This window comes from Geodermatophilus sp. SYSU D00697, from assembly GCF_054050175.1.
Genome location: NZ_JBJGYV010000004.1, coordinates 115,343 through 170,953, shown reverse-complemented (window position 1 = coordinate 170,953; position 55,611 = coordinate 115,343). Strand labels below are relative to the sequence as shown.

56 protein-coding genes and 1 tRNA gene (2 of these 57 only partly in view) are annotated in these 55,611 nt (G+C 75.4%); 30 read left to right on the top strand and 27 right to left on the bottom strand.

Annotated features, from left to right (window positions below; translation table 11 throughout):
- Positions 1–858: the 3' portion of a cysteine desulfurase-like protein gene (locus ACI79C_RS05785; protein WP_456944670.1), read on the top strand. The gene continues 366 nt to the left of window position 1, outside the view; 858 of the gene's 1,224 nt are visible here — the last part of the coding sequence; the start codon falls outside the window, past its left edge; it ends in the stop codon at positions 856–858.
- A gap of 1 nt (position 859) precedes the next feature.
- On the opposite strand, the gene ACI79C_RS05780 is transcribed toward ACI79C_RS05785, so the two are convergent.
- On the bottom strand, positions 860–1,852 hold the full coding sequence (locus ACI79C_RS05780) for an NAD(P)H-quinone oxidoreductase (protein WP_456944669.1): 993 nt from the start codon (positions 1,850–1,852) through the stop codon (positions 860–862).
- Between the two features lie 432 nt (positions 1,853–2,284).
- Between ACI79C_RS05780 and ACI79C_RS05775 the strand changes: the two genes are divergently transcribed.
- The gene (locus ACI79C_RS05775; RefSeq protein ID WP_456944668.1) at positions 2,285–2,872 is read left to right on the top strand and encodes a hypothetical protein; all 588 of its coding nucleotides are present in this window, start codon (positions 2,285–2,287) and stop codon (positions 2,870–2,872) included.
- Positions 2,873–2,961: 89 nt separating this feature from the next.
- On the opposite strand, the gene ACI79C_RS05770 is transcribed toward ACI79C_RS05775, so the two are convergent.
- Positions 2,962–3,636, bottom strand: coding sequence for an NAD(P)-dependent oxidoreductase (locus tag ACI79C_RS05770; protein ID WP_456944667.1), 675 nt, complete (start codon positions 3,634–3,636; stop codon positions 2,962–2,964).
- Positions 3,637–3,788: 152 nt separating this feature from the next.
- On the opposite strand from ACI79C_RS05770, the gene ACI79C_RS05765 reads away from it, so the two are divergent.
- On the top strand, positions 3,789–4,790 hold the full coding sequence (locus ACI79C_RS05765; RefSeq protein WP_456944666.1) for an AraC family transcriptional regulator: 1,002 nt from the start codon (positions 3,789–3,791) through the stop codon (positions 4,788–4,790).
- Here the strand turns inward: ACI79C_RS05765 and ACI79C_RS05760 are convergent.
- From ACI79C_RS05760 to ACI79C_RS05735, 6 genes are all read right to left on the bottom strand, one after another.
- Entirely contained in the window at positions 4,774–6,375 is a 1,602-nt protein-coding gene (locus ACI79C_RS05760; RefSeq protein ID WP_456944665.1) for a 4-coumarate--CoA ligase family protein, read from the bottom strand. The genes ACI79C_RS05765 and ACI79C_RS05760 overlap by 17 nt on opposite strands.
- 91 nt (positions 6,376–6,466) lie before the next feature.
- Positions 6,467–6,892 (bottom strand): PaaI family thioesterase, encoded by a 426-nt coding sequence (locus tag ACI79C_RS05755; protein ID WP_456944664.1) that lies wholly within the window; start codon positions 6,890–6,892, stop codon positions 6,467–6,469.
- A 39-nt stretch (positions 6,893–6,931) separates the two neighbouring features.
- The gene (locus ACI79C_RS05750) at positions 6,932–7,318 is read right to left on the bottom strand and encodes a VOC family protein (protein ID WP_456944663.1); all 387 of its coding nucleotides are present in this window, start codon (positions 7,316–7,318) and stop codon (positions 6,932–6,934) included.
- Between the two features lie 66 nt (positions 7,319–7,384).
- Complete coding sequence (gene folP, locus ACI79C_RS05745; RefSeq protein WP_456944662.1) at positions 7,385–8,245, bottom strand: dihydropteroate synthase; 861 nt, start codon at positions 8,243–8,245, stop codon at positions 7,385–7,387.
- A 144-nt stretch (positions 8,246–8,389) separates the two neighbouring features.
- Complete coding sequence (locus ACI79C_RS05740; RefSeq protein ID WP_456944661.1) at positions 8,390–9,646, bottom strand: serine hydrolase domain-containing protein; 1,257 nt, start codon at positions 9,644–9,646, stop codon at positions 8,390–8,392.
- A gap of 125 nt (positions 9,647–9,771) precedes the next feature.
- Entirely contained in the window at positions 9,772–10,056 is a 285-nt protein-coding gene (locus ACI79C_RS05735) for an HU family DNA-binding protein (protein WP_091223132.1), read from the bottom strand.
- 509 nt (positions 10,057–10,565) lie between these two features.
- Here ACI79C_RS05735 and ACI79C_RS05730 point away from each other — a divergent pair.
- Positions 10,566–11,489: an aldo/keto reductase gene (locus ACI79C_RS05730; protein ID WP_456944660.1), complete on the top strand. Its 924-nt coding sequence runs from the start codon at positions 10,566–10,568 to the stop codon at positions 11,487–11,489.
- A 48-nt stretch (positions 11,490–11,537) separates the two neighbouring features.
- Here the strand turns inward: ACI79C_RS05730 and ACI79C_RS05725 are convergent, their stop codons facing one another.
- Complete coding sequence (locus ACI79C_RS05725; protein WP_456944659.1) at positions 11,538–11,711, bottom strand: DUF1059 domain-containing protein; 174 nt, start codon at positions 11,709–11,711, stop codon at positions 11,538–11,540.
- 116 nt (positions 11,712–11,827) lie between these two features.
- On the bottom strand, positions 11,828–12,922 hold the full coding sequence (locus tag ACI79C_RS05720) for an EAL domain-containing protein (protein WP_456944658.1): 1,095 nt from the start codon (positions 12,920–12,922) through the stop codon (positions 11,828–11,830).
- 187 nt (positions 12,923–13,109) lie between these two features.
- Between ACI79C_RS05720 and ACI79C_RS05715 the strand changes: the two genes are divergently transcribed.
- Positions 13,110–15,941 carry a SpoIIE family protein phosphatase gene (locus ACI79C_RS05715; RefSeq protein WP_456944657.1) on the top strand — a complete coding sequence of 944 codons (2,832 nt, stop codon included), beginning with the start codon at positions 13,110–13,112 and terminating at the stop codon, positions 15,939–15,941.
- Positions 15,942–15,996: 55 nt separating this feature from the next.
- On the opposite strand, the gene ACI79C_RS05710 is transcribed toward ACI79C_RS05715, so the two are convergent.
- On the bottom strand, positions 15,997–16,725 hold the full coding sequence (locus ACI79C_RS05710; protein ID WP_456944656.1) for a trimeric intracellular cation channel family protein: 729 nt from the start codon (positions 16,723–16,725) through the stop codon (positions 15,997–15,999).
- Positions 16,726–16,829: 104 nt separating this feature from the next.
- Between ACI79C_RS05710 and ACI79C_RS05705 the strand changes: the two genes are divergently transcribed.
- Positions 16,830–18,365: an amidase gene (locus tag ACI79C_RS05705; RefSeq protein WP_456944655.1), complete on the top strand. Its 1,536-nt coding sequence runs from the start codon at positions 16,830–16,832 to the stop codon at positions 18,363–18,365.
- A 157-nt stretch (positions 18,366–18,522) separates the two neighbouring features.
- On the opposite strand, the gene ACI79C_RS05700 is transcribed toward ACI79C_RS05705, so the two are convergent.
- Positions 18,523–20,535 (bottom strand): acyl-CoA dehydrogenase family protein, encoded by a 2,013-nt coding sequence (locus tag ACI79C_RS05700; protein ID WP_456944654.1) that lies wholly within the window; start codon positions 20,533–20,535, stop codon positions 18,523–18,525.
- On the bottom strand, positions 20,532–21,176 hold the full coding sequence (locus tag ACI79C_RS05695) for a TetR family transcriptional regulator (RefSeq protein WP_456944653.1): 645 nt from the start codon (positions 21,174–21,176) through the stop codon (positions 20,532–20,534). The genes ACI79C_RS05700 and ACI79C_RS05695 overlap by 4 nt, the downstream gene beginning before the upstream one ends.
- A 74-nt stretch (positions 21,177–21,250) precedes the next feature.
- Here ACI79C_RS05695 and ACI79C_RS05690 point away from each other — a divergent pair, with 74 nt between their 5' ends.
- From ACI79C_RS05690 to ACI79C_RS05640, 11 genes are all read left to right on the top strand, one after another.
- Positions 21,251–22,531 carry an acetyl-CoA C-acetyltransferase gene (locus ACI79C_RS05690; protein ID WP_456944652.1) on the top strand — a complete coding sequence of 427 codons (1,281 nt, stop codon included), beginning with the start codon at positions 21,251–21,253 and terminating at the stop codon, positions 22,529–22,531.
- An 11-nt stretch (positions 22,532–22,542) separates the two neighbouring features.
- Positions 22,543–23,886 (top strand): 3-oxoacyl-ACP reductase, encoded by a 1,344-nt coding sequence (locus tag ACI79C_RS05685; protein ID WP_456944651.1) that lies wholly within the window; start codon positions 22,543–22,545, stop codon positions 23,884–23,886.
- Positions 23,886–24,737 (top strand): MaoC family dehydratase, encoded by an 852-nt coding sequence (locus ACI79C_RS05680; RefSeq protein ID WP_456944650.1) that lies wholly within the window; start codon positions 23,886–23,888, stop codon positions 24,735–24,737. Before ACI79C_RS05685 ends, ACI79C_RS05680 begins: the two co-directional genes overlap by 1 nt.
- 126 nt (positions 24,738–24,863) lie before the next feature.
- The gene (locus tag ACI79C_RS05675; protein WP_456944649.1) at positions 24,864–26,612 is read left to right on the top strand and encodes a glycoside hydrolase family 2 protein; all 1,749 of its coding nucleotides are present in this window, start codon (positions 24,864–24,866) and stop codon (positions 26,610–26,612) included.
- 124 nt (positions 26,613–26,736) lie between these two features.
- Positions 26,737–28,266 (top strand): ABC transporter substrate-binding protein, encoded by a 1,530-nt coding sequence (locus ACI79C_RS05670; protein WP_456944648.1) that lies wholly within the window; start codon positions 26,737–26,739, stop codon positions 28,264–28,266.
- The gene (locus ACI79C_RS05665; protein WP_456944770.1) at positions 28,263–29,204 is read left to right on the top strand and encodes an ABC transporter permease; all 942 of its coding nucleotides are present in this window, start codon (positions 28,263–28,265) and stop codon (positions 29,202–29,204) included. The genes ACI79C_RS05670 and ACI79C_RS05665 overlap by 4 nt, the downstream gene beginning before the upstream one ends.
- Positions 29,201–29,335 (top strand): hypothetical protein, encoded by a 135-nt coding sequence (locus ACI79C_RS05660; protein ID WP_456944647.1) that lies wholly within the window; start codon positions 29,201–29,203, stop codon positions 29,333–29,335. The genes ACI79C_RS05665 and ACI79C_RS05660 overlap by 4 nt, the downstream gene beginning before the upstream one ends.
- Complete coding sequence (locus ACI79C_RS05655) at positions 29,332–30,273, top strand: ABC transporter permease (RefSeq protein WP_456944646.1); 942 nt, start codon at positions 29,332–29,334, stop codon at positions 30,271–30,273. The genes ACI79C_RS05660 and ACI79C_RS05655 overlap by 4 nt, the downstream gene beginning before the upstream one ends.
- Before the next feature lie 53 nt (positions 30,274–30,326).
- Positions 30,327–31,319: an ABC transporter ATP-binding protein gene (locus ACI79C_RS05650; RefSeq protein WP_456944645.1), complete on the top strand. Its 993-nt coding sequence runs from the start codon at positions 30,327–30,329 to the stop codon at positions 31,317–31,319.
- The gene (locus ACI79C_RS05645) at positions 31,316–32,353 is read left to right on the top strand and encodes an ABC transporter ATP-binding protein (RefSeq protein ID WP_456944644.1); all 1,038 of its coding nucleotides are present in this window, start codon (positions 31,316–31,318) and stop codon (positions 32,351–32,353) included. Before ACI79C_RS05650 ends, ACI79C_RS05645 begins: the two co-directional genes overlap by 4 nt.
- An 83-nt stretch (positions 32,354–32,436) precedes the next feature.
- Positions 32,437–33,252 (top strand): class I SAM-dependent methyltransferase, encoded by an 816-nt coding sequence (locus ACI79C_RS05640; RefSeq protein WP_456944643.1) that lies wholly within the window; start codon positions 32,437–32,439, stop codon positions 33,250–33,252.
- 9 nt (positions 33,253–33,261) lie between these two features.
- Here ACI79C_RS05640 and ACI79C_RS05635 read toward each other — a convergent pair whose 3' ends face one another.
- Positions 33,262–33,927, bottom strand: coding sequence for a DUF2306 domain-containing protein (locus ACI79C_RS05635; RefSeq protein ID WP_456944642.1), 666 nt, complete (start codon positions 33,925–33,927; stop codon positions 33,262–33,264).
- A gap of 100 nt (positions 33,928–34,027) precedes the next feature.
- Here ACI79C_RS05635 and ACI79C_RS05630 point away from each other — a divergent pair, with 100 nt between their 5' ends.
- The 3 genes from ACI79C_RS05630 (at position 34,028) to ACI79C_RS05620 (ending at position 35,122) form a co-directional block, all read left to right on the top strand.
- Positions 34,028–34,753 (top strand): TetR/AcrR family transcriptional regulator C-terminal domain-containing protein, encoded by a 726-nt coding sequence (locus tag ACI79C_RS05630; RefSeq protein ID WP_456944641.1) that lies wholly within the window; start codon positions 34,028–34,030, stop codon positions 34,751–34,753.
- A 13-nt stretch (positions 34,754–34,766) separates the two neighbouring features.
- Positions 34,767–34,853: transfer RNA gene (locus tag ACI79C_RS05625), tRNA-Ser, on the top strand.
- Positions 34,854–34,882: 29 nt separating this feature from the next.
- Positions 34,883–35,122, top strand: a complete 240-nt coding sequence (locus ACI79C_RS05620) for a hypothetical protein (RefSeq protein ID WP_456944640.1) — start codon at positions 34,883–34,885, stop codon at positions 35,120–35,122.
- 9 nt (positions 35,123–35,131) lie between these two features.
- Here ACI79C_RS05620 and ACI79C_RS05615 read toward each other — a convergent pair whose 3' ends face one another.
- The 3 genes from ACI79C_RS05615 to ACI79C_RS05605 form a co-directional block, all read right to left on the bottom strand.
- On the bottom strand, positions 35,132–36,418 hold the full coding sequence (locus tag ACI79C_RS05615) for an Nramp family divalent metal transporter (protein WP_456944639.1): 1,287 nt from the start codon (positions 36,416–36,418) through the stop codon (positions 35,132–35,134).
- 71 nt (positions 36,419–36,489) lie between these two features.
- Positions 36,490–36,738, bottom strand: a complete 249-nt coding sequence (locus ACI79C_RS05610; RefSeq protein WP_456944638.1) for an STAS domain-containing protein — start codon at positions 36,736–36,738, stop codon at positions 36,490–36,492.
- A complete protein-coding gene (locus tag ACI79C_RS05605; protein WP_456944637.1) occupies positions 36,735–37,088 on the bottom strand; it encodes an STAS domain-containing protein in 354 nt (117 codons plus the stop codon). The genes ACI79C_RS05610 and ACI79C_RS05605 overlap by 4 nt, the downstream gene beginning before the upstream one ends.
- Positions 37,089–37,230: 142 nt before the next feature.
- Between ACI79C_RS05605 and ACI79C_RS05600 the strand changes: the two genes are divergently transcribed.
- The 4 genes from ACI79C_RS05600 to ACI79C_RS05585 all read left to right on the top strand — a co-directional run bounded on the left by ACI79C_RS05600 (position 37,231) and on the right by ACI79C_RS05585 (position 41,230).
- Positions 37,231–37,956: a response regulator gene (locus tag ACI79C_RS05600; protein ID WP_456944636.1), complete on the top strand. Its 726-nt coding sequence runs from the start codon at positions 37,231–37,233 to the stop codon at positions 37,954–37,956.
- A gap of 160 nt (positions 37,957–38,116) precedes the next feature.
- A complete protein-coding gene (locus tag ACI79C_RS05595; RefSeq protein WP_456944635.1) occupies positions 38,117–39,487 on the top strand; it encodes a sensor histidine kinase in 1,371 nt (456 codons plus the stop codon).
- Positions 39,484–40,104, top strand: coding sequence for a GerMN domain-containing protein (locus ACI79C_RS05590; RefSeq protein ID WP_456944634.1), 621 nt, complete (start codon positions 39,484–39,486; stop codon positions 40,102–40,104). The genes ACI79C_RS05595 and ACI79C_RS05590 overlap by 4 nt, the downstream gene beginning before the upstream one ends.
- 79 nt (positions 40,105–40,183) lie before the next feature.
- A complete protein-coding gene (locus tag ACI79C_RS05585; protein WP_456944633.1) occupies positions 40,184–41,230 on the top strand; it encodes a GGDEF domain-containing protein in 1,047 nt (348 codons plus the stop codon).
- 96 nt (positions 41,231–41,326) lie between these two features.
- Here ACI79C_RS05585 and ACI79C_RS05580 read toward each other — a convergent pair whose 3' ends face one another.
- A complete protein-coding gene (locus ACI79C_RS05580) occupies positions 41,327–42,445 on the bottom strand; it encodes an NAD(P)/FAD-dependent oxidoreductase (protein WP_456944632.1) in 1,119 nt (372 codons plus the stop codon).
- Positions 42,446–42,536: 91 nt separating this feature from the next.
- A complete protein-coding gene (locus tag ACI79C_RS05575; RefSeq protein WP_456944631.1) occupies positions 42,537–43,106 on the bottom strand; it encodes an LOG family protein in 570 nt (189 codons plus the stop codon).
- An 86-nt stretch (positions 43,107–43,192) separates the two neighbouring features.
- Between ACI79C_RS05575 and ACI79C_RS05570 the strand changes: the two genes are divergently transcribed.
- Entirely contained in the window at positions 43,193–43,669 is a 477-nt protein-coding gene (locus ACI79C_RS05570) for an NUDIX domain-containing protein (protein WP_456944630.1), read from the top strand.
- A gap of 45 nt (positions 43,670–43,714) precedes the next feature.
- On the opposite strand, the gene ACI79C_RS05565 is transcribed toward ACI79C_RS05570, so the two are convergent.
- Positions 43,715–44,524, bottom strand: a complete 810-nt coding sequence (locus tag ACI79C_RS05565) for an endonuclease/exonuclease/phosphatase family protein (protein WP_456944629.1) — start codon at positions 44,522–44,524, stop codon at positions 43,715–43,717.
- A gap of 867 nt (positions 44,525–45,391) precedes the next feature.
- Between ACI79C_RS05565 and ACI79C_RS05560 the strand changes: the two genes are divergently transcribed.
- From ACI79C_RS05560 to ACI79C_RS05545, 4 genes are all read left to right on the top strand, one after another.
- Positions 45,392–45,592 carry a hypothetical protein gene (locus tag ACI79C_RS05560; RefSeq protein WP_456944628.1) on the top strand — a complete coding sequence of 67 codons (201 nt, stop codon included), beginning with the start codon at positions 45,392–45,394 and terminating at the stop codon, positions 45,590–45,592.
- 33 nt (positions 45,593–45,625) lie between these two features.
- Complete coding sequence (locus ACI79C_RS05555) at positions 45,626–46,516, top strand: 1,4-dihydroxy-2-naphthoyl-CoA synthase (protein WP_456944627.1); 891 nt, start codon at positions 45,626–45,628, stop codon at positions 46,514–46,516.
- 93 nt (positions 46,517–46,609) lie between these two features.
- On the top strand, positions 46,610–46,942 hold the full coding sequence (locus ACI79C_RS05550; protein WP_456944626.1) for a hypothetical protein: 333 nt from the start codon (positions 46,610–46,612) through the stop codon (positions 46,940–46,942).
- A gap of 153 nt (positions 46,943–47,095) precedes the next feature.
- Entirely contained in the window at positions 47,096–47,689 is a 594-nt protein-coding gene (locus tag ACI79C_RS05545) for a TetR-like C-terminal domain-containing protein (RefSeq protein WP_456944625.1), read from the top strand.
- Between the two features lie 13 nt (positions 47,690–47,702).
- On the opposite strand, the gene ACI79C_RS05540 is transcribed toward ACI79C_RS05545, so the two are convergent.
- Together ACI79C_RS05540 and ACI79C_RS05535 are read right to left on the bottom strand one after the other, a co-directional pair.
- Positions 47,703–48,380 (bottom strand): TetR/AcrR family transcriptional regulator, encoded by a 678-nt coding sequence (locus ACI79C_RS05540; protein WP_456944624.1) that lies wholly within the window; start codon positions 48,378–48,380, stop codon positions 47,703–47,705.
- A 45-nt stretch (positions 48,381–48,425) separates the two neighbouring features.
- On the bottom strand, positions 48,426–48,875 hold the full coding sequence (locus ACI79C_RS05535) for a DUF5946 family protein (RefSeq protein WP_456944623.1): 450 nt from the start codon (positions 48,873–48,875) through the stop codon (positions 48,426–48,428).
- A gap of 68 nt (positions 48,876–48,943) precedes the next feature.
- Here ACI79C_RS05535 and ACI79C_RS05530 point away from each other — a divergent pair, with 68 nt between their 5' ends.
- Complete coding sequence (locus ACI79C_RS05530) at positions 48,944–49,906, top strand: Gfo/Idh/MocA family protein (RefSeq protein WP_456944622.1); 963 nt, start codon at positions 48,944–48,946, stop codon at positions 49,904–49,906.
- On the opposite strand, the gene ACI79C_RS05525 is transcribed toward ACI79C_RS05530, so the two are convergent.
- From ACI79C_RS05525 to ACI79C_RS05505, 5 genes are all read right to left on the bottom strand, one after another.
- A complete protein-coding gene (locus ACI79C_RS05525; protein WP_456944621.1) occupies positions 49,903–51,108 on the bottom strand; it encodes a glycosyltransferase in 1,206 nt (401 codons plus the stop codon). The two genes, ACI79C_RS05530 and ACI79C_RS05525, sit on opposite strands and share 4 nt — an antisense overlap.
- Positions 51,105–52,067: a glucosyl-3-phosphoglycerate synthase gene (locus ACI79C_RS05520; RefSeq protein ID WP_456944620.1), complete on the bottom strand. Its 963-nt coding sequence runs from the start codon at positions 52,065–52,067 to the stop codon at positions 51,105–51,107. Before ACI79C_RS05520 ends, ACI79C_RS05525 begins: the two co-directional genes overlap by 4 nt.
- A 164-nt stretch (positions 52,068–52,231) precedes the next feature.
- A complete protein-coding gene (locus ACI79C_RS05515) occupies positions 52,232–53,212 on the bottom strand; it encodes a glucosyl-3-phosphoglycerate synthase (protein ID WP_456944619.1) in 981 nt (326 codons plus the stop codon).
- An 85-nt stretch (positions 53,213–53,297) separates the two neighbouring features.
- Complete coding sequence (locus ACI79C_RS05510; protein WP_456944618.1) at positions 53,298–55,445, bottom strand: phage holin family protein; 2,148 nt, start codon at positions 55,443–55,445, stop codon at positions 53,298–53,300.
- Positions 55,442–55,611: the 3' portion of a DedA family protein gene (locus ACI79C_RS05505; protein WP_456944617.1), read on the bottom strand. 463 nt of this gene lie beyond the right edge of the window; only the last 170 of its 633 coding nucleotides appear in the window; its start codon lies off the right edge, out of view — the gene reads right to left on this strand; its stop codon occupies positions 55,442–55,444. The genes ACI79C_RS05510 and ACI79C_RS05505 overlap by 4 nt, the downstream gene beginning before the upstream one ends.

Below are 55,611 nucleotides of genomic sequence, written 5' to 3'. Positions count from 1 at the left end.
AACATCCGCCCCTGGCTGCAGCTCGCGGAGTCCGCAGGCGTGGAGGTCCGCTGGGCCGAGGTGGACATCGAGACCGGCGAGCTGCCCGACTGGCAGTACGAGGAGCTGCTCACCCGGCGCACCCGGCTGGTCACCCTGACCGCGGCGAGCAGCGCCATCGGCACCCGGCCGGACGTCGCGGCCATCGCCGAGCGGGCGCACGCGGTCGGCGCGCTGGTGTACGTCGACGGGGTGCACGCCGCCGCGCACGAGCTGCTCGACGTCACCCAGCTCGGGGCGGACTTCCTCGCGGTGGCGGCGGACAAGTGGTGCGGCCCGCGGGTGGGCGCGGTGGTGGCCGACCCCGCCCTGCTCGGCGAGCTGCAGCCGGACAAGCTGGTGCCCGTTCCCGAGCGGGTCCCCGACCGGTTCGAGAGCGGCGGGCACCCCTTCGAGCTGCTGGCGGGGGTGACCGCCGCCGTCGAGCACCTCGCCGCGCTCAGCGAGGACGCCAGCGGCACCCGCCGGGAACGGCTGCGCACCTCGATGGCGGCGGTCGCCGCCTACGAGGGCGGGCTGTTCTCCTGGCTGGACCAGGCGCTGCGCGCGATGCGGCACGTGCAGGTCCTCGGTGCCGCCGCGCGCACCACGCCGACCCTGTCGTTCACCGTGGCCGGCATGCGGGCGCGCCAGGTCGCCCACGAGCTCTCCCGCCGGGGCATCTGCGCCTGGGACGGCGACTTCTACGCGCGGGAGCTGTTCGACGCCCTCGGCGCCAACGAGGAGGGCGGAGCGGTGCAGCTCGGCCTGATGCACTACAACACCGCCGAGGAGGTCGGCTACCTCGTCGACTCGGTCGCGGAGCTGCGTCCGCGCTGACTCAGCCGTCGGTGAGCAGCAGGACCTTGCCGACGTGCTCGCTGGCGTCGACCACCCGGTGCGCCTCGGCCGCGCGGGACATGGGCAGCCGCCGGTCGACGATCGGGCGGACCACCCCGCGCTCGACGTCGGGCCACACGTCGTGCCGGACGGCGGCGACGATCTCGGCCTTGCCGCCGGGACCGGTCGCCGGGCGGGCCCGCAGCGTCGTGGCGTGGACCGAGGCGCGCTTGCGCATCAGCGTGCCGAGGTCGAGTTCGGCCTTCGTCCCGCCCTGCATGCCGATGCAGACCAGCCGTCCGCCGGTGGCCAGCGCCGTGACGTTGCGGGCCAGGTACTTGGCGCCCATGTTGTCGAGGACGACGTCGACGCCCGCGCCGTCGGTCTCCTGGAGCACGCACTCGACGAAGTCCTCCTCCCGGTAGTTGATGCCGATCTCGGCACCGAGCTCCCGGCAGACGTCGAGCTTGGCCGCGGTGCCGGCGGTCGTGAACACCCGGGCGCCGGCGCGGGCGGCCAGCTGGATGGCCATCGTCCCGATGCCGCTGGATCCGCCGTGCACGAGGAAGTCGTCGCCCCGCCTGAGCCCGGCCAGCATGAACACGTTGGACCACACGGTGCAGACCACCTCGGGCAGCGCTGCGGCGGTGGCCAGCTCCACTCCGGCCGGGCGGGGCAGCAGCTGCCCGGCCGGGACGGCGACCCGCTCGGCGTAGCCGCCACCGGAGAGCAGCGCGCACACCTCGTCGCCCACCGACCAGCCGGTGACGCCCTCGCCCACCTCGCTGATGATCCCGCTGCACTCCAGGCCGAGGACGTCGCTGGCCCCGGGCGGCGGCGGGTAGTGGCCGGCCCGCTGCAGCAGGTCGGCGCGGTTGACCGCGGTGGCGACGACGTCGACGAGCACCTCGCCGGGCTGGAGGACGGGGTCGGGCACCTCGCCCCACTCCAGCACCTCGGGCCCACCCGGTCCGCTGAGAGTCACCGCGCGCATGGCCCGACCCTAGAAGGACCCCGTCCTCCCCACCCTTCGCAACCTCACGGTGGGCCCCTGGACGGCGCCGAGGGCCGAGGGGGACCCCGTCCTCGCCAACCTTCGCAAGCTCAGGGTGGGCTCCTGGACGGCGCCGAGGGCCGAGGGGGACCCCGTCCTCGCCGCCCGTCGCAGGCTCAGGGTGGGCTCCTGGACGGGGCCGAGGGCCGAGGGAGACCCCGTCCTCCCCACCCTTCGCAGGCTCAGGGTGGGCCCCTGGACGGGGCCGAGGGCCGAGGGGGACCCCGTCCTCCCCACCCGTCGCAGGCTCAGGGTGGGCCCCTGGACGGGGCCGACCACCGAGGGACGACGGCCCGGGTCACTGGTGCGGTCCAAGGCGCTGCTCAAGTCCGGCTCAAGCCCGGCCGAAGGGCGGGTCGCGAGGGTGGCGCCATGACGACGACGCTCTCCGCCCCGGCTCCCGCCGCGGCCCACTCCGCGGGCTGCCCGGTGGAGCGACGGGCCCTGCGCTCGGGCGCCCGTGACCTGGCCGCCGCCCTCACCGGCATCGCCTTCGACGCCCCCTGCTGCCCGCGCCGGCAGCGAGCGCTGGCGGCCTGCTCCGCCGGCGTGCGGACGACGGTGCGCGCGGTCGGCGACCGCGACGAGGACCTGCCCCTCCTGGCCGCCTGCGGCACCGTGGCCGCCGCGGAGCCACTGTTCGCCGCCGACGTCAGTGCCGGTGCGCCCGTCCTCGCCCGCGCGTGGAGCACGGTCGCGGACCTGCTCGGAGGTGACCCGGCCGGTTCCCACGACCACGCGCCCGGGGACCTGCTCCGGTGCGCGCGGCGGTTCCGGAGCGCCGCCGGGTCCGCGCTGGTCGCCGTCCCGTGGTTCCTGGACGCCTGCTCGCCGCGCGAGCGGGTCGAGGTGGTGATGGCCGCGCCGCGCCGGCTGCGGCTGGCGCTGCGGCTGGGCGAGGACCGCTGGCTCGCCCGCCGCGACGCCGTCCGCGCCACCTCGCCCGCCGGGGCCCACTGAACCCGCCGGAGGGCACTGAACCCGCCGGAGGGCACTGACCCCGCCCGGGCGCGCCGGCCGTGGGCCCGCCGGTGCGCCCGGAGCGGTCCTCACCCGACCGGCGAGGAGCGCCGCGCGGACCCGGAGACGGCGAGACTGCGCTCCCGCGGGAGGGCGCCGTCCACGGCGTCCGCGAGGACGCTCCCCACCGCCGCGCGCGAGACGCGCCACTCCTCGACGTCCCCGTCGGGCGAGACGGTGGCCGGCTCGTCGCCGTCGGTCAGGTACACCGGCTGGACCAGCGTCCAGTCCAGCCCGCTGTCGCGGACCAGCCGCTCCTGGCGCTCGTGGTCGGCGATCTGCGGGCGCAGCAGCAGGGCGAGCACCAGCCGGCTGGAGAGCGGCAGCCGCGTCCGCGTCTCCCCGACGCCGTAGGAGGACTGCACGACCAGGCGGCGCACCCCGGCCGAGCGCATCGCCGCGACGACGGTCCGCGTCCCGCGGGAGCGGACGTCCAGCGGCGTGCCGCGACTGCCCAGGAGCCGCACCCGCAGCGGGGACTCGCTGATGCCCAGCGCGACCACGACGGCGTCCTGCCCCCGGACCGCGCGCTCGACGTCCGCGGCGACCGTGGCGTCGCCGTCCACGGCCCGGACCCCCGCCCGCTCCTCGTACACCGCGCTCGCCCGACGGGCGAACGCGGTCACCTCGTGCCCCCGGGCGGCGAGGGCGTCGACCGCCGCCCTGCCCGACCCGCCCGTGGCCCCGACGACCAGCACCCGCATGGCCTGCTCCTCTCGGAAGGCCGGTCCTCGGTGACCGGCGTCCTCCATGGTCAGGACGCACCCGGGGCCGGCCCATGCCCGGCCGTCCACGGTCCACGACCGTTCGTCCAGCGCCCCTGGACGACGGCTCCAGCGGCGGCGAGGGTGGCGCCATGACCGATGACGGCGGAGCCGCTCCTCCGTGGACCCCGGTCGACCCGCTCGGCCGGGTCCTGTTCGACCTGCGGATCCGCGGCACCTTCTACTGCCGGGCCGAGCTCACCGAGCCGTGGGGTCTGGAGATGCCGGCCTTCGACGGGTGCATGAGCTTCCACGTCGTCACCGAGGGCAGCTGCCTGCTCGAGGTCGACGGCACGCAGCTGGTGTTGCGCAGCGGTGACCTGGCCCTGGTGCCGCACGGCCGCGGACACGTGCTGCGCAGCAGCGCGTCGGCGCGGGTGGCCGGACGGGCGGACCTGCTGCCCCAGGAGATGCTCGGCGAGCACTACTCCGTGATGCGGCTCGGCGGGGGCGGAGTGCGCGCCGGGCTGGTGTGCGGCGTGGTGGAGGCCGACCGGCCCGGCGCGGTCCACCTGGTCGAGTTGCTGCCGCCGGTCCTGCACCTCGGGACGGAGGAGACCGGGCGGCCCGGCTGGCTGCCGGTCCTCCTCGGCCTGCTGGCCGACGAGGTCCGTCACGAACGGCCGGGTGCCGAGGCCGTCGTCACCCGGCTGGCCGACGTCGTGGTCATCCAGGCGATCCGGGCGTGGATCGACGCCGGCGCCACCGGCCCGGGCTGGTTGCGCGCCCTGCGTGACCCGCAGGTGGGGCGCGCCGTGGCCCGCGTGCACCGCTCCCCGGGGGACCCGTGGACGCTCGACCGGCTGGCCCGTGAGGCACGGATGTCCCGGTCGGCGTTCGCGGCGCGGTTCACCGAGCTGGCCGGTGAGCCGGCGATGCACTACGTGACCCGGTGGCGGATGCACCTGGCCGCCGTCGCGCTCGAGGGCGGCGCGGGCGCCGGCGAGCTCGCCCGCCGGTTCGGCTACGAGTCCGAGGCTGCCTTCTCCCGCGCCTACAAGCGGGTGGTCGGCGTGCCGCCCGCGGCCACGGCCCGGCGGCGGGGGACGCCGGTCACCGACGTCCACCGCCGCGAGCTCAGTTGGCGGCCTTGAGGTCCTTGCGCAGGATCTTGCCCGCCGCGGACTTCGGCACCGCCTCGATGAACTCCACGAACCGGATCTTCTTGTGCGGGGCCACGCGGCCGGCCATGAACTCCATGACCGCCTCGGGCGTGAGCGAGGACCCCGGCGTCCGGACGACGAAGGCCTTGGGCAGCTCCTCGCCGCTCTCCTTCTCCGGGACGCCGATGACCGCGGCGTCGGCGATCTCCGGGTGGGTGAGCAGCACCGCCTCCAGCTCGGCCGGGGCGACCTGGTAGCCCTTGTACTTGATCAGCTCCTTCACCCGGTCGACCACCGTGTATCGGCCGTGGTCGTCGACGATCGCGACGTCGCCGGTGTGCAGCCAGCCCTCGCCGTCCAGGGTGTCGGCGGTGGCCTGCGGGTTGTTCAGGTAACCCTTCATCACCTGCGGCCCGCGGACCCACAGCTCGCCGCGCTGACCGGTCGGTGCGTCCTCGCCGGTGGCCGGGTCCACGAGCCGGCACTCGGTGTTGGGCAGTGCGTAGCCGACCGAGCCCTTGGGCACCTCGCTGGTGACGCCGGGCGGCTCCTGTCCGGCGTCCGGCGTGCTGTGCGACACCGGTGACAGCTCGGTCATGCCGTAGCCCTGGGCGACGGTGACCCCGGTGTCGGCGCCCTTGCGCAGCCGGCTCTGCGCGGCCAGCGCCAGCTGCTCGTCCAGCGGTGCGGCCCCGGAGGTGATGGTGCGCAGGGAGGACAGGTCGTACTGGTCGACCAGCGGGTGCTTGGCCAGCGCCAGCACGATGGGCGGCGCCACGAAGGCGCGGGTGATCTTCTGGTCCTGCAGCGTGCGCAGGAAGTCCTCGAGGTCGAAGCGGGGCAGCGTCACCACAGTGCCGCCGATGGCCAGGCCCTGGTTCATGAGGACCGTCAGGCCGTAGATGTGGAAGAACGGCAGGACGGCGATGATCCGCTCGTCGCCCTCGTGGACGTCCATGATCGGCCGCATCTGGGCCACGTTCGCCACCAGGTTGCGGTGGGTGAGCATGACCCCCTTCGGCAGCCCGGTGGTGCCGCTGGAGTAGGGCAGCGTGACCAGGTCGGTGGCCGGGTCGATGTCGACCTGCACCGACGGCGCGTCGGTGCTGAGCAGGTCGAGCAGGGAGGCGTGGCCCTCCGCGCCGTCCATGACGACGACCTCGTCGACCGGGGCCTGGGCGACGGCGGCCTGCACCCGCTCGAGGAACGGCGAGACGGTGATGACCACCTTGGCGCCGGAGTCGCGCAGCTGGAAGGCGATCTCGTCGGGCGTGTACAGCGAGTTGATCGGCGACATCACGCAGCCGGCCGCGGCGATGCCGTGGAACACGACCGGGTACCAGGGTGTGTTCGGGCAGAAGATCGCGACGACGTCCCCCTTGCGGAGGCCGCGGGCGTGCAGGGCCGCGGCGACGCGGTCGACGTAGGCGGCGAGCTGGCCGTGGGTGATGGTGTCGCCCTTGAGCCCGTCGACCAGGGCCGGGGCGTCGGGCCGGGCACCGCCGGCCCTCAGGACGTAGGCGGGGACCGAGAGGTCGGGGATCTCGACGTCGGGGTAGAGGCTGGCCAGCGCCACGGAGGAGCTCCTTCACGGGTCAGGTGTGGCGCCAGTCTCACATCCGCGGCGGCCTCAGCCACAGGGGGTCACCCACCGGTGGCGGCCCGGGTCACCGCGGCCAGAGCACCGACTGGGTGCAGCGGAACAGCGCGATGGTCCTCCCCGACCCGGCCTCGCGGACCACGGCGTCCCACACCTGCGTCGTCCGGCCGGCGTGGGCGTTGGTCGCCACCGTGGCGATCCGGCCCTCCCGCGCCGTGCCGAGGAAGTTGGTCTTCAGCTCGAGCGTGGTGAAGCCGACCGATCCCTCGGGCAGCAGCGCGCGCGTGGCCAGGCCGCAGGAGGTGTCGGCCAGCCCGACGACGGTGGCCGCGTGCAGGTAGCCGTTGGGCGCGAGCAGCTCCGGCCGCACGTAGAGCGCCGCCTCCAGCCGGCCGGGCTCGTGGGCGGTGATGACCAGCCCCAGCAGGCCCGGGAGGGTGCCCGGGAGCAGCGCGTTGAGCTCGTCGGCGGTGTGGAACCCGGTGGCGGCCATGGGCGGAACCTATCGAGGCGCCCGGGCCGCCACCCGTGGTCAGCCGTTGCCCGCGGTCTCCCACAGGCCGATGACGTTGCCCTCGGGGTCCGTGACGTACGCAGCGAAGCCCATGTCCCCGACGGCCATCCTGGGTGTCACCGTGGAGCCGCCCAGCTCACCGACCCGCTCCAGCGCGACGTCGATGCTCTCCACGTCCACGACGATGATCGGGCCCGTCGACGGGCTGCCCTCGCGGGCCATCATCCCGCCGTTGATGAAGCCCGGCTCCGTCGGTCCCTGGTCACCGCTCGGGCCCGACATGACCAGCGTGTAGGCCATGTCGGGCATCTCCTGGACCTGCCAGCCGAAGGCCTCCTTGTAGAAGCTGCGCGCCCGGTCCCCGTCGTCGAAGGGGAGCTCGAAGTGCACGACCCTGCCGCTCATCTGTGCCACCTCCTGGTCCGGCGTGCGGCGCAGGGTAGGCCGGTCGGGACGCCGCGACCAGGGGTCTCAGGCCAGGCCGCGGGTGGTCCGCGCGGGCGGGCGGTCCCCCCGGATCGAGGCCACCATGTCCAGCGTCTGCCGGGTCGCGGCGACGTCGTGCGCCCGGAAGACCGTCGCGCCGAGCCAGGCGCTCACCGCGGTCGCCGCGAGGGTCCCGGTCAGCCGCTGCGCGAGCGGGACGTCGAGGGTCTCGCCGACGAAGTCCTTGTTGGACAGCGCCACGAGCACCGGCCAGCCGGTGGCCACCAGCTCGTCCAGTCGCCGGGTCGCCTCCAGGGAGTGCCGGGTGTTCTTGCCGAAGTCGTGCCCGGGGTCGACCAGCACCCGGTCCCGCGCCACGCCGGCCGCGACCGCCGCCTCGGCCAGGGCCGTCGTCCGCGTGACGACGTCATCGACCACGTCGTCGTAGGTGACCCGGTGCGGCCGGGTGCGCGGCGGCAGCCCGCCCGCGTGGGTGCAGACCAGGCCGGCGCCGCCCGCGGCGGCGACACCGGCCAGCTCCGGGTCGACCCCGCCCCACGCGTCGTTGACGACGTCGGCGCCGGCGGCGAGGGCCTCCCGCGCCACCTCGGCGCGCCAGGTGTCGATCGAGATGGGCAGCGACGGGTGCGCCGCGCGGATGGCGGCGACGAGGTCGACGGTGCGCCGGATCTCCTCGGCGGCGTCCACCTCGTCCCCCGGGGCGGCCTTCACCCCGCCGACGTCCACCATGTCCGCGCCCTCGGCGACCACCCGGTCCACCCGCTCGACCGCGGCCGCCAGCTCGTAGGTCGCGCCGCGGTCGTAGAAGGAGTCCGGGGTGCGGTTGACGATCGCCATGACGACGAACCGGCCGGCCGGCACGTCGAGGGCCCCCAGTCGCAGCACGCGGTCACCCAACCACGCCACCGGCAGGCCCGTTCCGGCCCCGGTCCCGAGGCTCGCCGCGGCCCGTCCCGGGTCCCGCCCCGAGCCTGCGCGAAGGGTGGGGAGGACGGGGCCCTTCCACGGTGAGGGGGACGGGGCCCCCTCTCAGTCGACGAGGGCCTGGTTGACCAGCCCGCGGAGGTGGTTGCGGATCGGCAGCGTGCTCGAGGGCAGCAGCTGGGTGTAGAAGCCGACGGTGACGTCCTCGACCGGGTCCACGTAGAACGCGGTGGACGCCGCCCCGCCCCAGCTGTAGTCGCCGGCGCTGGCCACCACGCCGTAGCGCACCGGGTCGATGACCATCGAGAAGCCCAGGCCGAAGCCCACCCCGCGCAGCGGCGTCTCGGCGAACAGCGGCCGGCCGAAGGTCTCCAGGTCGGCGTTGCCGGGCAGGTGGTTGCGGGTCATGTGCGCGATCGTGCGGGGGCCCAGCAGCCGCCCGCCGTCGTGGGCGCCGCCCCGGCGCAGCAGCTCGGTGAAGCGCAGGTAGTCCCCGGCGGTGGAGACCAGGCCGCCGCCGCCGGAGAGGAAGGTCGGCGTGCGCAGCGCCGCGGCGCCCATCGTGTCCAGCGGTGCGTAGCCGGTGGGCGCGCCGCCGGGCTGCCCGGGGACGGCGGTGTACAGGCGGGCCAGCGACTCGGGGTCGTCGCCGTCGCGCAGCCCGAAGGAGGTGTCCCGCATGCCGAGCGGGGCGAAGATGCGCTGCTCGAAGAACTGGTCGAGCGGCTGACCGGAGAGCACCTCGACCAGCCGGCCGAGGACGTCGGTGGAGACGCCGTAGTTCCACTCGGAGCCGGGCTGGAACACCAGGGGGATCGCCGCCCACTGCCGGCAGACCGCGGCGGAGTCCGCGCCCGCCGGGGTGCCCCACTCGTGGCCCGCGGCCCGGTACATCGCGTCGACCGGGTGGGCGTGGTGGAAGCCGTAGGTCAGCCCGGAGGTGTGGGTGAGCAGGTGCCACACCCGGATCGGCTCGGTCTGCGGCGCGGTCACCGGCTTCTGCGCGGAGCCGGCCACGTACACGCGGGTCTCGGCGAACTCCGGCAGCCACTTCGCGATCGGGTCGGAGAGCTCGAAGGCGCCCTCCTCGTACAGCATCATCGCCGCGACCGAGGTGATCGGCTTGGTCATCGAGTAGATGCGCCAGCGGGTGTCGGTCTCGACCGGCAGGCCCGCCTCGACGTCCCGGTACCCGTAGCGGCCGACGTGCACCAGCCGGCCGTGCCGGGCCACGGTCACGAGGAAGCCGGGGAGCTGCCCGTCGTCCACCCAGCGGGCCAGCCGCCGGTCGATGCGGGCCATCCGGCCGGGGTCGAAGCCGACCTCGGCGGGGTCGGTGTCCACCTGGAGCGCCGTCGTCACGTGTCCTCCGTTCCCGGGACCCCGCCCGCCGTCGGGCGGCGCCTGCCCCCGCATCCTGGCGCACGACGCTGTGGGCCAGGCCACACGGGGCAGCCGCCGGCCCGACGAGCCGGGCGTGCGGTCGATCAGACCGGCACGTTGCTGGCGGCCTTCTTCAGGTTGGAGCCCGCGGTCACCTTGACGGTGTTGGCGGCGGGGATGTCGATGGACTCGCCGGTCTGCGGGTTGCGGCCGGTGCGCGCCGAGCGCTGCGTGCGCTCGACGGTCAGCAGGCCGGAGACGGCGACCTTCTCACCGCGGGTGATGGCGTCGACGAGCTCGTCCTGGAGCCCGGCGAGCACCGAGTCGACGGTCGAGGTGGGCACGTCGGCGCGCTTGGCGATGGCGGAGACGAGTTCGGCCTTGTTCACGGGGTTCCTTCCGCGTCGGTGACTACAGCTGCCGCCTCGGCGGATCTGCCGAGGTCGGACCGGGGGCACGGTGCCATGCCGGTCTGACAGCCCGCCACCGAGGGGGTCGAACGGGTCCCTCACGTCCCACCGGTCCCTCTGGGGCCCACCCTGCCCGGACGGCGCCCCGGCCCTCGCGCAGGATCCCGTCGCCGGCCCCGCCCCGAGCCTGCGAGGGGGGCGGGGTGCGCCGTGGCCGTTGGCCCCGTCCAGGGGCCCCGCCCCGAGCCTGCGAGGGGTGGGGGGACGGGGTGCGCCGTGGCCGTTGGCCCCGTCCAGGGGCCCCGCCCCGAGCCTGCGAGGGGTGGGGAGGGCGGGGTGCGCCGTGGCCGTTGGCCCCGTCCAGGGGCCCCGCCCCGAGCCTGCGAGGGGTGGGGAGGACGGGGTGCGCCGTGGCCGTTGGCCCCGTCCAGGGGCCCGCCCCGAGCCTGCGAGGGGTGGGGAGGACGGGGTCCTTCTAGCGTGGGTCCATGCCACGGATCCCCGGGACCGACCTGACCGTCAGCGACCTCTGCCTGGGCGGCAACGTGTTCGGCTGGACGGCGGACGAGCCGACGTCCTATGCCCTGCTGGACCGGTTCGCCGACGCCACCCCCAGCACCCAGGCGCCGTTCGTCGACACGGCGGAGTCCTACGGCAGGGGCCGTTCGGAGGAGATCCTGGGCGGTTGGATGGCCGAGCGCGGGATGCGCGACCGCGTGGTGGTGGCGACCAAGGCCTCTCGCCTGGAGAAGGAGCACCCGCTGTCGGCGCGGGAGATCCGGACGGCGGCCGAGGGGTCGCTGCGGCGGCTGCAGACCGACCGGATCGACCTCTACTACGCCCACTACGACGACGAGACGACGCCGCTGGAGGAGACCCTGCAGGCGTTCGACGAACTGGTGCAGGCGGGGAAGGTCCGGTACGCGGCGGCGTCGAACTACTCGGCCGATCGGCTGACCGAGGCGCGGGAGACCGCCGAGCGGCTGGGCACCACCGGCTACGTCGCCCTGCAGCCGCACTACAACCTGATGGAACGGTCGGCCTACGAGGCCGAGCTGCGCGACGTCGTCGCCGCCCAGGGGATGGGCGTGCTGCCGTACTTCGCGCTGGCCAAGGGCTTCCTGACCGGGAAGTACCGGCCGGGGGAGCAGGTGGACTCGCCGCGGGCGCAGGGCGCCGCGGCGTACGTGGGGGAGCGGGGCGAACGGGTGCTCACGGCGCTGCAGCAGGTGGCCGACGCCCACGGGGCGACCGGCGCGGCGGTGGCGCTGCGCTGGCTGGCCGACCAGCCCACCGTCGTCTCGCCGATCGCCAGCGGACGCTCGGTCGACCAGCTGGCCGGCCTGCTGCCGATGCAGGACCTGGTGCTCACCGACGAGGAGCGGCGGCTGCTCACCGACGCGTCGGCCTGACCGGAGGGGACGGGTGCGGGGAACCCGCACCCGTCCCCTCCGGTGCCGTCAGACGCTGTGGACGTGCTCGCGGACGGCGGCGTCGGAGTCGGTGCCGGGTTCGGCCATCCCGTGCGCCTCGACCGCGTGCCGGCGGGTCTGGACGAGGATCCCGTCCTCGTCCGGGGCGGTGAACGTGGCCCCGCACCCGGGGATGATGTCGCCGCAGGCGAAGGTCTTCATCGCTGTCTCCTGGTTCGTCGTGCGGGCCGGGGCGCCCGGGTGGGCGGCCGGGGTCCTGGGTGTGCGGTGGGTGGCCGGGGACTGGGTGTGCGGTGGGTGGCCGGGGTCCGGGGGGCTCACCGGGCAGCCGCAGCCGAGGCGAGGTCCTCGACCCGCAGGAGGCCCAGGACGGCACCGGTCGGGTCGGTGCAGAGGACCGGGTCGAAGCGCTGCGCCGGCGGCCGGGTGAGCGCCCGCTGCAGGGTCTGGGTGACGTCGGCCGACGGGGGCACGCGCAGGGACACCGGGGCGGTGTGGACCTCCGCGGTGCGGGGGTCGGCCAGCAGCAGGCCGGTCGGCTCGCCGTGCGCGCCGAGGAGGACCGCGGGCGGGACGCCGGGGTGCGGCGTCCCGGTCTCCCACTGGCGGACCGGGCGCAGCAGGCTGGTCACGCTCTCGGTCAGCCGCGCCCGCGCCACCTGGGCACGCACCAGCCGGGCCACCTCCGGCGCCAGCGGCTCGAACACCGGCGCCGGGCGGCCGAGCAGCCAGCCCTGTGCCAGCGGGACGCCGAGCCGGGCCAGCGCGGCCAGCTCACCGCTGGTCTCGACGCCCTCGGCCAGCAACCAGGCGTCGATCCGGCCGGCGAACTCCCCGACCATCTCGGTCAGGGCCGCCCGGACGGGGTCGGTGTCGACGTCGGTGACCAGCGCCCGGTCCAGCTTGACCAGCTGCGGCCGGACGACCGCCATCTGCTGCAGGCCCGAGTACCCGGAGCCGGCGTCGTCCAGGGCGATGAGCGCGCCCCGGGCCCGGAGCTCCTCGACCTGGCGGCGCAGCGCGGTGAGGTCGTCCACGGGCGTGTGCTCGGTCAGCTCGACGACCACCCGGTTCAGGTCGGGGCGGCCGGCGAACGCCTGCCGGACGCAGGCGGCGCCCAGCAGGTGCGGGCTGATGTTGACGGTGAGGAAGGTGTCGGCGGGCAGCATCGGGACGGCGGCCAGCGCCTTGGTGACGGCCAGCGCCTCCAGTTCGGCGGCCAGGCCGCAGTCGGTGGCGGCGGCGAACCAGACCTCGGGCCCCGCCGTGCCCGGGAAGCGGGAGAGGGCCTCGTAGCCGGTGACGCGTGCGGCGGCGAGGTCCACGATCGGCTGGAACACCATCGTCAGGTCGTCGGGGTCGGCGAGCAGCGGCCGGCAGTCCGGCAGCGCGCTCGTTCGGGGAACCGACATGCCGCCCCATCGGCCGTGCGGGACGGGCCCTTGACCAGCCGGCCGGCGGTCCTCCCCCCGAGGAGGGAGCAACCGGGGGACGCGCGATCGGGGGACGATGCCGTTCCACCGGGGGTGGTCGTGTCAGCATGGTCTGTCGCGGCTCACCGGGGAGTCGGCTGCACCAGCGGGACAGGGGGTCGTCGCGATGGACGTCGCGTCCCCGGGGCCGCTCGCCGACCCGCTCGCCGACCCGCACCGCATCGCCGCCGCCCGCCGCCTCGCGGGCGAGGTGCCGGGGCCGGCTGCCTTCGACCGGCTCTCCGGTCTCGCGGCGCGGCTGCTGGGCACCGCGCACGCCAAGGTCACGCTCTTCACCGACGAGGACACCGTCATCGGTGGCCACGGCCTGCAGTCCGGGGTCGTCGGGGGGCCCGCGCTGCTCACGGGCGCGCTGTCGGCGCTGACCGTCCGCCAGGGGGCGCCGCTGGTCGTACCCGACGCCCGGTCGCGGCAGGACCTCGCCGGGCTGTCGGCGGTCACTTCCGGGCAGGTCGGCGCCTACCTTGGGGTGCCGCTGCTCGCGGCGTCCGGGTCGGTCGTCGGCGTCCTGGCGGTGTACGCCCCGGAGCCGCGGAGCTGGTCGGACGACGACACCGCGCTGCTGCAGGAGCTGGCCGCCTCGGTGGTGGCCGAGCTGGAGCTGTCGGCCGCCCGCTCGGCCGTGGGCGCCTCCTCGGCCCGGCTCGACGTCGCCCTCGAGGCCAGCTCGGTCGGCATCTGGGAGGTCGACCTGCGCCGGAGCACCATCGACTGGGACGAGCGCTGCGCGGCGATCTTCGGGTTCGACCGCACCGTGCGCATGTCCCTCGACCGGCTGTTCACCGAGCACGTGCACCCGGAGGACCGGGCGCGGGCCCAGGAGGTCATGCAGGCCGCCATCGACGCCCAGGCGCAGTACACCGTGGAGCTGCGGGTGCTGCGGGCCGGGGGCGAGGTGCGCTGGACGATCAGCCGCGGTCGGGTGCTCGCGGGGTCCGACGGCGAGGCGCACCGGATCCTCGGCACGGTCGTCGACGTCACCGAGACCCGGGAGCGGTCCGAGCGGGAGCTCGACGCCGTCCGCCGGGCCGCCGCCATCGCCGAGGTCGCCGCGGAGCTGGCCGGCGCCAACCGGATCACCCAGCTGGCCGAGATCGCGCTGCGCGCCGCCGGCGTGCTCGACGCGGAGTCGATCGGGCTGGCCGTCATCGACCCGCGTGACGACCGGCTGTACCTGCACCTGACCCGGCGGATCGTCGACACCGTCGCCAGCGAGGCCGACGTCCAGCTGCCGGCCGGCGGTGTCGAGACGCCGTGGGACGACGAGCTGCCCATCCAGTACGTCGCCCGGCACGGGGAGACGCTGCTGTTCACCGACGCGGCGGAGGCCGAGGCCCGCTTCCCGCGGATGACCGAGATCAACGCGGTGCTCGGCACCCGGGCGATGGCCGCGCTGCCGCTGCGGGTGGAGGGGCGGCTGATCGGCACCTTCATCGTCGTCTGGACCACCGACCACGAGTTCACCCGCTCCGACGTCGAACTGCTCGAGGGCCTGACCGCGCAGATCGCGCTGACCGCCTCGCGGCTGCAGGCCGACGCCGTCCGCGCCGACGCCGTCGCCGAGATGACCGCGGCCACGGCCCGGCTGCAGCTGCTCGCCGACGCGGGCCGGGTGCTGTCGGGCAGCCTGGAGATCACCCAGCAGATCGAGCAGCTCGCCGACCTCGTCGTCCCGACGCTGGCCGACTGGTGCTGGCTGGTGGTGACCGACGAGCAGGGCCGGCTGCAGGAGATGGCCTCGGCGCACAGCGACCCCGCCCTGCGCGCCGAGCTCGAGCTGTACGTGCACTCGATGGTCGCGGTGATGACCGACGAGGCGGCCGCCACGGTCGTCACCCGCACCGGCCGGCCGCTGGTGCTGCCGCGGATCGACCAGGAGCGGATCGAGCGGGCCATCCCCGAGCCGGCCACCCGCGAGCTGCTGGGCCGGCTGGGGCTGGACTCGGGGGTGATCGCCCCGCTGGTCGCCCGGGGGCAGACCCTGGGCGCCCTCGGCCTGTTCAACGGCGCCGCCCGCGGTGCGCACACCGCCCCCGAGGTCGAGACGGCGGTCGAGGTGGGCCGCCGGGCGGGCCTGGCCCTGCACCACGCCCGCCTGTACGGCCAGCAGCGGGCGCTCGCCCAGGCCCTCCAGCACAGCATGCTCACCGCGCCGCCCGAGCCCGACCACTGCCAGATCGTCGTGCGCTACGTGCCGGCGGCCGCGGGCGCGGAGATCGGCGGCGACTGGTACGACGCGTTCCTCGAGGCCGGAGGGGCCACGGTGCTGGCCATCGGCGACGTGGTCGGCCACGACAGCCGCGCCGCGGCGGAGATGGGCCAGCTGCGCGGCCTGCTGCGGGGCATCAGCTACGCCAGCGGAGCCCCGCCCGCGCAGGTGCTCGCGCAGCTCGACGCCGCGATCCGCGGGCTGGCGCTGGACACCATGGCCACCGCCCTGGTCGCCCGGCTGGAGCAGGACCACGCGGACCTGCGGGCCGGGTGCACCCGGCTGCGCTGGTCGAGCGCCGGCCACCCGCCGCCCGTCGTCGTCGGCCCCGACGGCCGGGTGCAGGTGCTCGACGGTGGCGCACCCGACCTGCTGCTGGGCGTGCGGCCCACGGCGCCGCGGCTGGACCGGGTGGCCGACCTGCCCGCGGGCAGCACGCTGTTCCTCTACACCGACGGGCTGGTCGAGCGCCGGGACCGCGATCTGGACACGGGCACCGCCGCCCTGGTCCGCGTGCTGCGGGAGCACGCCGGGCTGCCGCTCGCCGAGCTGTGCGACCGGGTGCTCGAGCAGCTGTTCCTCCCCGACGCACAGGACGACGTCGCGCTGCTCGCCGTCCGCCTGCACCCCCAGGACCGGCCGCGGCCGCCCGAGGCCGGCCCCCAGGTGGTGCCCGAGGGCATCCCGCCGGCCCCGCCGGTGCACCCCGAGGCCGGCGCCGACCGCTGACCGGGGCACGGCCCCCTCCCGGGCACCGCCCCGAGCGCGCGAGTCGGGTCCGCACTCAGGCGCGGTCGCGGCGGCGCAGCTTCGTCCCCCGCCAGGGGCGGGCGGCGCGGGCCCGGACCAGCCGGCTGCGGGCGCGTCCGGGCAGGTCCACGGCCACCGGTGCCTCCCAGCCGCGCCAGACCGAGAGCACCCGCAGGGTCGCGACGAGGACGATCACCACCGCCGCCACCGGGATCGGGCCCAGGTCCAGCGGCCCGGCCAGGACCGTGAGGACGGCGGCACCGAGCAGCGCGGCGACGGCGTTGTAGGGGCCGGGCTGGACGATCTCGGCCCGCTGGGCGAGCAGGATGTCGCGGATCATCGCGCCACCCACCGCCGTCACCGTGCCGACGAAGACCACCGACGCGCTGGGCAGGCCGGCGAGTTGGGCCTTCTGGGCGCCGATGACCGTGAAGAAGCCCAGGGTGACGGCGTCCAGGACGACGAGCAGGCCGGTCAGCCGCGACAGCCAGCCGGAGAAGTAGAACGTCACCATCGCGGTGATCGCCACGGTGGGCAGGTAGGCGGGGTTGGTCAGGGCCACCGGCGGGCCCTCGGCGAGCAGGACGTCGCGGATGAGCCCGCCACCGAGCCCGCCGCTGACCGCCAGCAACAGCACGCCGGAGACCGCGAACCCCTCCCGGGCGGCCAGCAGCCCGCCGGTCAGCGCCCCGACCACGATGGCGGCGAGGTCGACCGGGGCCGGCACGCGCAGCGTCTCGGCCGCCGCCGCGAGGATCTCCACGGCCGCGCATTCTCCCCGCGCCGACCCGCGGCGCCGACGGTGACAGGGGTGCCCGGCGTCACTAGCTTGCGAACGACCACCCCGTCGCGCACCTGGAGGCCGCCGTGCCCGTACGCCCGCCGGACGAGAACGAGGTGGCCGCGCTCGCGGCCAGCTACGGCATGAAGCCCACCGCCGAGGAGGTGGCCGCCTACACCCCGATCGTGGCGGCCTTCCTCAGCTCCTACGACGCGGTCGAGGAGCTCTACGCGCAGGTCGCCCCGCAGGCGCCCGCTGACCGGCCGAGCAGCAGGCCGGCGGACGCCGACAACCCGCTCGGCGCCTGGTACGTGACCACCGAGATCCGCGGCGCGGCCGAGGGCCCGCTGGCCGGGCGGACGGTGGCGGTCAAGGACAACGTGGCGGTGGCCGGCGTCCCGATGATGAACGGCTCGTACACCGTCGAGGGGTACGTGCCGGCCGAGGACGCCACCGTGGTCACCCGCCTGCTCGAGGCCGGGGCCACGGTCGTGGGCAAGGCGGTCTGCGAGGACCTCTGCTTCTCCGGTGGCAGCCACACCTCGGTCACCGGCCCGGTGCGCAACCCGTGGGACCCGTCCCGGACCACCGGGGGCAGCTCCAGCGGCAGCGCCGCGCTGGTCGCCGCCGGGGAGGTCGACCTCGCCGTCGGCGGGGACCAGGGCGGCTCGATCCGCATGCCCGCGGCCTTCAGCGGCATCGTCGGCCACAAGCCGACCCACGGCCTGGTGCCCTACACGGGTGCGTTCCCCATCGAGCTGACCCTCGACCACCTCGGCCCGATGACCCGCACCGTCGCCGACGCCGCGACCATGCTCGACGTCCTCGCCGGCCGCGACGGGGACGACCCGCGCCAGCCCGCCGACCTGGTGCCCCAGCAGTACGCGGCCGCGCTCGGCGGGGACGTGGCGGGGCTGCGGGTGGGCGTGGTCGCCGAGGGCTTCGGCTGGGCGGAGCTGTCCGAGGCCGGCGTCGACGACACCGTCCGCGCGGCCGCCGCCCGGCTGCGGGAGCCGGGCATCGAGGTGGTCGACGTCGACCTGCCGTGGCACCGGCACGCGCTGCACGTCTGGAACGTCATCGCCACCGACGGCGCGACGGTGCAGATGATCGAGGGCAACGGCTACGGGTGGAACTACGAGGGCCGCTACGACCCCGAGCTGGTCGCCCACTACGGCCGCCAGCGGCGCGAGGTGGTCGACCGGTGGTCGCCGACCGTCACCGCGGTGGCCCTGGCCGGGCGCTGGTCGCTGGAGCGGGAGCAGACGCGGCACTACGCGATGGCGCAGAACCTCGCCGCCGAGGTGCGCCGGCAGTACGACGCCGCGCTGGCCGACGTCGACCTGCTGGTGATGCCGACGGTGCCGATGGTCGCCCCGGAGATCCCCGCCCCGGACGACCCGCTGGAGACCCGGGTCGCCCGCGCGCTGGAGATGATCGTCAACTGCGCGCCCTTCGACGTGAGCGGGCACCCGGCGACCAGCGTCCCGGCCGGGCTCTCGCAGGGGCTGCCGGTCGGGATGATGCTGGTCGGCCGGCGCTTCGAGGACGCCACCTGTCTCACGGTGGCGCACGCCTTCGAGCAGCTGGCCGGCGGCTTCCCGCGCCCACCGGCCCGCTGACGCCCCGGCCGTGATCACCAGGCGGGTGGCTCCCCGACACGCCGTCGAGGGCAGCCACCCGCCTGGTGGCGTGCTGGAACGGCCCCTCTACAGGGTCCCGCCGCGAGCCTGCGAGTGGTGGGGGGCAGAGGGTCCTCCGGGGCAGAGGGTCCTCCCACTACTGGGCGGGCGGGATCTCCAGCGAGGTCGCCGTCCCCCGGCGCAGCGTGCCGTCGTGGGCGTGCATCGCCTCCTGCCGGCCCGGCTCCTCGCGCAGGATCGCCGCGGCCTTCCAGTCCTCGGGGATGGCGAAGCCGTCGACCAGCGTGACCATGTGCGGGCGCAGCTCCTTGAGCAGCGCGTTCACCGTGGCGGTCAGCGCCTTGGCGCGGGCCGGGGTGAGCCGGCCGTGCTCGAGGAACCAGCCCTTGTCGGCCTCGATGGTCCAGAGCGCGTAGAGGTCGCACACCCGGCCGAGCAGGGCGCGCGCACCCTCGTCGCCGGTCCGCTCGATGCCGGCGACGAAGGCCTCCAGCACGATCCGGTCGATGTGCGCCCGCGCCGCCGCGAGCGCGTGGTCCTGGACGTCGTTGAAGACGTCGAACGGGTCGGCGTCCTCGCGGGCGGCGCCCCCTCGCAGCCGGCGGATGGCGCTCTCGAGCAGGTGCTTCTCGCGGTCCTCGAACGCCTTCAGCTGCCAGCCGCGGTCGAGCAGGGGGACCTCGTCGTCCCGACCGGGGACGGCGTCGACCAGCCGGGCGATCAGCCCGCGGGCCGCCGTCCGCTCCAGCACGGTCTCGCGGACCATGTCGGCGACGAAGCCGACCTTGCCCCAGCCGTCCAGCGAACCGAAGGCGTCGCGGTAGCCGGTGAGCAGGCCCTTGGCGACCAGCTGCAGGAGGACGGTGTTGTCGCCCTCGAAGGTGGTGAAGACGTCGGTGTCGGCCTTGAGGTGCGGCAGTCGGTTCTCCTGCAGGTAGCCCGCCCCGCCGCAGGCCTCCCGGCACAGCTGGATGGTCCGGGTGGCGTGCCAGGTCTGCACCGCCTTGAGGCCGGCGGCGCGCGACTCCAGCTCCCGCTGGGCCCGCTCGTCCACCTCGTCCGCGCCCTGGACGTCGTGCATCGTCGAGACCAGTTCCTCCTGCGCGAAGGCGTACGCGTAGGTGGCGGCCAGGGCCGGCAGCAGCTTCCGCTGGTGCACGAGGTAGTCGTTGACGACGACCTCGCGGTCGGCGCCCGGCGCGGCGAACTGCCGGCGGACGTCGCCGTAGCGGACGGCGATGTCGAGGGCGAGCTTGGTCGCCGACGACGCGGAGCCACCGACGCTGACCCGGCCCCGTACGAGGGTGCCGAGCATGGTGAAGAAGCGGCGGGTCTCGTTCTCGATCGAGCTGGTGTAGGTGCCGTCCTCGGCGACCTGCCCGTAGCGGTCGAGCAGCATCTCCCGCGGCACGGACACGTGGTCGAAGGCCAGCCGGCCGTTGTCCACGCCGTTGAGCCCGGCCTTCGGGCCGTCGTCGGAGATGGTGACGCCGGGCATCGGGTTGCCCTGCTCGTCGCGGATCGGCACCAGCCAGGCGTGCACGCCGTGCCGCTCCCCGCGGGTGACCAGCTGCGCGAAGACCACCGCCATCCGGCCGTCCTGCGCCGCGTTGCCGATGTAGTCCTTGCGGGCGGCCTCGTGCGGGGTGTGCAGGTCGAAGGTCTGCGTCGCGGGGTCGTAGGTGCACGTCGTCCGCAGCTGCTGGACGTCGGAGCCGTGCCCGGTCTCGGTCATCGCGAAGCAGCCGGGCAGGTCGAAGCTCATGATGTCGGGCAGGAAGGCGTCGTGGTGGCGCTGCGTGCCGAGCAGCTGGACGGCGCCGCCGAACAGCCCCCACTGGACGCCGGCCTTGACCATGAGAGACAGGTCGACGAAGGCCAGCATCTCGACGGAGACCACCGAGCCGCCGGCGTCGTCCTCGCCGCCGTGCACCTTCGGGAAGCCGAGGCTGACCCGGCCCGACCCGGCGAGCACCCGCGCCATCCGGGTCACCCGCTCCCGGGCCTCGCGGACGGACTCCCCGTACACCGGCAGCATCCCCGGCTCGTGCAGGTTCTCGCGGGCGTCGCGGCGCACGTGCGCCCATCGCCCGTCGAGCGCCTCGGTCAGCGCCGTCGGGTCGACGCTGGTGGGGAGAGCGGTCGTCACGGTTCCTCCTTGCGGGTCACCACGCCGGAGAGCCCGGCCCAGGCGAGATCGGTGAGGTGGGCGGCGAGGTCGGCCCGGGGCATGGGCCGGTCGGCCTGCAACCACCAGTCGGCGGCGGAACGGACCAGCCCGACCAGGCCGTGGCCCCACGGCTGGGCCGCCGACGGGTCGCGGCCGGCCCGCTCCAGGGCGTCGGCGACCAGCGCCGCGGCCTGGTCGCCCACCAGGTGGGAGAGGGTGCTGATCGGGTCGGTGGCCACCGGCCGGTCCACCAGCGGGTGCGAGACGACGAACCGGTACACCTCGGGATCGGCCTCGAGGAACGCCAGGTAGGTCTCGACGGCGGTGGCGACCATCTGCCGCGGCTCGTCGGTGCTGGTCACGGCCTCCCGCAGCTTGGCGGTGAGGTGCCCGGCCACGCGGGCGCAGACGGCGACGTGCAGTTCGGTGCGGTCGGCGAAGTGCCGGTAGACGACGGTCTTGCTGGTGCCGGCCGCCGCGGCGATCTCGTCCATGCCGACGCCGGCGCCGTGCCGGCCGACCGCGGCGAGCGTGGCGTCGACCAGCTGCTCGCGACGGGCGCGGCGGTGCTCGTCCCAGCGCGAGTCGCGCCGGTCCCGCCGGGCAGCCGTCCGTTTCACGGTACGGACGGTACCTGATACCGTCGGTCCCGCACACTGGGGGAGACGCCCCCCACGACCCCGGGAGGTCCCCGATGGCTCCGCAGACCCGCAAGGCCGCGATCGTCGGCGGCAACCGCATCCCCTTCGCCCGGTCCAACTCCGCCTACGCGCAGGCCTCCAACCAGGACATGCTCACCGCGACGCTGGACGGACTGGTCGCGCGGCTCGGCCTGCAGGACGTCCGGCTGGGGGAGGTCGTCGCCGGCGCCGTCCTCAAGCACGCGCGGGACTTCAACCTGACCCGGGAGTCCGTGCTCGGCTCCCGGCTGTCGGCCGCCACCCCCGCCTACGACGTCCAGCAGGCGTGCGGCACCGGTCTGGAGGCGGCGATCCTCGTCGCCAACAAGATCGCCCTCGGCCAGATCGAGTCGGGCATCGCCGGCGGCGTCGACACCACCTCCGACGCCCCGCTGGCGATCAACGACGAGATGCGCCGCGCGCTGATCGCGCTCAGCAACGCGAAGACGCTCCGGCAGCGCCTGGAGGCCCTCGCGGGCGTGCGCCCGGGGATGTTCGTCCCCGAGGCGCCGCGCAACGCCGAGCCGCGCACCGGCCTCGCGATGGGCGACCACGCGGCTCTCACCTCCGCCCAGTGGGACATCGGCCGCGAGGAGCAGGACGAGTTGGCCGTCCGCTCGCACCGCAACCTCGCCGCCGCCTACGACCGCGGCTTCTTCGACGACCTGGTCACCCCCTACCTCGGGCTGACCCGCGACCAGAACCTGCGGCCGGACAGCTCGGTGGAGAAGCTCGCGACCCTGAAGCCGGTGTTCGGCGGCGAGAACGGGACGATGACCGCGGGCAACTCCACGCCGCTCACCGACGGCGCCTCGGCGGTGCTGCTGGCCTCCGACGAGTGGGCCGCCGCGCGCGGGCTGCCGGTGCTCGCCCACCTCGTCGACGCCCAGACCGCCGCGGTCGACCACGTGCACGGCGGCGAGGGCCTGCTGATGGCGCCGGCCTACGCCGTCCCGGTGCTGCTGGCCCGCAACGGCCTGACCCTGCAGGACTTCGACTTCTACGAGATCCACGAGGCGTTCGCGTCCACCGTGCTCGCGACGCTCAAGGCCTGGGAGGACCCGGCGTTCTGCAAGGAGCGGCTGGGCCTGGATGCGCCGCTGGGCGCCATCGACCGGTCGAAGCTCAACGTCAACGGCTCGTCGCTCGCGGCCGGGCACCCGTTCGCCGCCACCGGCGGCCGCATCGTCGCGACCCTGGCGAAGCTGCTGCACGAGGCCGGCCCGGGCAAGCGCGGCCTGATCTCCATCTGCGCGGCCGGCGGCCAGGGCGTCGTCGCCATCCTCGAGTCCTGAAGGAGCACCCCGTGAGCGACTGGTACCGCGACTTCGCCAACTCCGGCCCGGGAACGGCCATCACCCGGCAGCTCGGGCTGCCCCGGCCCGCCGTCCTCCGCCGCCACGAGCCCGGCGCGCCACTGCTGCCCGGGCCGGCGCTGGTCGGGACGGCGGGGGAGGGCCGGCTGGCCAAGCACCTGACCGGGCTCCTCGAGGACGCCGGCGTGCCCGTGCTGCCGGGGGTGGGCGACGACGGCGGGCGGCTGGGCGCCGTCCTGCTCGACGCCACCGGCCTCACCGGGCCGGCCGACCTGGCCGCCGCGCACGCCGTCCTCGCCCCGGCGGTCAAGCGCCTGGGCCCGTCGGGCCGGGTGCTGGTGCTGGCCGACCCGCCGGCCGCCGCAACCGACCCGGCTGCCGCCGCCGCCCGGCAGGCGGTGGAGGGACTGGTCCGTTCCCTCGCCAAGGAGCTGCGCAACGGGGCGACGGCGAACCTGCTGTACGTGCCCGAGGGGGCCGAGGCCGGGGTCGACAGCCCGGTCCGCTTCTTCCTCTCCGGCCGGTCGGCCTACGTCGACGGCCAGGTGGTCACGCTGACGCCCGCCGCCGTGCCCGAGGGCCAGGACGAGCAGCGGCCGCTGGCCGGCCGGGTCGCCGTCGTCACCGGAGCCGCCCGCGGCATCGGCGCGGCGATCGCCCGGGTGGTCGCCCGCGACGGCGCGCACGTGGTCGCCGTCGACGTCCCCGCCGCCGGGCAGGCCCTCGCCGAGGTGGCCAACGAGGTCGGCGGGACCGCGCTCCAGCTCGACATCACCGCGCCGGACGCGGCGCAGCGGCTGATCGCGCACCTGCGTGAGCGGCACGGGGGTGTCGACGTCGTCGTCCACAACGCCGGCATCACCCGGGACAAGCTGCTGGTCAACATGGACGCCGACCGCTGGGACGCGGTGATGGCGGTCAACCTGCAGGCCCAGCTGGACCTCACCCGGGCCCTGCTGGACGCCGAGGGCGTGCTGCGGCCCGGCGCGCGGGTGGTGGCGGTGAGCTCCCAGTCCGGGATCGCCGGCAACCGCGGGCAGGCCAACTACGCGGCGTCCAAGGCCGGGGTGATCGGGATGGTCCGCGCGTGGGCGCCGGCGTTCGCCGAGCGCGGCGCGACGATCAACGCCGTCGCCCCCGGGTTCATCGTCACCGAGATGACCGCGCGGATGCCCTTCGGCACCAGGGAGATCGGGTCGCGGATCAACTCGCTGCAGCAGGGCGGCCTGCCGGTCGACGTCGCCGAGACCATCGCCTGGCTCGCGCAGCCGGCCAGTGCCGGCGTCAACGGCCAGGTCGTGCGGGTCTGCGGCCAGTCGATGCTGGGGGCGTGATGGCGACCGGACCGGAGCAGCCGCCCAGCCTGCCGGCGCTGTTCGCCCGGGCCGCGCTGACCGCGCGCGGCCGGGGCGGCGACCTGCCCGACACCCGGCTGGCGCGCCCCGGCGTGGCGGTGGACCCCGCTGCCGTCGCCGCCTACGCGCGGGTCTGCGCCTTCCCGCTGACCGACGCGCTACCGGCCACCTACCCACACGTGCTCACCTTCCCGCTGCAGGTCGCGCTCATGGCCGACCGCGCCTTCCCGCTGGCCCTGCCCGGCCTGGTGCACGTGCGGAACCGGATCGACGTGCTGCGCCCGATCGGGCCGGGGGAGACCCTCGACCTCCAGGTCTGGGCCGAGCGGTTCGCCCGGCACCGCAGCGGGGCGACGGTCGACCTGTGCGCGTCGGTCGCCGCGGGCGGCGCGGAGGTGTGGCGCGGCCGGTCGACGTACCTCTCGCGCGGGGCCAGCGCGCCGGACGGCGCCCCGGACGCCGACCTCGACGTGGCCGTGGGGGCTCTCCCCGAGGGGGCGATCCGCTGGCGGGTGCCCGACGACACCGGACGCCGCTACGCCAGGGTCTCCGGCGACGTGAACCCCATCCACCTGTCCGGGCTGACCGCGAAGGCCTTCGGCTTCAAGCGGGCGATCGTGCACGGCATGTGGGTCGAGGCGCGGGCGTTGGCGGCGCTGTCGGGCCGGCTGCCCGAGGCCCTGACCGTCGACGTGGCGTTCAAGAAGCCGCTGTTCCTGCCCTCGACGGTCAGCCTGGCCACCGCTCCGGTCGACGGCGGCTGGGACCTCGCGGTCCGCAACCCGACGTCCGGTGCCGACCACCTGCTGGGGACCGTCCGGCCGCTGTGAGTCCCCGGCCCTGATCAGGTGACCTGATCGTCGCGCGTCCTCCCTCACGGTGGGCGGTGGGGGAGGACGCGCTGCGGTGGGGGAGGACGCGCTGCGAGACGGCAGCGTCTCCGGTGTGCTGGGGGCGTGGACCGGACCGACCCGACCGAGCACCCCCGCCCGCTGCTGCGCCGTCCGTGGACGTCGCTGGAGGGGGAGTGGGAGTTCGCCGGCGACCCCGACCGCGCCGGCACCCCCGGCAGCGTCGCCTTCGACCGGCTCGTCCGGGTGCCCTACGCGCCCGAGACCCCGGCCAGCGGCGTCGCCTGGCAGGGGCCGCTGCGCCGCGCCTGGTACCGCCGGCCGCTGCCCGCGGCGGGCGGCGACCGCCGCACCGTGCTGCACCTCGGCGCGGTCGACCGGGTGTGCGACGTCTGGGTCGGCGGCACCCACGTGGCGCACCACGAGGGCGGCTACACGCCCTTCGCCGTCGACGTCACCGACGCCCTGGGGGAGGGCGCGGACCTCGTGGTCCGGGCCGACGACGACCCGGACGACCTCGAGGCGCCGCGCGGCAAGCAGGAGTGGCGGGACGAGCCGCACGACATCTGGTACCCCCGCACCACGGGCATCTGGCGCACCCCGTGGGTCGAGCACGTGTCGGCGCGGCACATCGCCGACGTCCAGTGGCGGGCCGACCCGCTGACCCTCCGCGTCGACGTCCGGGTGGAGCTCGCCGTCCCCGTGACCGGCGCCCGGCTGCACCTGCGGCTGCGGTCCGGCGACCGGCTGCTGGCCGACGACGCCGTCCGGGTCGACGGGGCCGTCGTCGAACGCACCGTGCAGGTGGGGGACGGCGGCTTCGACGACCGCTGGGGCCTGCTCTGGGAGCCCGGGAACGGCCGGCTGCTGGACGCCGAGCTCGCGCTCGTCGCCGACGACGGCGAGGTGCTCGACGAGGTGGAGAGCTACACGGCGCTGCGGTCGGTCGGCGTCGAGGACGGGCAGTTCCTGGTCAACGGCCGACCGACCCGGCTGCGGCTGGTCCTCGACCAGGGGTACTGGCCGCAGACCGGTGCCACGCCGCCGGACGTCGCCGCGCTCCGGCGCGACCTCGAGCTGACCCGGGCACTGGGCTTCACCGGCGCGCGCAAGCACCAGAAGACCGAGGACCCTCGCTACCTCGCGCTCGCCGACCGGATGGGGCTGCTGGTCTGGGCGGAGATGCCCTCGGCGCACCGCCCCGGGCCGACCGCCACCGCCCGCCTGCTGCGGGAGTGGCCGGACGTCGTCGCCGCGCACCGGGGCCACCCGAGTGTCGTCGCGTGGGTGCCGCTCAACGAGTCCTGGGGCGTGCAGGAGGCCGAGACCGATCGGCGGCAGCGGGCGCTGATCGAGGCGCTGGCCGCCGTCGCGGACGCGCAGGACGGCACGCGGCCGGTCTCGGCCAACGACGGCTGGGAGACCCTCGGCGGCGACGTGCTCGGCATCCACGACTACGGGCAGGACCCCGATGAGCTGGCCGCGCGGTACCGGACGCGGGTCGACCTCGAGCGGCTGGCGACCACCCGCCGTCCCGACGGGCACCTGGCCGACCTCGACCGCGCCGGGACCGGGGGCCGTGCCGTCGTCCTGTCGGAGTTCGGCGGGGTGGCCCTTCGTGACACCACCGACGACGGCCGCGGCTGGGGCTACGCCGAGGCCCGCTCGCCCGAGGACCTGCTGACCCGCTACCGGGAGCAGTGGGCCGCCGTCCACGCGAGCGAGGCGCTCGCCGGCGCCTGCTGGACCCAGCTCACCGACACCTACCAGGAGGTCAACGGGCTGCTGACCATGGACCGGGTGCCCAAGTGCGACCCCGAGGTCCTGCGCCGGGCGACCCTCGGTCAGGACTGACCCTCGCGCGACCGGGTCGTCGCGTGACGGAGCGGTAACGATCACGGAACCGACCTGCGAGGTCGGGCGGACGGGGCCAGGGTCGGGAGCAGGCCGTCGCTCCCGAGCCCGCCCGGAGGTCCCCGTGCGCAGCAACCGACTCCTGCCCCTGCTCGCCGCCGGCGCGCTCGTGCTCAGCGCCTGCGGCGGCGGCGAGAGCGTCGACACCGGCGGAGGTGGCGGGGGCGGCGGCGGCGACAACGTGCTCGTGGCCGCGGTGGCCGCCCAACCGGACCAGTTCGACCCGCACAAGACCACGGCGTACCCCAGCTTCCAGGTGCTGGAGAACGTCTACGACACCCTCGTGGTCCCCAACCCCGAGGACCTCACGATGGAGCCGAGCCTGGCGACGGAGTGGGAGACCAGCGAGGACGGCCTGACCTGGACGTTCACGCTCCGGGACGGCGTCACCTTCCACGACGGCAGCGAGTTCGACTCCGCCGACGTCGTCTACTCCTACCGGCGGATCATCGACGAGGAGCTCGCCAACGCCTACCGGTTCGCCAGCGTCACCGCCGTCGAGGCGCCCGACCCGCAGACCGTGGTGATCCGGCTCAGCCAGCCGACGCCGAACCTGCTCGAGCGGATCGGCTCCTTCAAGGGCATGTCGATCCTGCCCGAGGGAGCGGCCGACCAGGTCGACCTGGCCACCGAGGCGGTCGGGACCGGGCCGTTCCGGCTGGAGAGCTCCGACGCGAGCAGCACGGTGCTCACCGCCTACGAGGACCACTGGGGCGGGGCGCCCAGCATCGACGGCGTCGAGTTCCGCTACATCACCGAGCCGGCCGCCGCGCTCACCGCGCTGCAGAACGGCGAGGTCCAGTGGACCGACAACATCCCGCCGCAGCAGATCGAGTCCCTGGAGGGCGACGACTCCCTCGAGCTGCAGACGACGCCGAGCGTCGACTACTGGTACATGTCGATGAACTACGCCCGCCCGCCGTTCGACAACCGCGACGTCCGGCGCGCGATCTCCTTCGCCGTCGACCGCGCGGCGGTCGCCGAGGCGGCGTGGTTCGGCGCGGCCCAGCCCAACCAGACGGCCATCCCGCAGGACAGCTTCTTCTACTACGACTACGCCCCGTTCCAGCGCGACCCCGAGCAGGCGCGGCAGCTGCTGGCGCAGGCCGGCGTACAGACCCCGCTGACGATGGGCCTGATGGTCACCGACGAGTTCCCCGAGACGGTCACCGCGGCCCAGGTGATCGCCAGCCAACTCGAGGAGGTGGGCATCACCGTCGAGATCGAGACCCTGGACTTCGCCACCTGGCTCGACCGGCAGGGCCAGGGCGACTTCGACGCCTTCCTGCTGGGCTGGCTGGGCAACCTCGACCCGGCCGCCTACTACCAGGAGCAGCACGTCACCGGTGGGTCGAACAACTACCAGGGGTACAGCAACCCGCAGGTCGACCAGCTGCTGCAGCAGGGCGCCACCCTGGCCGACCAGGAAGCCCGCAAGCAGGCCTACGACCAGGCCGCGCAGCTCATCGTCGACGACGTCTCCTACCTGTACCTGTACAACCCCGACGTGGTGCAGGGCTGGGCGCCCGGCCTGGCGGGCTACCAGATCCGGGCGGACAAGGCGATCAACTTCGAGAACGTGGAGCTGCCCTGACCGGCTACCTGCTCCGCCGCACCGGTCAGTCGGTGGTGGTGCTGGCGGGGGTGAGCGTGATCGTGTTCGCCCTGGTCCACCTGGTCCCGGGCGACCCGGTCCGGCTCGCGCTGGGCACCCGGTTCGACCAGGAGACCTACGACGCGCTGCGGGCGCGCGCCGGCCTGGACCAGCCGCTGGTCGAGCAGTTCTTCGGCTGGTTCGGCCGGGCGCTCACCGGTGACCTGGGGGTGAGCTTCCGCAGCGGGGAGACGGTCACCTCGCTCATCGCCGAGCGGCTGCCGGCGACGCTCACCCTGGCGTTCGCCTCGATCCTGGTCGCGCTGGCGATCGCCGTCCCGCTGGGGACGCTCTCGGCGCTGCGGCCCCGGTCGGTCGTCGACCGGGTCGCCACGGTGCTCAGCCAGATCGGCATCTCGGTGCCGGAGTTCTGGATGGCGATCGTGCTCATCCTGGTCTTCGCCGGGACGCTGGGCTGGCTGCCCTCGGGCGGCTACGTCCCGCTGAGCGAGGACCCGCTCGGCTGGCTGGAGCGGCTGGTGATGCCGGCGGTGGTCACCGGCGTGGTGTCCGGCTCGGTGATCACCCGGTTCGTGCGCTCCAGCGTGCTGGAGGCGCTGGGTGCCGACCACGTCCGGACGGCGCAGGCCAAGGGGCTGCCCACCCGGCAGGTCTTCGGCTGGCACGTGCTGCGGAACGCGCTGCTCCCGCTGGTCACCATCACCGGCGTCCAGCTGGCCTACCTGCTCTCCGGCGTGGTCGTGGTGGAGATCGTCTTCGCCTGGCCGGGGCTGGGGCAGCTCGCCCTGCAGGCGGTCCAGGCCCGCGACTACCCGGTCCTCCAGGGGGCGATCCTGCTGTTCGCGGTGGTGTTCCTGGTGATCAACCTGGTGGTGGACCTGCTCTACACCGCCATCGACCCGCGGATCCGCCGATGACACACACCCGAGGCCTGCTGTCGATGACACCCAGCCGGGTCCTGCCCACCACACCCAGCCGGGTCCTGCTGCCCACCCCACACAGCCGGGTCCTGCTGCCCACTCCACCCAGCCGGGTCCTGCTGCCATGACCGGCGCATCCCTGCCCGAGCCCGCCGTCTCCCCGACCGCCACCGACGCCGGCGTCCCCTCGCTCCAGCGCCCCGCCCGGCCGCGGTGGCGGGAGACCCTGGGACTGCTGGCCCGCAACCCCACGGCTGCCATCGCGGCCACCGTGCTGCTGCTGATCATCCTGATGGCGGTCTTCGACGAGACCGTGGCGCCCAGCGCGGCCAACGAGATCGACGTCGAGAACCGGCTCCAGCCGCCCAGCATCGACCACCCGTTCGGCACCGACGACCTGGGCCGGGACATCCTCAGCCGCGTCGTCCTCGGCGCGGCGGTCTCGCTGCGGGTGGGGTTCCTGGCGGTCGCGTTCGCGCTGGTCGTCGGCAGCCTCATCGGGCTGCTGGCCGGTTTCTACGGCCGCTGGGTGGACGACGTCCTCATGCGGTCCATGGACATCCTGTTCGCCTTCCCGGCGGTGCTCCTGGCGATCGCGGTGCTCGCCGTCCGTGGCCCGGGGGCCGGCAACACGGCCCTGGCCATCGGGGTCGTCTACATCCCGGTGTTCGCCCGGGTCACCCGCGCCAGCGTGCTCGGCGTCCGCGAGGAGGTGTACGTGCGGGCTTCCCGGTCGGTGGGCGCCTCGGACTTCCGGCTGCTCACCCGGCACGTGCTGCCCAACGCGGCGCCGCCGATCATCGTGCAGACCTCGATCAGCCTGGCGTTCGCCGTCCTCGCCGAGGCGGCGCTGTCCTTCCTCGGGCTGGGCACCCAGCCACCCAACCCGTCCTGGGGGCTGATGCTCGCCGAGGGCCGCGGGTTCATCGACATCGCGTGGTGGCTGGCGTTCTTCCCGGGCATGGCCATCTTCGTGACGGTGCTCTGCTTCAACCTGCTGGGCGACGGGCTGCGCGACGTGCTCGACCCGCGGCAGCGGACGCTCATGGCGGGGGGCGGGCGGTGAGCGACTCCGTCGTCCGGCCGGCTCCGCCGGGCGGGAGCCAACCAGTGGAGTCGATGACGGCTCCGGTGCTGGAGGTCGACGACCTCCGGGTGGACCTGCGGACGCCGCGCGGCACGGCGCACGTCGTCAACGGGCTCAGCTACAGCGTCGGGCAGGGCGAGACCGTGGCCGTGGTGGGCGAGTCGGGCAGCGGCAAGAGCGTCTCGGTCCTGGCGCTGCTCGGGCTGCTGCCGCCGCGGGTCGCCACGGTCACCGGGCAGGCGCTGCTGCACGGGGAGGACCTGCTCACCATGCGCCCCGAGCGGCTGCGCGAGGTGCGCGGACCGGGCGTGGGGATGGTCTTCCAGGACCCGATGACCTCGCTCAACCCCGTTCTCACCGTGGGCCGGCAGCTGGTCGAGGGCATCCGGGCACACGACGACGTCTCCAAGGCGGCGGCCCGCGAGCGGGCGGCCGAGCTGCTCGCCGAGGTCGGCCTGCCCGACCCGCGGCGGGCGCTGGACCGCTATCCGCACGAGCTCTCCGGCGGCATGCGGCAGCGGGTGATGATTGCCATCGCCCTGAGCAACTCGCCGGCGCTGCTCATCGCCGACGAGGCCACCACCGCCCTCGACGTCACCGTGCAGGCGCAGATCCTCGACCTGGTCGAGGAGCTGCAGGCCGAGCACGGCACCGGCGTCGTCTGGATCACCCACGACCTGGGCGTCGTCGCGGGGATCGCCGACCGGGTGCTGGTCATGTACGGCGGCCGTTGCGTGGAGGACGGCACGGTGGACGACGTCCTCGAGCGCCCCGCCCACCCCTACACGCGTGGGCTGCTCGGCGCGCTGCCCGACCTGAGCGCGGCGGACGGCGGCGAGCTGGCCACCGTGCCGGGTGTGCCGCCCGCGCCGACCGACCTCCCGCCGGGCTGCGTCTTCTGGCCGCGCTGTCCGGTGCGGGCGGACCCCCGCTGCGCGACCGAGCAGCCCCCGCTGGCAGTCGTCGGCCCGTCGGCGGGGCTCCTGCCGCACCGGGCCGCGACGTGGTGTTCGGAGGGCCGATGAGCTCTGACGACGTCCTGGTCTCCGCGCGCGGGCTGGAGGTGCACTTCCCGGTCCGCTCCGGTGGCGCGCTGCGGCGGACCACCGGGGTGCTGCGCGCGGTCGACGGCGTGGACCTCGACGTGTACCGCGGCGAGACACTGGGGCTGGTGGGGGAGTCCGGCTGCGGGAAGTCCACCCTGGGCAACGCGCTGCTCCGGCTGGTGCCCTCCACCGGCGGGTGGGTCACCTTCGACGGCATCGACGTCACCGCGCTGGGCAAGCGCGGCCTGCGCGACCTGCGCCGGCGGGCCGGGATGGTGTTCCAGGACCCGTTCGCCTCGCTGGACCCCCGCCGGACGGTGGCGCAGACGGTGTCCGAGCCGCTGGAGGTGCACGGCCTGCACGGCGGCCGGCGGGAGCGGGCCCAGCGGGTCGCCGAGCTGCTGGAGCTGGTGGGCCTGGACCCCGCCGTCGCCGGCCGCTATCCGCACGAGTTCTCCGGCGGCCAGCGGCAGCGCGTCGGCATCGCCCGCGCGCTGGCCGGGGAACCGGACTTCCTGGTCTGCGACGAGGCGATCGCCTCCCTCGACGTCAGCGTGCAGGCGCAGGTGCTCAACCTGCTGCGCCGGCTGCAGCGGCAACTCGGGCTGACCCTGCTGTTCATCTCGCACGACCTGTCCGCCGTCCGGCACGTCTCCGACCGGATCGCGGTCATGTACCTGGGCCGGATCGTCGAGGTCGGGCCGGCGTCGGCCGTCGGTTCGGACCCGCAGATGCCCTACACGCAGGCGCTGCTGTCCGCCGTCCCGGTGCCGCACCCGGAGCTGGAGCGCTCCCGTCGGCGGATCGTGCTCACGGGCGACGTCCCCTCGCCGGCGGACGTGCCCAGCGGTTGCCGGTTCCGCACCCGCTGCCCGTACGCGTTCGAGCCGTGCCCGGACGTCGACCCCGCGCTGCAGCCGGCCGGTGCGGCCGGGCAGCTGGCGGCCTGCCACCTGCACGGGGTGGTCGGGACGCCGGTCGAGCGCGAGGAGGTCCCGGCCTCGGCCGAGTGAGGCCTGGCTCGAGTCGCGGCGTCCCTGCCCGCGCCCCGCCGTTCCTCCTGTCGATCACGGGGCTGGAGCACGTGGACACGCCGGTGGACGACGTGACGCGCGGCAGCAACCCCATGATCATCGGGGAGGGGGACCCGGCGTTCGGCGCGTGCCCGCGGGTGGGCAGCGGGGCGGTGTGCCAGGCTGGCGCGGTGGCAGTCGCGGAGCAGCGGAGTGGCGGGCGGACCGAGGCCGTCCGGACCTACAAGGGGCACGGGGTCCACGCGGCGCCGGGTGTGCACGAGTACGCCGTCGAGCTGGTGCGGCAGGCGCTGCCGCAGGGCGGCCGGATCCTCGAGGTCGGCTCCGGGTGCGGCGCGCTGGCGCTGCGGCTGCGCGACGCGGGCTTCGACGTCGTCCCGACCGACCTGGACCCACCGCACGACTGGATCGCCCGGCTCGACCTGGACGCCCCCGAGTGGACCGACGAGACCCGCGGCCCGTTCGACCTGGTGCTGTGCGTCGAGACCCTGGAGCACGTGGAGAACCCGCGCCAGGTGCTGCGGCAGATCCGGTCCCTGCTCCGGCCGGGTGACCGGCTGCTGGTCAGCACGCCGAACATCACCCACCCGCACTCGCGGCTGAAGAACTTCCTGGTCGGCTCGCCCTACATCTTCGGGCCGGAGTTCTACCACTCACCCGGGCACATCACGATCCTCCCGGACTGGATGCTCACCGAGCACGTCCGTCTCGCCGGGTTCGACCGGATCGAGGTCTCCACCGCCGGCGACACCTTCTACAGCGGGCTGACGCGACTGGCCTACCGGGTCGAGATGGCGGTGCTCCGGCTGTTCCGCCTGCGGGCGCGGGCCGCCCGCGGTGACGGGATCTGCACGTTCGTCACCGCCGTGGCCGTCTGAGCGCCCTGGTCACGCGGCGGCGGGGACGGCGGCCGCGGCACTCCGGGCCGGTACGACCGGCCGCCTGCGCAGCGCCCACTCGACCACGGCCAGGTTGATGACCCAGCCCGCCAGCATCAACAGCACCCGAGGGGTCCCGCTCGGCTGGCCGACGAGCAGCGTCCACGGCAGGTGGGTCAGGACCTGGGTGCCCGCGCCCAACCCGATCGCGTAGCCGCGGGCCATCCAGGCGCGGTGGGCGGCGACGTCCCGACGGCGGATGGCGGTCACGCCGAGGACCAGGCAGGCGGCCATGGCCGTGCCGAACACGAGGCGCATCGGGGTCAGCAGCACGTCGTCGGCGGGTGGGCGGGCGTAGGACAGCGCCATCCACACCCCGGACAGCGCCGCGGCCAGGCCGCACGGGACGAGCACCCGCCCGGCGACGCGGTGCCAGCGCGGCCTGCGGCGACGGAGGCCGGGGAGGAACTGCAGCGCACCCAGGAGGCAGTAGGCGCTCGCGCCCACGACGTGCACCACCAGGGGGACCGGCGAGGCGAGGAACCGGGCGTTGTCGGCTGTCACCTGCGCTCCGGTGCCGATCTCCGCGACCCGGGCCGCACCGGCGAGCACCGGGACGGCGCTGAGCAGGACCAGGCCGGTGAGGACCAGCCACTGCCGCGTGCTGGAGGACATCGCACTCCGTCCCTTCGGATCGACGAGGTGTACGGCGTACACCTGAGGACTCGAACGGTAGGTGTACGGTGTACACCCGTCAAGACCCAGGAGGACGCCGATGCCGAGGGACGCCGAGGCTCGCCGCCGGGAGCCCCTCACCCGGGACCGCGTGCTGCACGCCGCGGTCGCCCTGGCCGACGAGGCCGGCATCGCCGCGGTGAGCATGCGCCGGCTCGCCCAGCAGCTGGGCGTCGTGCCGATGGCGCTCTACAAGCACGTCGCCGACAAGGAGGCGCTGCTCGACGGCATGGTCGACGTCGTCATCGGCGAGTTCGAGGCCCCGGCACCCGGAGCGGACTGGAGGGACGCCGTCCGGCAGCGGCTGCTCTCGGCGCGCCGCGCGGTGCTCCGGCACCCCTGGGCCCGCCAGGCGATCGAGTCACGGACCCGCCGGACCCCCGTCGTCCTCGGGTACATGGACGCCGTGACCGGCACGTTCCTCGCCGGCGGGCTGTCGGCGGACCTGACCCACCACGTGATGCACGCCCTCGGCAACCGCATCTGGGGGTTCAGCCCCGAGCTGTTCGAGGAACCCCGCGCCGAGGACGCACCGGGCCCCGGTCCGGAGGAGCAGGCGGCGATGGCCGGCGAGTTCGCGCGGCGGTACCCGCACGTCCTGGCGATCGCCACGGCCGCGACCGGGGGCGACCTGTCCGCCGTCGGCGGGGGCTGCGACGAGCAGTTCGAGTTCGAGTTCGCCCTCGACCTGCTGCTCGACGGCGCCGAGCGGCTCCACCGGGGCGGCTGGCGCTCCGGGGGCACGGCCCGGGCGACGGCGGGATAGCCTCGACCCGCCAGGAGGGCTCGCCTAGTGGCCGATGGCGGCGGTCTTGAAAACCGCTATGGGGTGACACCCATCGTGGGTTCGAATCCCACGCCCTCCGCTCCTGCTCCGGCGGGCTAGCGTCGTGCCGTGGCCACAGCTCCCTTCCGTCCGCCCTGGTTCGGCAACCGGGGCGTGCAGGTGCTCGCCGCCGGAGCGCTCGTCTACAGCCTCGTGCAGCTGGTGGTGCAGGCCGTGGACGGCGAGTGGGGCGGGGCCTTCCTGAGCTTCGCCTGGAGCGTCCTGTTCGGCTACGTGCTGGTGGAGTCGCTGCGCTTCCGCCGGCAGCAGGACGCGGCGCGGGACGAGCCGGCCGGACCCGGCGACTGACCTGGCCGCTCAGGAGCCCAGGTTCGTCAGCTCGTTCACGCACAGGACGACGAACAGCACCGCGGCCCCGCTCAGCAGCACGTTGGACAGCCAGCCGTTGCGCCACCGCTCCGGCGCCCGCCGGCTGTTGAGCAGCCACAGCAGGGTCCCGGCCAGGAACGGCATGAAGAACGCGCCCAGCGCGCCGTAGGCGACGACGAGGGCGAAGGGCTGGCCGAGGAAGAGCAGCAGCATCGGCGGGAAGGTCAGCCACAGCAGGTACCCGCGGTAGGGCCAGCTGCGCTCGGCCGGACCCTCCGCCAGCTGCCCCGACGCGCGCTTCGACGTCCGCACGAAGTCGGTGAACAGCAGGCTGACCCCCTGCCAGACGCCGAGCAGCGAGGAGAACGAGGTCGCGAAGAAGCCGACCAGGAACAGCGTGCCGACCACGTCGCCGAACCGGTCCCGGAGGATCTCGTCGAGGTCGAGCAGGCCGCGGTCGCCCTCGGTCAGGGCGATGCCGGTGGCGTACAGCAGCTCCGCGCCGACGATGAGCATGGCCACCACGAAGACACCGGTCGTGATGTAGGCGACCCGGTTGTCCAGCCGCATGACCTTCATCCACGACGCGTCCCGCCAGCCCTTGGCGTTGACCCAGTAGCCGTACGCGGCCATCGTGATCGTCCCGCCGACGCCGCCCACCAGGCCCAGCGTGTAGACGGCCGACCCCTCCGGCAGCCGCGGCACCAGGCCCGACAGCGTGGCACCCAGGTCCGGCACGACCAGCACCGCGAGCCCGACGACGATCACGAACATGACCCCGATGAGCACGGTCATGACCCGCTCGAAGACGCGGTAGTTGCCGAACCAGACGAACGCCAGCCCGACCAGGCCGCAGAGGATCCCCCACGCGGGGATGCTCAGCGCCGGGAACAGCGCCGCCAGCGGCAGGGCGGACGACGTCATCGCGGTGGCGCCGTAGACGAACCCCCACACCACCACGTAGACGAGGAAGTAGACCGAGGTCCAGCCGCCCAGCGAGCGCCACCCGGCGAAGATCGTCGACCCGGTGGCCAGGTGCCAGCGCCCGGTCGCCTCCGCCAGCGCGATCTTCACGACGACGCCGAGCACGACCGCCCACATCAGCGCGTAACCGAACCGCGAGCCCGCGATGAGCGTGGCGACGAGGTCCCCGGCGCCCACGCCGGTGGCCGCGACGACGATGCCGGGGCCGACGATGCTCCATCGTCGGGTGCGCTGCTGCTGCGCCTCGGGGGAGGCGGTCACGTCCTGGCTGAGGTGCTCGTTGTCCGGCACGGCAGTGCCCTCCGCGGTGTCGACGACCGCCCCTCAGTGCAGCGGAGGGCGGGCCGGGCGGCAACCGCAGGTCAGGCCCGGATGAGCAGCTCACCCCCGTCGGCGGCGAACTGGCGGCGCATCTCGCGCAGGATGTCGAGGCCGTCGGCGTCCGCGGCGCGCACCTCGCGCAGGTCGAGCACCACGCGGACGTGCCCGCTGTCGCGCAGCCCGTCGGCGGTGCCGCGCAGCAGGTCGGCGCCCAGCGAGGTCAGCGTCCCGCTGGCCCGGATCAGCCCCGCCTGCCGGTCGACCACCTCGGTGAGGGCGGGCGCGTTCACGCGGCCGCTGCCGGCTCGACCGCGATCACGTGCCACAGGCCCGTGCGGCGCAGCAGGTCCTGGGTCCGCCGGTTGGCCCCGCGCAGCACCACCGCGCCGCCGCGGGCCCGGCAGGTGCGGTGGGCCCAGAGGAAGCTCGCGACCGCGGGGCTGGACAGTTGCGTCACGGCGGAGAGGTCGACCACCACACGCCGGGCGCCGGCCAGGAGGGCGTCGCGCAGCAGCCAGCGGACGTCGGCCAGGCCGTCGGCGAGCAGGGCGTCGTCGAGGTGGATCGTCACCACGTCGGTCCCCGTCCCGGACTCCGGCAGGGGGAGCGCCCTCGCGGGGGCCACAGGTCCCGGGGCCATGGGCATCGCCGTCCTCCTCCGTGCAGTGGGTCCGATCGTGCGGGCGCTCGCTGACAGAGTCGTGGGAGGAGTTTGCGATCCCGCCGGGAGTTGGTTTGCGATCCGGTGACGACCGGCCGAACCCCTGGTGGGCGATGGCAGCATGGCCCGAGTGGCACCGCGTCTCCTGGTCGTCGAGGACGACGACCCGATCCGGACTGCCCTGCGCTGGGCACTGGAGGACGAGGGGTACGACGTCGCGGAGGCCGCGAGTGGCGAGGAGGCGGTCGCCGTCGTCGCCACCGCCGCGCCGGACCTGATGGTCGTCGACCTGATGCTGGGCCCGATGGACGGCTTCGAGGTCATCCGCGAGGTCCGCCGCGACCACGACCTGCCGATCATCGTCGTGAGCGCCCGCGCCGACACCCACGACATCGTGGCGGCGCTGGAGGCCGGCGCCGACGACTACGTGACCAAGCCGTTCCAGGTCAAGGAGATCACCGCGCGGCTGCGGGCGCTGCGCCGGCGGGCGGGGACGGGTGCGGGCAGCGTCCCGGACGCCGGCCGGCCGGCCGAGGTGGTCCTCGACCGGCACCCGGAGGCGCCGCTGGTGCTGCGCGAGATGCGGGGGACCGTCCACCGCGGGGACCAGCAGCTGCCGCTCACCTTGACCGAGTTCCGGCTGCTGTGCGAGCTGGCCGCCGCGCCCGGGCGGGTCTTCAGCCGGCAGGCGTTGCTCGAACGGGTGTGGGCGCACGGGTTCTTCGGCGACGAGCGGATCGTCGACGTCCACATCCGTCGGCTGCGCACCAAGGTGGAGCTCGACCCCGGCGCGCCGCGGATCGTGGTGACCGTGCGCGGGCTGGGCTACCGGTTGGACCCCCAGTGAGCGGACAGGGGCGCCAGCATCGCAGCGGGCGCCGGCGAGCACAGAGCGGCGCGCTCCGCGGGAGCGAACCGAGGGCCCGGAGCGGACAGGGGCGCCAGCATCGCAGCGGGCGCCGGCGAGCACAGAGCGGAGCGCCCCGCGGGAGCGAACCGAGGGCACGGTGAGGCGGGCCCTCGGAGGGCGGGGGCTGCGGGCGCGGATCGTGCTGGGCTTCGCCGCAGGCACGCTCCTGGTCTCGGCGGTCCTGGTGACGACGACCTTCCTGCTGGCCCGCGGCTACCTGCTCGACCAGCGGGAGGCGTCGCTGACCCGGCAGGCGCTGTCCGACGCCAACGTGCTCAGCAGCCGGCTGGCGACCGCGGGCACCGAGGTCGGCGACGCGGTGGGCGAGCTGGTGCCCTCAGGCGGGGCCGACGTCGTCGTTCGCAGCGGGGACTCGTGGTTCTCCTCGAGCCTGGACGTCGGTGCGCGGGACGTCCCAGCGGAGCTGCGGGCCGTGGTCGAGGCGGGCTCGGCCAGCACCGTCCGCGTCGAGACCGCCTCCGGCCCGGCCCTGCTGGTGGGGATCCCGGTCGCCGCCGACGTCGAGTTCTACGAGCTGTCCCCGCTCACCGAGCTGCAGCAGGTGCTGCGGACCCTGGGCACGGTCCTGGGCGCCGGGGCCCTCGCCGCCACCGCCGCGGGGGCGGCCTTCGGCTGGTGGGCCAGTCGGCGCGCGGTCGCGCCGCTGGAGCAGGTGGCCGCGGCCGCGACGCGCATCGCCGGCGGCGAGCTGACCACCCGGCTGCCCCCGACCGAGGACCCCGACCTGCTGGCCATCGTGGCCAGCTTCAACAGCATGGTCGACGCGCTGGCCGCACGGATCGAGCGGGACGCCCGGTTCGTCGCCGACGTCAGCCACGAGCTGCGCAGCCCGCTGACCGGCGTCGTCACGGCCGTGGAGGTGCTGGCCGCCCGCCGGTCGGAGCTCTCCCCGCGCGGGGACCAGGCGCTGGCGCTGGTCGAGGGCGAGCTGGCCCGGTTCCGGCAGATGCTCGACGACCTGCTGGAGCTCGCCCGCCTCGACGGCGCCCCACCCTGCGACCGGGAGACGACGGTGTCCATGACCGCGCTGGTCCGCGAGGTGCTCGCCGCAGGACGGCGGGAGCCGGGCCTGCTGCACGCCGACCCCGACGAGGAGACGACCGTGGTCGGTGACAAGACCGGGCTGGAGCGGGCCGTGCGCAACCTGCTGGACAACGCCGACCGGCACGCCGGCGGCCCGTGCGCCGTCCGCGTGCGGCGGTGCGACGGGACCGTCGTGGTGAGCGTGGACGACGCCGGGCCGGGGGTGCCCCCGGAGGAACGCGAGCGGGTGTTCGAGCGGTTCGCCCGGGGCCCGCGGGCCGCCCGCCGGTCCCTGCCCGGCGCCGGACTCGGGCTGGCCATCGTCGCCGAGACCGCCGCCCGGCACGGGGGTGCCGCCTGGTGCAGCACTGCACCCGAGGGCGGCGCGCGGTTCAGCCTGTCGGTCCCTGCGGGGTCCCGGTGAGCGGCCGGCGCGGGTTCGTCGTCGCCGCGCTGGTCGCCGTCCTGGCCGGGTGCGGCGTCCCGACCGGCGGGCCGGTGGAGACGATCCCGGAGTCCGACGTCCCCCGCGGACTGGCCTCACCGAGCGCCACCGCACCGGCGCCGGCCGAGCCCGAGCCGATGGCCGAGCCCTCGCGCGTCTACCTCGTGGCCCGTGACGACAGCCTCGTCCCGCGGCCCCGGGAGGTGACCGGCCCGGAGATGCGCGACCGGCTCGACGCCCTGCTGAGGACGCTCGCCGCGGGGCCGACCGCCGACGAGCGGGAGCTGCAGCTGTCCACCGCGCTGCCCCCGGACGTCGAGCTGGCGGTCACCGACGTCGCCGCGGGGACGGTGACCATCGACCTCTCCGGGCCGGCGGAGGCACCCACCGGCCTGGACAGCCGCCGGGCCGTCGGTCAGGTGGTCCTCTCCGCCACGAGCGTGCCCGGGGTGGACGAGGTCGTCCTCACCGTCGACGGCGAGCGCGTCGAGGCGCCGCTGCCGTCCGGGGAGCTCTCCCCGGACCCCCTCTCGGCCGAGGACTACGCCGCGCTCCTCCCCGCCCCGCCCACCCCGGTGCCGGCGCCACCGTCCTGACCGGGCCCCGCCCGGTGTCATCCCCCCGAGGAGGGAGGCGTCCCTCCAGCACCGCCGTCAGGACGTCGATGGGGAGGCTGTGGAGATCCCCGCCTCCCTGAGGGCCCGGCAGCCGCGCTCGGCTGCGCGGTCGGGCGCCGTCGTCATGGTGGTCTCCGGGCTGGTCCTGGCCGTGACGACCACCGTCGGGCCCAACGGCGCCAGCCTCGTCGCCCGCAGCGCCGTCTGGGCCAGCGTCGCCCTGCTGCTCGGCGCCGCGCTCGGCTGCCTGCTGGTGCGCCCCCACCGCCTGGACCGGTCCGGCGCCTTCCCGCTGATCGGGATCAGCGGCGTCCTGCTCGTGTGCGGGCTCAACACGCTCACCGACGACCCCTCCGCCGCGGCGCAGGCCTTCCTCGCCTTCCCGGTGCTGTGGAGCGCCGCGCACCTGCGACGCTGGGCCGTCGTCCTGGTGACCGGCGCAGCGGTCGTCCTCGACGGCGCCACGCTGCTCCACCTGCTGCCGGTCGAGGCGGCGCTCACCGACCTGGTCTTCTTCGGCGCCGTGCTGGTCGTGGTGGCCGCGATGCTGGTCCGCGCCGGCGAGACGAACGACGCGCTGGTGCGCGCCCTCCAGCGCCAGGCCACCGTGGACGGGCTGACCGGCCTGGTCACCCGCCGGGTGCTGGACGAGGCGCTGACCGAGGCGCTGCAGGGTGCGGGGGCCGGTGCCGGGACGGCGCTGGTGCTGGTCGACGTGGACTCCTTCAAGCAGATCAACGACGCGCACGGCCACCCGGTCGGGGACGACGCGCTGGTGCACCTGGCCGGGGTCATCCGGCGGCAGGTCCGTGCCGGGGACGCCGTGGTCGGCCGGCTGGGCGGCGACGAGCTCGCGGTCCTGCTGCCCGGCTGCGCCCCGGAGACGGCGGCGCGGCGGGCGGGGGAGCTGCTCGAGGCGGTGCGGGCGACGCCCCTGACCCTGCCGGACGGCACGCTGCTGGCCCTGTCGGTCAGCGTGGGGGTGGCGCACGCGCCCCGGCACGCGACCCGGGTGCGGGAGCTGTACGCGGCGGCCGACGCCGCGCTGTACCGGGCCAAGCGGGGCGGCCGCGGCCGCGTCGAGGTGGCGCCGGGCCCCGCCTGACCGCGCCGGCCCCGCCTGACCGCGCAGACCTGACCGCGCCCGACCGACCTGACCGCGCCCGACCGACCTGACCGCGCCCGACCGACCTGACCGCGCTCAGCCCCGCCGGACCAGCCGCCGGGTCGTCGCGGTCAGCGTGCGCCCGGTGAGCCGCCCGTCGGCCAGGCCCAGGGCCACCACGTCGTCGAAGACCCGTTGGTCGGCGCCGGCCGCCCGGAACGCGGCGTCCATCACCGCGGGCCACCGGCTCAGCGCGGACGCCAGCGACGACGAGCGCAGGTGCCCGGCCAGTCGGCGGTCCAGCATCGCCCGGTACCGCTCCCCGGCCCGCGGCCCGGCCCCGGCCGCCACCCCGGCCAGCGCACCGGACAGGACGGCGTAGAAGATCCCCTCCCCGGTCAGCGGGTTCACCAGGCCGGCCGCGTCGCCGGCGAGCAGCACCCGCCCGTCGGGGAGCCGCGGCCGGCCGGTCGACAGCGGCAGCCGGTGCGCGCGCAGCGACGCCGGCGCCACCTCCGGCAGCAGCCGGTGCAGCCCGTCGACCAGCGCGGCGCGCGTGGCCCCACCGGAGACCAGCTCCCCGTACCCGACGTTGGCGCGGCCGTCGCCGAGCGGGAACGACCACGCGTAGGCCGGCCACCGCTGCTCGGTGGTGACCAGCAGCTGGGTGCCGACCTGGCCGGGCAGCTCGGGGGCATAGCCCCGGATCGCCACCGCGAGCCGGTCGGGGCGGTGCGTGGGCAGCCCCAGCGCCCGGCGGACGACGGACTCCGCGCCGTCCGCCCCCACCACGACCGATGCGCGGATCGTCCCGTCGACGGTCACGCCGTCGGGGTCGGACCGCAGGCTCCGCACGACGTGCCGCCGGAACCGCGCTCCGCGGTCGAGGGCCACCCCCAGGAGCCGGTCGTCGAGCACGGCCCGCGGGACCACGTGCGACGGGCGTGCCGTGGCCCGGTCGACCGTCGCCCCGCCCGGCGAGCGCAGCGCGAGCCGCGGCACGGGCGGGGAGCCGGCCACCAGCCGCGCGGGGTCGACGCCGAGGTGGGCGAGCACGTCGAGCGCCTCGGGGGCGATGCCGTCACCGCAGACCTTGTCGCGCGGGAACTCCGCGCGGTCGACGACCAGCACCGACGCACCGGTGCGCAGCGCCGCCAGCGCGGCCGCCGCCCCGGCCGGGCCACCGCCGACCACGACGACGTCCCAGCGCTCCACGAGGGCCGACGCTAGGCGGTCGGCGCGCCGAGGGCCCGGCGAGGCGGGGCGGCCGCGAGCGTGCGGGGTCCGTCGCGCCGGAGCGGCCGGGTCACGGCGGTGTCGGCGTCCACTTGCGTGCCGGGTGCTCGTAGCGCGTGACGAAGTCCAGCAGCCCGTCGGCATCGGTGACCACGCCCAGCGCGTCCAGCCGGCGGGCGTCGAGGTAGCCGTCGTCGACCATGCGGCGCAGCTGGGTCAGCAGCGGCTGCCAGAAACCGTCGACGTCGACCAGCAGCGTGGGCTTGGCGTGCAGGCCGAGCATGCCCCAGGTCCAGGCCTCGAACAGCTCCTCCAGCGTGCCGGCCGCGCCGGGGAGCGCGACGAAGGCGTCGGCGAGCTCGGCCATCCGCGCCTTGCGCTCGTGCATCGAGCCGACGACCTCCAGCTGGGGCAGGCCGGGGTGGGCGACCTCGTCGTCGGCCAGGTGCTGCGGGATGACGCCGACCACCTCGCCGCCGGCGGCCAGCGCGGCGTCGGCGACGACGCCCATCAGGCCGACGCGGCCGCCGCCGTAGACGATGCCGACCCCGGCCCGGGCCAGGTCAGTGGCCAGGTCGGCGGCGGCCTGCCGGTGGGACGGTGGACCGCTCAGGGACCCGGTGAAGACGGCGACGCGCACGTCCCGAGCCTGACACGACGGTGGGAGCGGAGTCGCAGGGGTGCGGGATCCGAGCCGTCGTACTCCGCTCGGGGTTCACTGGAGGCGTGTTCTCCTCCACCGACGGCTGGGTGACGTGCTTGTTCGGCCACCGGCACTGGGGACTGCTCGGTGCAGCCGGGCTGCTCGTGCACCGCTCCGGCGCCGACGGCACCGAGCTGCTGCTGCAGCACCGGGCCACGTGGTCCCACCACGGCGGCACCTGGGGCACCCCCGGAGGCGCGCTGCACGCGGGGGAGACCGCCGAGCACGGCGCGCTGCGCGAGGTGCGCGAGGAGCTGGGCCTGCTCCCCGACGACCTCCGGCTCGGCGCCTCCTCGGTCGACGACCACGGCGGCTGGTCCTACACCACCGTGCTGGCCCGCCCGCTGCGCCGCATCGAGCCCGGCGACCTGCGGTTGGACGGTGAGAGCGACGGCGTCGCCTGGATCCCGCTGGCCGACCTCGCCTCGGTGCCCCTGCACCCGGGCTTCGAGGCCTCCCTGACCCGGTTGCACGACCTGCTCTCCCCGCCGCCGGGATAGGGAGCGACACCCACCTCCTGCGCGCTCGGACGCGGGTGCAGCTCCCTACGCCGCCGGTGTCACGGTGACCGTGAGCGCGCGGTGGTCGCCGACCGGCAGCACCCGCGTGCCGCCGTCCCGGGCCCGCAGGCCGTCGCCGAGCGCCAGCACGTGGTCCAGCTGCACCCGGGGGTCGGCGGCGGGGAAGCTCGGCGCCCGCACCAGCGAGGTGGCCCGGAGCAGCCGCGCGGGCACCGTGCCCGGGAGGTTGAGGTCGCCGGCCAGCACCACCGGGCCGGGGATCCCGGCCAGCCACCGGCGCAGCCGCCGCAGCTGACGGACGGCCGTGTGCGGGGCGAACGAGAGGTGGGTGGTGACGACGGTGAGGTGGGCCAGCCGGGCGGCCAGGGCGATCCGCGGCTCGTCGGGGACCCACCACCAGCGCCGGCCGCCCGTGCGCGGGTCGGGGCCCTGCACGGGCAGCCGGGCGCGGCCGGTGCCCAGCCCGAGGACCGACCAGTCGAGGACGGGCAGCCGGCTGATCAGCGCGACCCCGTAGACCGGCCCTGCGGCCGCCGGGTGCGGCCCGCGCACCGCCGGTTCGGCGGGGGTCCAGCTGCGGAACGGGTCGGGCGTGCCGGTCAGGGTGACCGCGCCCCGCCAGTGCGCGGCGTCGAGCCCCTCGGCCAGGACGGCGGCCTGGTCGGTGCGGTGCGAGCGCGGCTGCCCGGCGTCCACCTCCTGGACGGCGAGCACGTCGACGTCGAGCCCCTCCACCGCTGTGCGCAGCTCGCCGGGGGTCAGGAGGGTCCCCGTCGCGCTGCGTCCCGAGGCGATGTTGGCGGTGCCGATCCGCACGGGCGGCGGCTCGGTCACGACCCGACGCTACCCGGCGGTCCGCGCTCGACGTGCCGCTGCGTGCCGCTCCGCCTACCGTGAGCGCGATCGTGTCGATCCACGGAGGAGCCGGCCCTGTCCAGCAGTCCGCGTCACCTGGCCGCCGCAGGAGCGCGCCTCGGCCGTTCCGGCGCCCAGCACCTCCGCCGCCGAGCCGGCACCCGGGGCTCCCTGGTCCTGCTCTTCCTCGCCGGGTTCCTCTGCGGCACGGCCCTGGTCCTCATCGCGGTGTCGCCGACCCCGGCCCGCTCTCCGGGGAGCGTCAGCGGGAGCGTCGTCGAGGAGCAGCCGACCGGCGGGGTGCAGCAGGGCATCGGGACGGCGGCCCGCGTGTCGGCGTCCCCCGCGGGTGCGACGACGGCCGAGGACCCGGCCGGTCGGCAGCGGCCGGCGGGTCCGGGCGGCACGGCCGACGTCCCGGCGGTCCCGGGTGTGCCGGCGGCCACCGGCTCCCCGGACGAGTCCGGCGCTCCCGCGGGGTCCTCGACCCCGGGCGGGGACGGGCCGGTGTCGGCCGGCGCACCGGCGTCGCAGGGTCAGGCCGCGGGTGGGTCGGCGGCCGGGGGACCGGCGTCGTCGGGGTCGGGATCGGGATCGGGGTCGGCGGCCGGCTCCACCTCCCCGGGGCGGACCGCACCCGAGCGGACGTCCGGCGGCGGCACGGCGCCCGGGACGCCGGCCGGGACACCCGCGAGTGGCCGCCCGACGGCGGACGCCGACCGCCGGTCGCCCGGCGGTTCCGCGGGGAGCGGGTCGACGGGCGGCCGGGGGGACGGCTCGGCGGGAGGCCCCGCGACGGGCGGCCCCGCGACGGGCGGCGGGAACTCGACCGGCGGCGGGGGCTCGGTGGCCGGCGGGGGCTCGGTGGCCGGCGGGGGCCCGACGGGCGGCGGGGGCTCGACCGGCGGCGGGGGCGCACCGCAGGAGGCCGAGTGCCCGCCCCCCGGTGTCGGCGGTCTGCTGGGCGAGGTCACCGAGGGCGCGGGCGACGTCGTGGGCGGGGTGACCGAGGGCGCGGGCGACGCGGTCGGCGGACTGCTCCCGTGAGGGCCGTTCCCGCAGCGCACTAGGTTCGAGCGCATGACCGCCCGCGACGACGTCTCCGAGATCTTCGACAGCGCGGCGTGGCAGCCGGTGGACGGCTTCGACTTCGCCGACATCACCTACCACCGCGCGGTCGACGCCGGGGTCGTGCGCATCGCGTTCGACCGGCCGGAGGTGCGCAACGCCTTCCGTCCGCAGACCGTCGACGAGCTGATCACCGCCCTGGAGCACGCCCGGCTGTCGACCGACGTCGGCTGCGTGCTCCTCACCGGGAACGGCCCCAGCCCGAAGGACGGCGGCTGGGCGTTCTGCTCCGGCGGCGACCAGCGGGTGCGCGGGAAGTACGGCTACGAGCACGACAAGGGGCGCAGCAGCGGCCGGCTGCACGTGCTCGAGGCGCAGCGGCTGATCCGGTTCATGCCCAAGGTGGTCATCTGCGTCGTCCCCGGGTGGGCAGCCGGGGGCGGGCACAGCCTGCACGTCGTCTCCGACCTGACCCTCGCCTCGGCCGAGCACGCCCGGTTCAAGCAGACCGACGCCGACGTAGGCAGCTTCGACGGCGGCTTCGGCTCGGCCTACCTCGCCCGCCAGGTCGGGCAGAAGTTCGCCCGCGAGGTCTTCTTCCTCGGCGACGAGTACTCCGCCGAGGATGCGCACCGCATGGGCATGGTGAACCGGGTCGTCCCGCACGCCGAGCTGGAGGCGGTCGCGCTGGACTGGGGACGGCGGATCGTCGCCAAGAGCCCCACCGCGCAGCGGATGCTCAAGTACTCGTTCAACCTCATCGACGACGGGCTGGTCGGCCAGCAGCTGTTCGCCGGCGAGACGACCCGCCTGGCGTACATGGCCGAGGAGGCCGTCGAGGGCCGCGACGCGTTCCTGGAGAAGCGGGCTCCCGACTTCACCCGTTTCCCCTGGCACGTTTAGGCATCTCGCGGGACGCCAACGGTACCGGCGTCGTGGCCCCCTTCCGGGTCCCGGCGCGAGTTCGCGAGGGCTGGGGACAAGGGGGTCCTTCTGGTGATCGTCGAGGTGGTGGGCGGCGCCGACGAGGTGCCCGAGGTGCGGGTCGTGGACGTCGACGACCTGACGAGGCTGCACCTGGCCCTCGGGGCGGTGACCGACGAGGAGGCCGACGGCGTCCTGCGCGAGGCCGGGCTGGGCCGACTGCAGGACGCCGAGACCGGCTTCCTCGACGTCGCCGCGCTGCGGGCAGCGGCCGAGCCGCAGGCCCAGGTCGCCGACTGGGCCCAGCAGTGGGACGGGATGGTCGAGTACGCCCGCGGCAAGGGCTGGCTGGCCGACGACGGAGCGAGCCTGCAGGTGCACGTGGAGAGCGCCGCCGGCGCCTGACGTCCACACGATCGGGTGGCGCCCGGCCGCGGACGGTGTGCGTTTGGTTGAGACCCTTAAGAAACTCCTGTGGATTTGGGTTCCGGTCATTGTGATCGCTCAGCTCACCGTCCACGATGTCGCGGTGAGGTCCACCTGTCTTCGGGCGTCGGCGTGACGGGAACGCCGGGTCGCCCCCTCAGCGCCGAGCTCTCCGACCAGCTGCTCTCCGTGGCGGTCGACATCCTCGCGGAGGAGGGCTGGGGCCGGCTCAACAGCGACCGCGTCGCCGCTCGTGCCCGGGCCGGCAAGGCCGGGATCTACCGGCGGTGGCCGACCATGGCGGCGATGGCCCGCTCGGCCGTCGGCCGGTTCACGCTGGTGCGGGTCCCCCCGGACACCGGTTCCCTCCGGGACGACCTCGCTGCCCTCGTCGACCGCTGGCGCCGGCCCCTCGACCGCGAGGAGCGCGCGACGGCCAGCCTGGTCGGCGCCGCCCGGCACGACGAGGACCTGCGGGCCGGCCTCGACGCCGCCCTGGTGCAGCCGCTGGCCGAGGCGGTCACGGAGATCGCCGCCCGTCAGGCCGAGCGCGGGCACGAGGTGCCCGAGTCGCGGCGGGCGCTGCTGGGCTCGGTGCTGGAGGCCTTCTGGTGGCAGCGCTTCACCTCGGCCAACGGGGTCATGACCGCCGACCAGCTGCGGCGGGTCGTCGACGAGGTGCTCGTGCCGATCCTGGTGCCCGTCCGCGAGGGCGCCGCCGTCTGAGCCGGCGTTCCGGTCAGCCGGTGCGACGCAGCCGGGGAGCCCTGGTCATCGCGGTCAGGCCGGACAGGACGTGGTCGGCCTCGGTGCACGCGACCGCGGCGCCCTGCACCGGGTCCCCGGAGGCGGCCCCCTGCCCCAGGCCCCGGCGCTGCTCGTAGATCAGCGTCCGGACGGCGGCCAGCCAGACCGCCGCGGTCACCGAGGCCGCCGTCCGGGGGTCGCTGGGCAGGGACGGCGCGGTGCCCTCCTGGGCCCACGCCTCCAGCAGCGCCTCGGCGAGCAGCGCGGTGGACGCGTGGTGCAGCTCCCGCTCGCGGGCGCACAGGGTCGGTGAGGCCTCGACGGCGGTGACGTACTCGCGACCCTCCGGCGTGGCCAGCGTGTGGACCTGCAGGCCCACGCGGGAGGTGAGGTAGCCGTGCAGCGCATCGAGCGGGGGAACGCCCTCGGGGCGGGTGCGCACGGCCTCCGCCGGCCCCTCCACCCACGGTGTGCGCCCGTCGAAGAAGAGGTCCTCCTTGCTGGCGAAGTGGTTGAACACCGTCTGGACGGCGACATCCGCGGCGCCGGCGATGTCCACGATGGTGACCGCCTCGAAGCCGCGCTCGGTGAACAGCCGGCGGGCGGTGTCCCGGATGAGTGCCCGGGTCTGCGCCTTCTTCCCCGCGCGCCGGTCGTTCTGCTCACTCACGGTATCAGCGTAACAACTCTCCGTAGATGGCCTCCGAACCACGGCTCACGAGGCGAGGCCCGTCCGCGTGGCATCGGCGAGGACGGCGCGTGCCCACGCCGTCACCAGCACGGCCAGGTCGATGACGTCGAGGTCGGCAGCGACGTCGGCGATGGTGGTGTGCCACACCGGGACCGCCCCGGCGGGGAGCTCCGCGGGCGTCGGCTCCCCGAGCCGGACGGCGAGGCCGGGCAGCCGCTGCTGCAGATCCCCGTCGGGGTGCTGGACCGCGTAGGCGTCGTCGGCGAGGGCGACGGTCGACGCGGCCCGCGGATCGGCCCCCGCGTCCTCGCGCAGCCCGCGCAGCGTCTCCTCGAACAGCCGCGCGCAGGCGGCCGTCGGGGCCGCGCCGTCCCCGGGCGACGCGGCCAGGACCGAGCCGCAGCCAGGGCAGCGGACGGTGGTCGGCTCCGCGGCGGGCGGCGGAGGGGGCGACGCGGGCCGGCGGGAGGACACCGGTCGATCCTGCCGCACCGCGCGCCGCGGTGCGGTTCCCGGGCGACCCGGGTGGGCAGAGGCCGGTCATGGGAACGGTGCGGGTCGGGCTGGTCGGAGCAGGGGGAGTGGGTGCGCGGCACGCCCGCACGCTGGCGGGGTTCCCCGACGTCGAGTTCGTCGGCGTCACGGACGTGGTGCCCGGTGCCGCCTCGGCGCTCGCCGCGGACCTCGGCCTGCCGGTCGTGGACGACGTCCCGGCGCTGCTGGCGCAGTCCCTCGACGGGGTGTGGCTGTGCGTGCCGCCCTTCGCCCACGGGGAGCTGGAGCTGGCCGCCGTCCGCGCCGGGACGCCGTTCCTCGTCGAGAAGCCGCTGGCCACCGGGCTGCCGGTCGCCGAGGAGGTGGCCGCCGCGGTCGCCGCCGCCGGGCTGCCGACCGCGACCGGCTACCACTGGCGGCACCTGGACACCGTGGCCGCCGCCCGCGCCGTCTGCGCCGCCCACCGGCCCCGGCTGGTCGACGCCACGTGGCTGGACAAGGTGCCGCCCCCGGCGTGGTGGGCCCGGTCGGAGACCTCCGGCGGGCAGGTGGTCGAGCAGCTCACCCACGTGCTCGACCTGGCCCGGCTGCTGGCCGGTGAGGTGGTCGAGGTCCGCGCGGTCGCGGCGCCCTCCAGCGCCGCCGGGCGGGACGTCGACGACGCCACGGCGGCGTTGCTCACCTTCGCCTCGGGCGCGGTGGGCACGGTGACCGCCGCCTGCTCGCTGCCGGTCAAGGTCCGCGCCGGCCTGGACGTCGTGTGTGACGGCGCGGCCGTCGAGCTCACCGAGACGTCGCTGACCGTCACCACGGCCGCGGGCTCCGAGCGCACCGAGCCCTCCGTCGACGCGCGCACCGCCGTGGACCGGGCCTTCGTCGACCTGCTCGCCGGGAGGCCCCCGTCCGGGGCGCTGGTCGACTACGCCGAGGCGCTGCGGACCCACCGGGTGGCGGTGGCGATCGCGGAGTCCGCGCGCAGCGGGAGCGCCGTCCGGGTGACGAGCGTCTAACCCACGACGGCGTCCTGGCCCGCCGGCCGGATCCGCGGCCGGGGGAGCGAGGACCGCGCCCGCTCCCGCGCCCGGGCGTAGAGCCGCTCGTAGCCGTCGGCCATCACCGCCGGCGCGAACCGGCGGCGGGCCTCCGCGGCGCACAGCTCGGGGTCGATCTCGTCGAGCCGCCCCAGCGCGGAGGTGAAGCCGTCCTCGTCGGTGGCCAGGAACCCGGTGGTGCCGTCCTCCACCAGGGAGGGCAGGCAGCCGCGGGCCATGGCCACGACCGGGGTGCCGGCGGCCAGGGCCTCGCAGACGGCGGTGCCCCCGGGTTCCTCCCAGCGGATCGGGAACAGCACCGCCCGGGACGTGCGCAGCAGCTCGGCCTTCTGGTCCCCGCCCACGCTGCCGATCCAGCGCGCGGAGACGCCGTCCAGGTGCGGGTCGACGTGCTCCAGGAACCACGCGACGTCGGGGTGGGAGCGGGCCGGGTGGCCGGGGGTGGCCAGGGCCGCAGCCAGCGCGTTCCGGTCGGGCAGCCCGCCGACCGGCCCGGCGAGCACCAGGGGCACCCCCGCGGCCCGGCAGGCCCGCAGCGCGGTGTCGATGCCCTTGGGCTCGCACAGCCGGGACAGCACCAGCACCGAGTCCCTCCGCTCCGAGCGCGGGACCGGGGGCACGTCGTCGATCGGGACGGCGAGCGGCACCGCGCCCAGGACCTGCTCCCGCAGCCGTTGCGGGGCCCGCGCCACCTGGCTGTCGGAGACGCCGGCGAAGAACACCCGGCCCCGGCCGTCGAAGCTCGCCCAGAACTCGGCGTTGCGGTGCAGGTCCCAGTGCAGCGTGGCCAGCACCGGGGGAGCGGCGTCCCCCAGGCTGCCGAGCATGGCCGGGCCGACCACCTCGACGTGGGTGTGCACGAGGTCGAAGGGCTGGCCGGCCAGCGCGTGCTCCGCGATGGTCGCCTGGACCACGTGCTCGTGCGCGTGCGCCGTCCCCACCACCTGCGGGTACGGCCCGCCCAGGAGCTCGAACCGGCCGGTCGGGAAGGCGCTGACCAGGCCGTCGACCGGCAGCGTGGAGTCGCCGACCGAGGCCAGGACGACGGTGTGCCCGCGGGCGCGCAGCTCGGCGGTCAGCGTGGCGACGACGTTCTCCAGGCCGCCGTAGCCCGGGGGCGGCACGGGCAGCCACGGCCCGGCGTCCATCAGGATCTTCATGCGCCCGGCTCCGAAGTGCCCTGGGCCGCACGCACCGACCGCATCGGCGGCCGCTCGACGACCGTGACGTCCCAGCTGACGCCCTCCAGGCCGTCGGCGGTGCGCAGGAACTGCAGCAGCTCCCCGCCCGGCCGGCCGGCGCCGGGCCGCCGCGCGAGAGCGGTCTGCAGGATCTGCCCCGCCATCCGGCCCAGCGCGGCGTCGGCCTGGTGCGTGTGCTGCCGGGTGCCGAGGTCGACCTGCGCCAGGGCGTCCAGGCCGGTCTGGCGCAGCAGGTCCACCAGCAGGCCGAACTCGACGCCGTAGCCGGAGACGAACGGCACCTGCTCGAGCAGCCGCCGGCGGCCGGCGTACTCACCGGAGAGCGGTTGCACGAAACCGGACAGCTCCGGCCAGAACGCGTTCAGCAGCGGCCGGGCGACCAGCTCGGTGACCCTGCCGCCCCCGGAGGGCACGATCCCGTCGGTGGTGGTCAGCGGGCGGTCGTAGAGCGCCTTGACGTAGCCGATGGTGGGGTCGGTGAGCAGCGGGCCGAGCAGCCCGACGACGAAGTGCGGGGAGAAGCCGATCAGGTCGGCGTCGACGAAGACGACCAGGTCACCGGTGGTGGCGTGCAGGGACTTCCACAGCGCCTCGCCCTTGCCGGGACGGCTGCCGTGGGCGGGCAGGACCGTGTCGACGTGGACGACGCGGGCACCGGCGGCGGCCGCCACCTCCGCCGTCCGGTCGGTCGAGCCGCTGTCGATGACGACGAGCTCGTCCACGAGGGGACATCGCTCCACCAGCGCCTCGCGGATGGCGCCGACGATCTGACCCACCGTGCGCTCCTCGTCGAGCGCGGGGAGGACGACGCTGACCGTCGTCCCCCACTCCTGCTTCTCGGCGACCAGCTCGGCGGCCTCCCAGGTGTCGGCGGTGAAGGTGCGGTGGCGCAGCCAGCGCCGGACGTCAGGACGCACGCGTCTCCCCTGGTCGGGTGCCGACCCCGTTGTCGGCACGGGACCCCCGTCGCGCCAGGATGCCGTGCGAGCGGGCTCCCGCACAGGGGCAGCCGCGCAGATTCCGCGCTCGGGCGTGTCCTCGCTGTGCCCGGTCCTCGCTGGCCGGGGTGCTCCCGCCCGGGTCAGCCGACCTCGTCGGCGCGCAGGGCGCGGTACTCCGGCACGGTGATCATCGGCGGCCGCTCGTCGACGGTGACCGGGGTGCTCTGCGGTACGAACCCCAGGCCGTCGTGCCGGAACTGGGTGAGCAGCCCGCCGGCCTCGGCCTGCAGCGCGGCCCCCGCCCGGGACAGCACGGCCGACACCACCTGCCCGGCCATGCGGCCCAGCGCCTCCTGGCTCTGCGAGGTGTGCCGCCGGACGCCGAGGTCGACCTGGGCCAGGCCGCCGAGCCCGGTCAGCTGCAGCAGGTCGACGAGCAGGCCGACCTCGACGCCGTACCCGGACACGAACGGCACCCGCTCGAGCGCGGTGCGCCGGCCGGCGTACTCGCCGCCCAGTGGCTGCACGAACCCGGCCAGCTCCGGCCACAGCGCGTTGAGCAGCGGCCGGGCGGTCAGCTCGGTGACCCGTCCCCCGCCGGCGGGGACGCTGAGGCCGTCGACCTGCAGCGGCCGGGTGTAGCAGCCCTTCACGTAGTCCACCTGCGGCTCGGTGAACAGCGGCGCGAGCAGGCCGGGGACGTAGTGCGTGACGTCGCCGAGCAGGTCGGAGTCGAGGAAGACGACGAGGTCGCCGGTGGTGGCGGCCAGCGACTTCCACAGCGCCTCCCCCTTGCCCGGGCGGGAGCCGTGGGCGGGGAGCACCTCCGCGGTGGAGACGACGTCGGCACCGGCGGCACGGGCCACCTGCGCGGTGGCGTCACTGGAGTCGGAGTCGACGACGAGCAGCTCGTCGACCAGCGGCGTCCGCAGCACCCAGTGCTCGCGGATGCCCGCGACCAGGCCACCGACCGTGTCCTGCTCGTCGCGGGCCGGGAGGACGACGCTGACCCGGTGCTGACCCCGACGCTTGGCTCGGAGCAGGGCGTCGAGGTCGAGGACGTCCAGCGAGGGGGTGGAGGAGGTCCGGTGCTCGAACCAGGCGCGCGCATCGGGTCGCATCTGCTCACCATCGGGGACGATCTCGGACCGGCGCCAGCAGGCACGAGCGAGTTCACGTGACCGTCACCGGGCGTCCTGCCGCCGGTCACACCCCCACGCCGGACTCCTTCAGCGCGGTCGCGCTCAGCGGGCCGACGGCCGCGCCCTCGCCGGTCGGCTCGGGGTGACCGAGGTCGGTGAGCCAGCCGCGGAGGACCCGGTGCAGCGCCTCGGCGCCGACGATCTCGCCGGGCGGGCGGAACGACCGTGGGTGGAGGAGGAACGCGTGCTGCTGCGGTCCGCCGAGGCCGCCGTGCGAGCCGACGTGCGGCTCGAACGCCGAGGCCTCGTCGGTGTCGGGGTCGTAGCGGCTGTTGAGGACCACGTCGGCGCAGTGCGGGAACGTCGACGCGCGGGCCACCAGCGCCGGCGCGTGCTCGCCGTAGGGCGCGAGGGGGTCCTCGCCGAGAACCGTCCCCGTGGCCAGGCGGTGCAGCCCGTCGCGGCCGAGCACCACCGGTCCGTACTCCTCCGAGTGCACCAGCACGAAGCCGACGCCGTCGTGGTCGACCAGGCCCGGCAGCAGGTGGGGCCAGTGCCGCTCGATCTCCTCCAGCGAGACCCGGCCCGGGATGTCGGCGAAGGAGACCATCGCGGTGTGGCCGGAGACGGCGACGACCACGCCCGGCGCCACCCGCGGCCCCGAGCCCTCCCGGTCGGCGGGCAGCTCGTGCGAGTGCGGCACGCCCTCGGCACGCTCCACCCGCTCCCGCAGCCGGCGGGCGATGACGCCGCCCTCGGCGAGCGCGGCCCCGAGCTGCCAGCTCTCGGTGAGCCGGCGGCTGTCGCGCGGACCGGTCTGGTGCGGCTCGGCCAGGTCCCCGCCGCCGGCGAGCCGGCCGACCAGCTCCTCGATCGACTCCCCGAACCGGCTGGTGAACGACTCGCCCTGGGTCTGCCCGTGGTCGGAGAGGCAGACCAGGTGGTACTCCCGCGGCGCGAGCTGGGCCGCGCGGTGCAGCCGGCCGACCTGCTGGTCGATGCTGCGCAGCACCGCGAGGCTGTCGGCGCGCTCGAGCCCGGCGTGGTGGGCGGCCTCGTCGTAGCCGAGGAAGTCCGCGTAGGCCACCGGGCGGCCGGCCATCATGTCCTCGAGCAGCGCGAAGACGACGACGTCCCGCGCGATCACCGTCGTCCCCGGCCGGGCCAGCGGGTAGAAGCCGCCGCGGGACACCCGCGGCCGGACGTCGGCGCGCCGCTCCCGGGCCGCCGCGAGCAGCTCGCGGTGGATGTCGACGGCCGAGACCGCGAGCGTGCGCAGGGCGTTCACCGGGTTGGCGAAGTACGCGTAGTAGCCGGAGCCGACCCGCTCCCGCGCCTGGCGGGCCCGCCGGCTCGACGCCGGGACGACGTGGGAGAGCGAGCTCATCGTGAGGCTGACGTGCGTCGCGTCACCGGTGAACAGGTTGCCGCGGCTGGCGCCCCCGCCGGAGAGCAGGCCGCGGCCGTCGGAGTGCGCGCGCTCGAGCTCGGCGGCGTCGACCGGGGAGGAGACGCGGACGATCCGGTCGCGCTCCTTGTCGTACCAGCGGAACCCGGGGATGTCGGAGTTGGAACCGTGCAGGATGCCCATCACCGAGGCGCCGGTCTGCGAGCTCCAGTCGGTGTGCCAGGAGGTCATCGTGTGGCTGCCGGCGCGCAGCCAGGCGGCGAGGTTGGGCATCGACCCGTCGCGGACGGCGCGCCGCGCGGTGTCGAAGGACAGCGCGTCGATCTGCAGGAAGAGCACGCCCGGCGGCCGCTGCTCGCCGTCGGTCGTCCCCCCTGCCCGGCGGCGCGCGCGGCGGAAGAACAGCTCGTCCTCGTCGATGGCCAGCACACTGCTGACCAGGCCGGAGACGGCGGCCATGCCGACGCCGACGACGACGCCGGTGGGCAGGTCCTCGATGACCACTCCGGGGATCAGGAACGACAAGCCCAGCACCGCGGCTCCCAGCAGCAGGAAGCTGCCCAGCCCGAGGGTGAAGAAGGCCAGCGGCAGGGCGACCCGCATGACCAGCGGCCACACCAGGGCCGTCAGCGCGCCCAGGAGCAGCGCGATCACCGGCGGCTGCCACCACCCGGCCATCGAGAAGTCCTCGAGCCAGGCGTCCAGGGCCACTAGGGCGGCGGTGGTCGCCGCCCACGTGAGCAGCACGCGGGCGGTCGTCCGGCCGCGCTGCAGGACCCGGCCGGGCCCGGCGGGTGAGCTCATGCCGGTCCGCAGGGGGAGGGGTCGGGCTCGCGGTCGGGCTCGGGCGCCTTCTTGCGCCGCGACCCCACCAGGTTGAGCACCGCGCCGACGACGAGCACCAGCACCGTGGCCAGCAGGACGGCGGTCAGCGGGGAGTCGAAGATGCCGCCGCTGACCACGCCGAGCA

What these genes read in the sequence shown, in the direction of transcription:
- ACI79C_RS05780 (WP_456944669.1), bottom strand. Translation starts at nt 1,852, where the DNA reads ATGCGCGCGGTGACTCTCAGCGGACCGGGTGGGCCCGAGGTGCTGGAG.
- ACI79C_RS05775 (WP_456944668.1), top strand. Translation starts at nt 2,285, where the DNA reads ATGACGACGACGCTCTCCGCCCCGGCTCCCGCCGCGGCCCACTCCGCG.
- ACI79C_RS05770 (WP_456944667.1), bottom strand. Translation starts at nt 3,636, where the DNA reads ATGCGGGTGCTGGTCGTCGGGGCCACGGGCGGGTCGGGCAGGGCGGCG.
- ACI79C_RS05765 (WP_456944666.1), top strand. Translation starts at nt 3,789, where the DNA reads ATGACCGATGACGGCGGAGCCGCTCCTCCGTGGACCCCGGTCGACCCG.
- ACI79C_RS05755 (WP_456944664.1), bottom strand. Translation starts at nt 6,892, where the DNA reads ATGGCCGCCACCGGGTTCCACACCGCCGACGAGCTCAACGCGCTGCTC.
- ACI79C_RS05750 (WP_456944663.1), bottom strand. Translation starts at nt 7,318, where the DNA reads ATGAGCGGCAGGGTCGTGCACTTCGAGCTCCCCTTCGACGACGGGGAC.
- ACI79C_RS05730 (WP_456944660.1), top strand. Translation starts at nt 10,566, where the DNA reads ATGCCACGGATCCCCGGGACCGACCTGACCGTCAGCGACCTCTGCCTG.
- ACI79C_RS05725 (WP_456944659.1), bottom strand. Translation starts at nt 11,711, where the DNA reads ATGAAGACCTTCGCCTGCGGCGACATCATCCCCGGGTGCGGGGCCACG.
- ACI79C_RS05720 (WP_456944658.1), bottom strand. Translation starts at nt 12,922, where the DNA reads ATGTCGGTTCCCCGAACGAGCGCGCTGCCGGACTGCCGGCCGCTGCTC.
- ACI79C_RS05715 (WP_456944657.1), top strand. Translation starts at nt 13,110, where the DNA reads ATGGACGTCGCGTCCCCGGGGCCGCTCGCCGACCCGCTCGCCGACCCG.
- ACI79C_RS05690 (WP_456944652.1), top strand. Translation starts at nt 21,251, where the DNA reads ATGGCTCCGCAGACCCGCAAGGCCGCGATCGTCGGCGGCAACCGCATC.
- ACI79C_RS05680 (WP_456944650.1), top strand. Translation starts at nt 23,886, where the DNA reads ATGGCGACCGGACCGGAGCAGCCGCCCAGCCTGCCGGCGCTGTTCGCC.
- ACI79C_RS05660 (WP_456944647.1), top strand. Translation starts at nt 29,201, where the DNA reads ATGACACACACCCGAGGCCTGCTGTCGATGACACCCAGCCGGGTCCTG.
- ACI79C_RS05655 (WP_456944646.1), top strand. Translation starts at nt 29,332, where the DNA reads ATGACCGGCGCATCCCTGCCCGAGCCCGCCGTCTCCCCGACCGCCACC.
- ACI79C_RS05650 (WP_456944645.1), top strand. Translation starts at nt 30,327, where the DNA reads ATGACGGCTCCGGTGCTGGAGGTCGACGACCTCCGGGTGGACCTGCGG.
- ACI79C_RS05645 (WP_456944644.1), top strand. Translation starts at nt 31,316, where the DNA reads ATGAGCTCTGACGACGTCCTGGTCTCCGCGCGCGGGCTGGAGGTGCAC.
- ACI79C_RS05635 (WP_456944642.1), bottom strand. Translation starts at nt 33,927, where the DNA reads ATGTCCTCCAGCACGCGGCAGTGGCTGGTCCTCACCGGCCTGGTCCTG.
- ACI79C_RS05630 (WP_456944641.1), top strand. Translation starts at nt 34,028, where the DNA reads ATGCCGAGGGACGCCGAGGCTCGCCGCCGGGAGCCCCTCACCCGGGAC.
- ACI79C_RS05605 (WP_456944637.1), bottom strand. Translation starts at nt 37,088, where the DNA reads ATGGCCCCGGGACCTGTGGCCCCCGCGAGGGCGCTCCCCCTGCCGGAG.
- ACI79C_RS05600 (WP_456944636.1), top strand. Translation starts at nt 37,231, where the DNA reads ATGGCCCGAGTGGCACCGCGTCTCCTGGTCGTCGAGGACGACGACCCG.
- ACI79C_RS05555 (WP_456944627.1), top strand. Translation starts at nt 45,626, where the DNA reads ATGACCGCCCGCGACGACGTCTCCGAGATCTTCGACAGCGCGGCGTGG.
- ACI79C_RS05530 (WP_456944622.1), top strand. Translation starts at nt 48,944, where the DNA reads ATGGGAACGGTGCGGGTCGGGCTGGTCGGAGCAGGGGGAGTGGGTGCG.
- ACI79C_RS05525 (WP_456944621.1), bottom strand. Translation starts at nt 51,108, where the DNA reads ATGAAGATCCTGATGGACGCCGGGCCGTGGCTGCCCGTGCCGCCCCCG.
- ACI79C_RS05515 (WP_456944619.1), bottom strand. Translation starts at nt 53,212, where the DNA reads ATGCGACCCGATGCGCGCGCCTGGTTCGAGCACCGGACCTCCTCCACC.
- ACI79C_RS05510 (WP_456944618.1), bottom strand. Translation starts at nt 55,445, where the DNA reads ATGAGCTCACCCGCCGGGCCCGGCCGGGTCCTGCAGCGCGGCCGGACG.